The following is a 42,668-nucleotide window of genomic DNA, read 5'->3' on the forward strand; positions in this document are numbered from 1 at the left end:
GATTGACGTACAGAATATCGTGATTGTAAAAATCATTGACATAAATATCAATACCAGTATTATCCAGTATGCTTTTGAGGCTCTTTTGCGCCTGATCCAGCTTTCTCTGGTACATCCTGATCCTCGTATAACGAACAAGCATGGATAACAATACTGATAGTATCTTTTCATCTGACCTCGAGAGCGTTGCTTTGCGTTTTGCATTGAGCAATGCGACCATTCCGTATATCGTTCCGTTTTCATCCGCCACCGGAGCCAGTATCAACGATTCGACTGCATACATTTCCAACATCTTTGTTTCAAGCACGGTATTGCGCGCACTTTTCTCCATATGCAACATTGGTTTTTGCGCCAGCCGAACCCATTCCTTTTTGGTCAGCTCATTTCCCTCAAACTTTTCGCGCAGCGCGATCTCACACGTTTCATAATGTTCCATAAGGCAGAATTGTTCCATAAAGTTTACATCATATACCATTCCGCAATCAAAGGAAAAGCCATTGCACATCAGCCCCAGCGCCTTTAAGATCGCTTCCCCTTCTACCTTGTTGCCCGTCAAAATATCTGCAAGAGATAAAATCAACGTATTTCCATCCGTCTTCAGCATATCATCAATCTCCCCCATATTGTCCTTTTATATGATCAAAAAATAACCTCATCAATCACGCCGCCGCCGAGGCAAATGTCTCCGTCGTAAAGCACGCAATATTGCCCGGGCGTTACAGCCCTCTGCTTTTCCGAAAAACTGACGCGGTATACCCCGTCACCAAGTTTCTCTGCGTGCGCCTGCTGATCGCTCTGACGGTACCGCACTTTTGCGCCGCAGTCAAATTCTTTTCTTTCTTCACCGCCTGAAATAAAGCTCATGCCGCTCATCACCAGCGCGCGCGAATAAAGCAGCTCCGACTCCGCTCCCTGTGATACCACGAGTATGTTGTTCTCCATATCCTTTTCTACCACAAACCACCGCTCGCCGCTGCCGTCCTTGCTCCCGCCAATGTCAAGACCCCGGCGCTGCCCGAGCGTATAATACATCAATCCGTCGTGCCTGCCCACGACCTTGCCGTCAAGCGTCCTCATGTCGCCTGGGTTTGCCGGAAGGTATGTCTGCAAAAATTCTTTGAATTTGCGTTCGCCAATAAAGCATATGCCTGTCGAATCCTTCTTCTTTGCTATAGAAAGACCGGCCTGCTCCGCCATAGCGCGTACATTCGCCTTTTGCATATCCCCAATGGGGAACATCGCGCGCTCGATCTGCGACTGGCGCAGCATACACAGAAAATAGCTCTGATCCTTGCCCGCATCCAGCCCTTTTTTCAAATATGTGATCCCGCCCACACGCGCAAGCCGTGCATAATGCCCTGTCGCGAGGTAGTCCGCGCCCGCCTTTTTTGCAAAATCCAAAAACGCCGCAAACTTGATCTCCTTGTTGCACAGCACGTCCGGGTTTGGCGTACGTCCCCGCTTGTATTCTTCCAGAAAATAGGAAAACACGCGCTCCCAATATTCGTTTTCGAAATTGACGGTATAATACGGTATCCCGATCGTCTCGCACACGCTGCGCACGTCGTCATAGTCCGCTTCTGCCGGGCATACCGCGTCCGCGTCGCTGTCGTCCCAGTTTTTCATGAATACGCCCGCGACGTCATATCCCTGTTCCTTTAACAAAAGCGCGGATACCGCTGAATCCACCCCGCCGGACATCCCGACGATCACGCGTTCTTTCTTCTGTGTCATAAAATCAACTTCTCCCGTATGGTCTTCTACCCTTTATTATAGTATAATCTTTCCTAGAATGATAGAAGGAGTACATATGGCCAGAAGAAGAAAGTCAACGGCACTCCAGCTCGTTATCGCCCTCGTTTGTCTGCTCATCCTTGCGCTTTTCCTTGTGTTTGGATCGCAGGGGACGTTTTTAGGCAACTTAGGCGACATCTGGAACAATACGATCAACTATGGCACGGCGCAGCAAAATGTTGACGCGCTTGTGACCCCTGAGCAAAAGCAAAGCGACCTGATTTTATATGTGATCGATACAGGCAATTCTGACAGCATGGTGCTGCATACGCCTGACGGGCATGCCGTTCTTATAGATGCTGCCGAAAACGACGACGCACAGCGCATCCTCGATACACTGCAGGCGCTGGGGATCGATAAGCTCGATGCCGCAGTAGCGACGCATCCCGACGCAGACCACATCGGCTCTATGGATGATGTATTGCTCGGTGTCCCTGTCGATACGTTCTACCGCACCACCAAAACTGCCAAAACCAAAACCTACGACAATATGGTGAAAGCTGCCGAACAAGAGCAAACGCCCGTTACCTTTGTAACGGCTGGCGATGCCTTTTCGATCGGCGGTATCGATTTTACCGTCTTAAATCCGCAGGACAAAAAATATGATGAGACCAATAATTCCAGTATCGTCCTGCTGGTGGAATACGGAGAAACTTCCTTCCTTTTGTCTGGTGACGCGGAGGAAGAAGCGATTGCCGATATGCTAGGGGCGTTTGCCACCGAAATGGATATCGATGTATTAAAGATCGGCCATCACGGCTCGCATAACGGCACCACGGAAGCGCTGCTCGACGCGACCACGCCCGCGCTTGCCGTCATCACCTGTGGCAAGGATAACGACTACGGCCACCCGCACAAAGAAACGACCGATCTGCTCAATGCGGACAACATCATAACCTTGCGTACCGACCAGAAAGGCGATATCGCGGTCTTCTCTGACGGAAATGACGTAACATACAAAACGGCGGCATGATTGCCGCCGTTTCCTTTTTATTGTATCCCCTATACTGTCATTACATCGACATATACATATTTCCAGTCGATCCCGTAAGCCTTTGATACCGCTTCGCGGATCGCGTCACTTACCTTCTCTATGCTTTGTCCGCTGCTGCCGTCAGCCCTCAGCGTATCCATGATGATCTCGTCCGTCTTGTCATTGTCAAACAAATTCAGGTCAATCCCTTCATTTTGCTGATAGTCGATAGATACCCGCGCCGCATAAGAGGACGTATCCATGTAACAGCACGAGCTAATCGACAGCATATCTTCTTTGCTGAAGCAGAACACATAATCCTTACATTCCACAAACACATTCTGGTTGCGGTACTTCACGCGCAGCTCGTTTTCCAGTTTTGTGAATGCTGCCCGATCAAGCCCTTTGACACCCGCGTCCTCGCGCACATAGTCATATCCCATCTCCCTCGCGCCTTTTTCGCCATTTTCAAATATGTCGATATGCGCAAGCTCTTTGAAGTTTTCTTTGTCCGTCTCATACGCGCCTGTGATCTTTCCCGTCCGGTCGCGTTCAATGACCACAAAGCTACCAATGGAGGCGTTCGAAGAATTTGTAACCGTATTATAGCCTGCGTCATATAACCCTGCCAGCGGTTTCCCATTATACCAGTTCTCGCCGTTCACCTCGTCATAAGTAATGCCAAAGGGTTCGTATTGCTTCATGGTGTCGTCCGCTTCCGCCCATCCCGTAGCGTCTGACCACTCCAAAGCATCGCCGATCTCCTCAAACGCACGCTCTGCCGCTGCCGTTCCCCTGTCTATTGCCAACTCTGTCACGTCGCCCACGCCTTCCATCGCACTCGCCGCTCTTTCCTCCGCACGATCACGCACCTCGGTAATGTTCCTCATCATCTCTCCCGCCCTGCTGTAAAAAGGCGCGCAGCTGCACAGCACCCCTATCATGATCGAGATCGCCGCGACACACGCCACGATTTTTCCAGTCACCTTTTTCATATCTATCATCCTCCCGTGCTTTGTTGTTTTCATTATAATACGGGAAAAAGGAAAGTGTTTTACAGCCTGATAAACACTTTCTTAAGACTATATGAAGAAATTCCGCACAAAAAAACAGCGGCTCCTCAGCCGCCGTTTTCTTGTTTATCGTCAGTTGGTCACGATCGTATCATGCTCCGCCAGATATAAGAACATCATGCCCTGGATGTCAGAAGTTGGCAATATTTCCTCCGCTACGTCGATCTTCAATACATCCTGCATAAATGCCCTGCGGTTTTGCATGCGCCCGTACGCCTGCGGCGCCATTTCTTTGATCTGCGCGCGCAATGCCTCATCCGCAATGATGATGCCGTCCTCAATATGCGCGCTCATAAACGGCTGCGCCGCTCCGGCAATGATGTCGCACTGGATGGCCATGCCAGAACGGATCACTTGCTGCGAGCCCTCAAAGAAAATACTGTTGATCCATTCGTTGGTATGGATCTGGTGCCCCATATTGAGCATAATCCCCATGTCGTCGCGCAGCGCCCCGACCGCATGGTAGATATCACCGCCCGTTTGGCCAATGCCGACCGCCTCATACCATTTTGTCACCAGCTTGAAGTACTGCTCATAAAAAGCGCTTCCCTTGCCCTGTGTGCATGCTGCAAGTTCCTGTTCGTTTTTAACAAAAAACGCGCTTCTGTGGATCATCGCCATACGGTAGCCGATGCCGACGGATACGATATCTCCTTCGTGTAGAAATGTATCGTATGTCGAGCTCGCAAGCCCCATGCCCGCGTTCTTCTCACCAAAGCTCATGGCGGGGTAAGTCATCATCGGCTGCGCGCCGATACCAAAAGCATGTGCTGCTTCCGCCTCCGATATGCCCGGCCTAAACCCCCTCACCGCCGCATAAACCTGCCGTGACGCGATCGTATTCATGATCTCCGCCTGCACGATCTCTTTCGCGCTCAATGTGTTGCGGACACCGTACTTGCTGTCCGTAAATAGGTTACACGTGTTAACTATATATTCTCCCGTTACCTGCGAGATCGCTTGTACGATGTAATGCGGCACATCCAAAATCGATTCGTCAGCATATGCCTTCCAGCCAGCAAGTCCTGTTTTCATGCCCTTGCGGATACCGCAGTCACGCAGCACGTTCCCGATACATTTCCCATCCGACGGCTGGCCTTCCAGTCCAAAATCCGTGTACACATGGCGCCGCACCTCATAGGGAATGATATGTGAATAATCTTTTCCTTCAAGCGCCACCACCAACTGCGGCGTACAACCGGGAATCAGTACAAGCAGCGCTTCTTCAAAACGCGGGTCGTATTTCGTCAGGTATTCGAGGTTTGAAAAATGCTCCCTGTCTCCATAGACGATCAAAGCGTCAAGTCCTCGCTGCGTGGCCATTCCAAGCACATTTTCGATCCTGTCCAGAAGCTCCCCATCCACACTGGGATATTCCGAAAAATCAATTTCGCCCGAATTGATCGGCCCTTTGATCTTTGTTGTCATCATCGTTCTTTTCTCCTTTACTTTATTACCAGCCCTACCGGGCAATGATCACTTCCCATCACATCTGCATATATCTCCGCCTCCTCGATCCTGTCCTTCATATCCTCCGATACGACAAAATAGTCGATGCGCCAGCCAGCGTTGTTCGCCCGCGCGTTGAAGCGGTAAGACCACCAGCTGTAGCGTCCCGTCTCGTCAGGATGCAAATAGCGGAACGAATCCACAAACCCCGCCGCCAAAAGCTCCGTCATTTTCTCGCGCTCCTGCGGCGTAAAGCCTGCGTTCTTCACATTGGTTTTCGGATTCTTCAGGTCGATCTCCGTATGTGCTACGTTTAGATCCCCACACACCACAACACCCTTCTTCGCCTTCAAAGACAAAAGGTAGGCGCGGAAATCGTCGTCCCACACAAGACGGTAATCAAGGCGCTTCAAGCCTTCGCCCGAATTGGGCGTATAAACATTCACCAGATAAAAATCTTCAAATTCCAGCGTAATCACGCGCCCCTCGTGGCTGTGCTCCTCCACGTCAAAATCATAGCTTACGGAAAGCGGCTTTATTTTGCTGAACACAGCCGTCCCGGAATAGCCTTTTTTGTCCGCGCTGTTCCAGTATTCGTCATAGTCCTTGAAATCAAACTCCGCCTGTCCTTTTTGCATTTTCGTTTCCTGCACGCACAGCACATCCGCGCCGCTTGCGTGCAGATATTCCAAAAATCCTTTGCCCGCGGCAGCCCGCAGACCGTTTACATTCCATGAAATGAGCTTCATTTTTCTTCCGCCTTATGATGTTTTGCGATCTTAGCCACTTCATCCGCTGTGATGCGGGCACGACGCGCTTCCGCCTCCAACTTCAGGTATTCCTTCTTTGCCTGCATCACACGTTTTTCAAGCTTGTCCGCCGCTTCCTTTGTTTCCAGTACGTCCTTTTCCTTCAGCGACTGCACCGGATCAAATGCATCTTCTTTGAAAAGCCATGTGAGCACGCAGAACAGGAAAACACCCGCTACAATGATGCCCGACATCTCCGTGATGCTCTTTGTGCCGAAAATCGCCATCAGGGCAATGAGCATCGCCCAGATGATGAGCACGAACACCAGTGCTTTCTTGAATAATACCGAATAATGATTGCGCAGCGTGAGCGTGAACAGCATCAGCGTAACAGCAAGGGAAACGGACGATATCTGCGCGAACAGGTTGTGCATTTCCGCAAACCCCGGCAGCGTCTCCGGCAGGAAGGGGAAAATATTGCCCACGATCAGCACCACCGTCGCAAACGTAACGAAGCCGCGGATCTTGGAATGCGTGTTTTTGGTGAGCATCAGCAAATACCCCATAAAGCTGGCGAAATAGCCGCAGAAGATCAGCGTCCAAACGACAAATAGTATATGCATCGATGTACTCGTATTTCCCATCGCAGACATAGAGACGTTCAGGATATTATCCTGCGTGCCCATATAAAGCGTAAAAATGGGGATCACCCCCAGCGACAAGATGCCGTATAGGATCATTCCCCCAATCAGTCTTTTCTTGTAATTAGACATTCCCTTGATATTCATATTCAACCACCCTTTTCACGTGTTTATTTGTCATCTCTAAGATACCATAGCGCGAGCCTCTTGACAATCAAAAAAGACCGGAGATTTTCTCCGGTCTTTAAACAATTTCTTTTGACGCTGCCGCTAAAATCCACCATCAGCACCAGCCGTATCCGCCTTTGCTTTTCGCGCTACCACAACGATCCTGCCGTTCTCCTCAGAATATTCGCAGGTAGAAAGCGTCAGCAGCTCGTCACCATATGCGGGCACGACCCCCGTGTCATAAAGCTCCAGTTCCTTACAGTTACTGATAAAATCATCAAACTGTTTCCGATTCGCCGCATCATAAAACTGGTAGAATTTGAATACATCCGTCTCGCTTTTTTTGTATATCTTCGATAGGAATACGGATACGATCTCATATTCCCCTTCCTCGTAAAGCGTATCAAACCGTATGGTCTTATGTTCCTTATAATATGCCTCGTCCTGATACTCGAGCAGCGTGTGGAACATCGACCCGTTTTTCATATTGTGCCCGTGTACGAGCAGGTTCGTGCTTCGCGGCTCAAGCGTGCAATTTTTATCGATAAACAGACAGCCTTCCTTGCTCGGGTCTTCCTCTTTTTGGAAATTTCGATACAAATAATATTCCCCGTCTTCCGGCGTGAACATCACCGGATAATCGACCACCGTTCCCCCGATCTTGAGCCATCCTGCCAGATCCGGGTTCTGCACATACAGCTTTGCCATATCCGGCAGCATCTGTTTTTCGCTTGGGGAAGGAGACGGGCTGGGGGATGCGCTCACAACAGGCGTAGGGGTGCTTGTTCCCTCCGCAATAGGCGACGGGGGCAGCGGCTTTGGCTGTGTCAAGAGCGGTATGACGATCGCCAGGCACACCGCGGCGGCACATACCGCCACCAGCCACTTCCATCGCTTCAAAAAAGCAATAACGCCGCCTGCAGCCTTACCGTGCGAATCCTCCGCCCCCACTTCGTTTCTTCCCTGTTCTTCGCCGATTTTCCGTTTGTATTGTTCGTTTTCTTTTTTGTCCATCTCTTTCTCCGCAAAAGCAAGCAAGGCGGGGAATCCCCGCCCTGCGCTTATATGTTTTCTGAATGTCTTACTTGGAATGCGCCTTCTTGCCTACTGCAAAAGCAAGCACGCCTGCCGCTGCGATACCCATCGCCACGAACGGCCATACAGGCATGGATGTGTCACCCGTCTTCGGAACGTCGTCCAGGTCGTCCGCCTTTGCCGATGCGGAAGCGGAAGGCTGCGCGGTCGGGTCGCTCGTCGGCTGGTCAGTAGGCTGATCGGTCGGCGGTGCCGGTTCGTCTGTCGGCGGTGCCGGTTCGTCTGTCGGCGGAACCGGGTCTGTTGCTACCGTTCCTGAAACGGACGGGGAACCGCCTGTATACGTCGCCGGTGTGGCCACGCCCGCTACCCTGCCGCCGCCGTGCACGCCGGAGATACCAAAGCTCACCGCCCCGCCCGGCTGTGCCGTTACTTTAGCCGTATAGGTTATCGTCACACTGCCGCCCGCGTTTACAACGTTCGTGTCATTTGCCAAAACGATGTTGCTTGCGTCGCACGAGGCTGTAAAAAAGCTCTGCCCCGATGTAACGCTGGCTGACTGTACAGATAATCCGCTTGTAGATACAGCCGCGTCAAACGCGCCCATACCCTCGCCGGAATTCACCGTGAACGTGACCTTATACTGCACTGTGTCGCCCTGCTTTACGGATGTCGGCCCGCTTACGCCTGCTGTAAAAGACGCTGCGTCCGCTGCAAACGCTATGGAAGATATCCCCATGATCATTACGATCGACAGTACCGCCGCAATGATCATCAATGCTTTTTTTGATTTTTTCATTCTTTCGTGTCCTCCAAATATCTTATTCACATGAATGTCTTAGTGATTTCCTTTAACCAGTACGACAACGTCCATCAGGTCTGCCGACGTGATCGCGTCGTTTGCGCTGCCTGTGGTGTTAGCCGCTTTTAAGAACGCACCGCTAAGCGTGCTCGTTCCTCTGATGTGGCCTACGATATCCATCAGGTCTGTAGAATCTACCACACCGCGCCCTGTTACGTCGCCCTTGACAACAACGAGCACTTCCTGGAATACGCCTTCGCCGTTTTTCAGTTGGATAACACAGCCTGTCCCCACGTTGTCTGTTGCAGCAAGCTCGTTCCCCGCCGAGTCTGTCACTGTGATCGCGCCGCCCGGATTATCGAACAGCGTTGCAATATCCTGTGCCTTCACTGCGCCGCCCGCCGTACCGTCGCCAATGCCGCCGCCTGAGATATACTGCTCGCCTGTGCTCGCGTCAGGTGCGGAAATTTCCACTTCCTTGCCCGGGTCTGCCGGTTTGGGTTTCAGCTCGCTGCCGCCATAGGTCGCGCTCATCGCATCCAGCGCCAGCGATTCGCCGCTGCCGTCCTGTGCCGTGACGGTTACCTTATAGTCGCCCTGCTGGTTCGCTTTGTCGATGCCGAGGAAATCGTCATGTCCGTCAAACACCTGCGCGCCCATTGCCGCGTTGAAGGTGAACTTGATCGTCTCACGCGTTTCGTCCGTCCATGCCCTGCTTTGTGTCAGGTCAAACGTTCTTTCAAACGTAGCGCTTCCCGCTGCGTATGTGTTGCCCGCAGGCAGGTTTCCGTCCTTGTCCTTCGTATCCGCAGCGATCTTGTCATTTTCAACCTTTACCGTATATTTAAAATTCGTCGGGTCTTTGATCTCGCTCTTGTAGATCACGAACGAAGTCTCTACCCACGGCAGATCATGGTTGTCCGGATCGAATTCTTCCGCGTAATTGCTCTCGTCCACAAAGTGCAGCTTCTGGTTCGCAATCAGCGGATTCTTGACCGGCTGCGGAGCCAACACAAGCCCGTCCGTGTTGAGCGTATACGTCTTATCGTTTATTTTCACAGAAACCGCTTTATGCACGTCTTTGTCCTTGCCCATATATACGATACCCGTCATGTCGTTCTTATCGAGCGCGACAGGGCTCCCTGTTCCCCAGAACGTGATGTCGTCTTCCGCTTTCGCACCGCTTAAGGTGAACGCGAGATAATATCCGCTCTGCTCGGCTTCGTTGGAGCTGAAACCTGTATAATCGCTGACATAGTTAAGCGTGCCCGTTACATTGAACTGGTCTGCTTCTGCCACTTTTGTAAATGTAACGCCGTCCATCAGGTCTGTCGCATCTTTTCCGAGCATGTCACCCGTTGCTGCCGCAATCGATACAGGCACCGGCTTAGGCGCTTCATATGTCGCGCTCACAGCGTCAAGCGCCAGCGTTTCACCATCCACACCGTCCGTCGCCGTAACAGTCACCTTATATGCGCTTTCCTGCTTCTCCTTCGCGATGCCCAGGAAATCGTCATGGCCGTCGAACACCTGTCCGCCGATCGCAAAATTACGCTTGAACGCAAAAGTATCTGTCGCTTCCGCCCAGCCTGTCCGCTGCGTCAGATCAACAAGATCAACAGTACGCGTAAACGTCGCCGATCCATCGGCATAAACATTCCCTGCCGGTACGGCATTTTCTTTGTCCTGCGTATCCTTTGAAATATTTGCATTTTCGATCTTTACTTCGATTTTGAATGCTGTCGGGTTCTTGACCTCGGCCTTATTAATGTCAAACGTCGTTTCCAGCCACGGTAAGTCGTTGTGGTCGGGGTCAAACACGCCGTCATCCTCACCCAGCTCCGCATAGTTGCTTTCATCAACAAAATATACTTTTTGGTTTGCGATCAACGGTTCCGGAGTGACCTGCGTCTCCAAAGTCACAGCTGATGTATCAAGCGTATAAACATCCTGATTGATCTGTACAGAAATCGATTTATGTACGCTTGTATCGTTTCCCATAAAAACGATGCCCGTCATATCGTTTTTATCGAGCGCGACATGGGCGCCCGTTCCCCAGAACGTAATGTCGTCTTCCTGCTTCGCCCCGCTCAGCACAAATGCGAGGTAGTAGCCGCTCTGCTCCGCCTCATTGGAACTGAACCCCGTATAATCACTGGTATAATGCAGCGTTCCCGTTACATCAAACTGCTTCGGGTTTTCACTGTTAACGCCAAACCCCATGCCCGTCATCAATGCGGATGCATCCACACCGAGCATGTCTCCCGTCGCTGCCGCAAAGGAAACCGTTGACGGTTCACCACCCCCGCCTTCCGTCGCCATCGCCACTGCGGGCAGCATCGTAACGATCATAAGTGCCGCTACCAGTAACGCAATTATTTTCTTTTTCATTTTTTCCTCCTCATAAGCTTTAATATCGTGACTTTATTGATAAAATGAACTCTTTTGGGAAGCCGCCTTGTTTTTTTCCTCCTCCTTGCAATGAAGTGCAAGTTTTGCATACGAAAGCAGCTTTAATTTGTTTGTGATATTGAGCCGGTGATAGATTTTCATCATTTCTTTTCGCAGATATCTCCTGCCATCCATACACGTTCCCCTTTATCAAACCATACATTACACTGCTATTTTATCACAATTTAATTAAAAGTCAAACTATTTTAATTCATTTGTAATTAATCGTAAGATTGCGTTTTTATTCGTTATACGTATCTTCGTTTGCTTTTTGATTTGTGCGCGGTTAAGTTTTGTGATAATATTTAATTACACAGGCTGGAAAGGGTTATCAGTGTGTATAGAAGAATCAAAGAAATCCGTCGGGCTGTTGGCCTGAACCAAATTGAATTTGCAAAGCGGCTTGGCTTGAGCCAGTCCACCCTCGCAATGATCGAGGTCGGACGGCGCAGCTTTGGTGACAAACATGTCAAGCTAATTTGTTCTGAATTCCATGTAAATGAAAAATGGCTGCGCACCGGCGCGGGTGAAATGTTTGTTACGACGTGTTATGACCGCGAATTCATAGATGTCTTCGAGCAGCTTCGGCCCGAGACGCAAAAACTGCTCGTCACCATCGCAAAAGAGCTGTTGGAAACACAGGCAAAGCTCTTGCAGAAGAAATAGAAAAAAGCTGTCCTGTTTTAAAACAGGACAGCCTTTTTTGTATGATATATGGCTTCCGTTATACGTGCCGAATGTTCGTGTGGGAGGATATTTCCGAGCTCATCGTCTCGATATCGTCTACCGACAGCGAATGAACGTCGCAATAACCCATGCACCGTGTAAAAGCACGCAGCTCCTCTGCCGAAACGTTCAAATAATTCGCCACCCGCTGCGCCCCTTTATCAACAGCCAGCCGCTTGCGCAGCTCAGGGTCTTGTGTCGCAATGCCCATCGGGCAGTTTCCCTTGTGGCATACGCGGTACCGCTGGCACCCAAGCGCGATGAGCGCGCCCGACGCAACCGCAACAGCGTCCGCCCCCATGGCGATCGCCTTTACAAAGTCCCGGCTTGTCCGAAGCCCCCCTGTGATCACAAGATCGATGTCAAGACCGCTTTCTTTGATAAACTTCTTTGCGCGGTAAAGGGCATAGACCGTCGGTATGCTGCTTGCGTCCTTTAAGAACTTAGGAGAGCTTCCCGTCGCTCCGCCGCGTCCGTCCACCGTCACAAAATCAGGCTTTGCGGGCAAAAGGAACGCCAAATCTTTTTCGATATGCCCCGCCGCGATCTTCACGCCGACCGGCCGGCCTTCGCTCCGCTCGCGTAGCTCCTCTACCAGCTTCTTCAAGTCGTCCGGCGTGTTGATACACGCAAAGCGCGACGGGCTCAAAATATCCTCGCCCACTGGTTTGTGGCGTATCTCCGCGATCTCCGGGCCTACCTTGTCGCCCGGCAGGTGTCCGCCCATCCCGGGCTTCGTACCCTGTCCGATCTTGATCTCTATCGCGTCCGCCTGCTTTAGGTTTTCGTCCGTTACACTGTAGAGATTTGGCACATATTCAAAGATATACTTGTATGCTTCTTGCTTTTCCTCCGGCAGTATGCCGCCCTCACCGCTGCATATTGCCGTATTCGCCATAGCGCTTCCCTTTGCAAGCGCAATTTTTGTTTCCTTGGAAAGCGCTCCAAAGCTCATGTGCGAAACATAGATGGGACTTTGCAACTCCATTGGTTTTTTTGCGCGTTTGCCAATGACCGTTTTTAAGCTGACTGGTTCGTCCTCCAAAAGCGGTGGACGGGAAAGCTGCGCTCCGAGCACAACGATTTCGTCAAAGCCCGGTACTCCCATCTGCGTATTCATAGGTTCTGTGACAGACTCCCCTGTTTCCGCCAGGGTGTGTATCTCGTCTAACAGTCCGCCGTCATGGTGCACCAGCTCCTCCGGCCACGCAAGTGGATTCGCTTCCTTTTTGGGGGCGGGAACGTCGCGCACAACAGCAGGCGCCTGCGATGCTTCCTCTGTCTTGTACATAGCCTTCGGCCCCATACACACCGGGCACTCCCAATCATCTGCCAAGTCTGCAAACAAAACGCCTTCGGCTTCCTCGTCATAGGTATTGCCGCACAACGCGCAAACATACTGCGCCATTCCCCTCACCCCTCTTTCCTGATACGATTAATAATTTTCTGCTTTGATCTGGAAATACGCCTGCGGATGCGCACATACAGGGCAGATCTGCGGCGCTTTTTTGCCGATCACAACATGACCGCAATTTGCGCACTGCCATACCATGTCGCCGTCGCGCGAGAAGATGTATCCGCTCTCGAGATTCTCCGCCAGCTTGCGGTATCTCTCCTCATGCTTCTTTTCGATCTTGCCGACCAGCTCAAACAAAAACGCGATCTTGTCAAAGCCTTCTTCCTTTGCTTCCTTTGCAAACGTGTCGTACATATCCGTCCATTCATAGTTTTCGCCGTCAGCCGCATCCTTTAAATTGGTAGCCGTATCCGGGATATCGTCTTCATGCAAAAGCTTGAACCAGATTTTCGCATGTTCTTTTTCATTGAACGCCGTTTCTTCAAAAATATCAGCGATCTGATTGTACCCTTCTTTTCTGGCCTTCGCCGCATAATAGGTGTACTTGTTTCTCGCCTGCGATTCCCCCGCAAAAGCCGACTGTAAGTTCTGTTCTGTTTTCGTTCCTTTTAAATTTGCCATTTTCACATACCTCTTTTCTTTATTTTGCAATCGGGACAAACCCCGACAAATACAATCTCATGACTGTCGATCTCAAAACCATGGGTATCCGTAACCTCGTTTTCCAGCCCCTCGAAGTACGGCATATCCACGTCGTATACCCCGCCGCATTCTTTACAGCGAATGTGGTAATGCTTGCTAAGCGTCTTATCAAACCTGTCAGCCCCGTCCGGTATCTTCACGCGGGAAATAAGCCCGCTCTCACTCATGGCACCCAGATTCCTGTATACCGTCGCCTTGCTGATCGCCGGATGGATCTTTGCGACCGCGTCGTATACTTCCTCCGCCGTTGGGTGAGGCAGCCTGCGCACCTGCTCCATGATCATATTTTTTTGGAATGTATTCCTTGTTTCCATTTCAAATTTCCTTATTGATATCAATTCTTAATTAGTATTATATATCAATATTTTTTGTCTGTCAATCAAAAACCGCAATATTTTTTTTGTGTCCGGTTAATGTTCCGGCGTTTTGTTTATATACTACCTAATAACAAACCTATCAAAACACATGAACGAAAGCGAGGGTATATGACATGGGTAAAATTGTATTGGTCGGGGCAAACCACGCGGGCACCGCGGCGGCGAACACCATCCTCGACAATTATCCGGACGAAGAACTGGTCATCATTGACCGCAACTCAAACATCAGCTATCTCGGCTGTGGTACGGCGCTTTGGGTCGGACGGCAGATCAACGGCACGGAAGGCCTTTTTTACTGTTCGCAGGACGTATTCAAGCAAAAGCATGCCAAAGTCTATATGGAGACAGAGGTCTCGAGCATAGACTTTGCAGGTAAAAAGGTACACGCACAGACCAAATGCGGCGAACAGATCGTGGAAGGGTACGACAAGCTGATCCTGGCGACGGGTTCCCTGCCTATCATCCCCAAAATTTCCGGGCTGGAGCTTGAAAACGTTGACGTGGTCAAGCTGTTTCAGGACGGCGAAAAGATCAATCAGGCGTTAGACGACGAAAGCATCCGCAACGTTGCCGTCGTAGGCGCGGGCTACATCGGCGTAGAGATCGCCGAGGCGGTACGCCGCCGCGGCAAAAACGCCATGCTGTTCGAAGCGCAGGATACCTCCCTGTCCGGTTACTACGATCCGTGGTTCACGCAGGACATGGACAAGGTACTTGCGGATAACGGTATCGACCTTCATTTTGGCGAGATCGTCAAAGAGCTCAAGGGCGAAGGCAAGGTGTCTTCACTTGTAACGGACAAAGGCGAATACGCGGCAGAACTTGTTATATTGGCGATTGGTTTTGTACCAAATAACAACCTTGCCAAAGGCAGTCTCGAGCTATTCTCAAACGGCGCGATCCTTGTCGACAAGCACCAGCAGACAAGCATGAAGGACGTTTATGCGGTGGGCGACTGTGCAACAGTTTACAGCAACGCGCTGCGCGCGCCATCCTATATCGCACTTGCGACAAACGCTGTGCGAAGCGGTATCGTCGCTGCGCATAACGTATGCGGTACGGCGCTCGAATCCATCGGCGTACAAGGCTCCAACGGCATCAGCATCTACGGATACCATATGGTTTCAACAGGCCTTAACCTGAAGGCTGCTGAAAAAGCGGGCATGGAGGTGCTGTATACCGACTACGAGGACTTACAGAAACCGGCCTTTATCGACGATAACCACCGCGTCAAGATCCGTATCATCTACGAAAAGAGCACGCGCCGCATCGTGGGCACGCAGATCGCGTCTTATGAGGACATTGCAATGGGTATCCATATGTTCTCGCTGGCCATCGAAGAAGGTGTGACCATCGACAAGCTAAAGCTGCTCGATATCTTCTTCCTGCCGCACTTCAACCAGCCGTACAACTATATCACTATGGCGGCGCTGGGTGCGGAATAAATCAATCATAAAAAAAGACTGACGCTATCGTCAGTCTTTCGTCAGTCTTTTTTTATTCTTCCTAATCTACAAAATAGGTCGCGTACATATCCGCGATTGCAAGCGCGGGCGCAAGCTTGTATGTCCCATATGCGTTTGACTGTGTGCGTCCGCCGATATAGCTGCGTGCCGCGTCGTCATAACCGCCCATATGCCAGCGGATGGCGATTGCTTCCTCATCCGTCAGCCTGATATGGCGCATCAGCAGGTACACCGACTTTTCCCCATGCCCAATGGGCAGCGAATCCTCGATCACATATATTTCCTTTTCCGTCCATTCCTTTTTCCCCGGCGTTTTCACGTTGCGCACGCCCTTCTGGTACATGTTCACCTTACATACGTCGTGCAGCAGACCCGCGATCACGAGCGAATCCTCTCGCTCACACTTGATCATTTTGTTGAAATTGTTGAGTATCTTATAAACGTTCATGCTGTGCACCAGCAGACCGCCCTCAAAGTCTCCGTGGTTGCTCGCACTCGCGGGCGCGGTATAAAAATCCGTTTCCGTCTCCAGCCAGCTAAGCAGCTCCTGCATGTTTTCGCGCTTTGTACCGAGCAGCAGTTCTTTAAATTCTTCCTTTAACGCATCGAGCTGTCCTTGTTTGATCATTTCGCACCACCCTGTTTCATTTGCTCTTTTTACTATACCATATCTGTGGGCATAAAAAAACACGGATGGTCGCCCAACCGTGTTTTTATAATGTTTTTTATTTGACCACTCTGTCAAGAAGACCCTGGAACGCGCAGCCGTGGCGTGCCTCGTCCTTTGCCATCTCATGAACCGTATCATGGATCGCGTCGTAGCCAAGCTCTTTCGCGCGTTTCGCAAGCGCAAGCTTACCTGCTGTAGCGCCGCATTCCGCGTCAGCGCGCAGCTGCAGGTTCTTTTTCGTATCCGCATAGACGACCTCGCCAAGAAGCTCCGCAAACTTCGCAGCATGCTCCGCTTCTTCAAAAGCGGCTCTCTTGTACGTTTCCGCTACTTCCGGATACCCTTCGCGGTCAGCCTGGCGCGCCATCGCAAGGTACATGCCCACTTCCGTGCATTCGCCCATGAAGTTTTCTCTTAAACCCTGTACCACTTCTTCGTCAAGGCCTTGCGCCACGCCGATCTTATGTTCGTCCGCCCAAACGCGTTCGCCGGAAAACTCATCGAATTTCGCACCGTCCGCGCCGCACTGCGGGCATTTTGCCGGGCGCTCGCCCTCTGCTGTGTAACCACATACCTGACATACATACTTAACCATTTTTTATGACCTCCCAATCATTCACTGGGCCAAAAGCCCGTTAATCAATTATACACCCTTCCTCTTATCATGAAACCGTTTTTTTTAAATGCGGGACTTTTTCTTTCCGTTTACTTTTATGTAAATCCGTTATATATAATGTATCAGATTAAAAAATCCGAGGTGAAAAAAATGAAAAATGCCGCCGAGATCATTTTAGCACAGCGGGAATATTTCGAATCGAATACCACGCGTTCGTACAATTTCCGTTTGCAGGCCTTACATCGCTTGCGCGATGCCGTGGTCAGCAACGAAGCAAAAATATGCGAGGCGCTCAATGCCGATCTTCATAAGAGCTATTTTGAGGCCTTCGAAACAGAGATCGGTCTGGTCGTAGACGAGATCACCTACCAAATCAAGCACTTAAAGCGCCTGATGAAGCCGCGGCGCGTACGCACGCCTCTTGCACAGTTCCCCTCCAAAAGCTTTGTACGCAAGGAACCCTACGGCGTGGTGCTCATCATGTCGCCGTGGAACTATCCGTTCCAACTGACGATAGAGCCGCTCGCAGGCGCGATCGCCGCAGGCAACACCGTCATTTTGAAACCGTCGGATTATTCGCGCAACACGTCTCAGGTGATGGCGGACATCTTAGGCTCCGTTTTTCCGCCCGAGTATATCACCGTCATGCTGGGCGGACGCGAGGCAAATCAAGATCTTTTAAAGCAAAAGTTCGATTATATCTTTTTTACGGGTGGCGTAACGGTCGGCAAGCTGGTGATGCAGAGCGCGTCGCAGTTTGTAACGCCCGTGACGCTGGAGCTGGGCGGACAAAGCCCGTGCATCGTCGATAATACAGCCAATCTCGCCATTGCGGCAAAGCGCATCGCCTGGGGCAAGTTCCTAAACGCCGGGCAGACATGCGTCGCGCCCAATCATTTGTTTGTACACGAATCCGTAAAGGACGAGCTTCTGTCCCATTTAAAGGAAAGTATCCGGCAGTACTATACGGACGATCCCCTCTCGTGCGGTTACCTTCCAAAGATCATCAACCAAAAGCACTTTAATCGGTTGTCTGTCCTGATGGACGGTACGGAAGTCTATTGCGGCGGGCGCACCGATGCGCAAACAAACAGTATAGAGCCGACGATCATCGACCATGCAACATACGATCTGCCCGTCATGAACGAAGAGATTTTCGGCCCCTTGTTGCCCGTCCTCACATACAGCAATTTTGATGACATGCTTTCGCTGATCCGTTCGCACCCCCGTCCGCTCGCGCTCTATCTGTTTTCCACAAACCGCGCGGCAGTGGATAAGGTGCTCACCACGGTTCCCTACGGCGGCGGCTGTGTTAACGATGTGGTCGTACAGCTCGCCACCTCGCGTATGCCGTTTGGCGGCGTGGGCAATTCCGGCATGGGCAAATACCACGGGGCGGACAGCTTCGATACCTTTTCGCATGCAAAAAGCATCCTGCACAAGTCAAGCACCATAGACCTCCCCATACGCTATATGCCGCCGTCAGATAAAAAGCTAAAACAACTGCGCAAATTTATCGGCAAAAAATGACTAACAAAAAAGCGCTGCCTGCAAAGACAGCGCTTTTCTTATCGTATTTATTCTGCTTCCGGTGCTTCCCCGTCGTCGCTCTGTACCTCGCGGTATTCCGGGAACGAGATGATCACTTTAAAGAGATCGCCGTCGATCTCGATAGAAAACAGCCCGTTCATCAGCTGCATAAAGTTCCTCGCGATCGAAAGCCCCAGACCGGAGCCCTCCGTATGCCGCGATTCATCGCCGCGCTTAAAGCGCTCCATCAGCTCTTCTTCCGTCATATTGAGCTCGTCGCGCGATACGTTCTTAACGACGATACAAACGTTGTGCAATACGCGCTTGATGGTGATATACACGCGCGAGCTGTCCGCCGCATACTTGAGTGCATTTTCCAACACATTACCAATCACGCGCCACAGTAGCCTTCCGTCTGCGCTCACATACATCTTCTCGTCGGGCATCTCACTTACAAACATCAGCCCCGAAGCGTCGATCTTGTCAGATAGTTCCCCCAGCGCCTGCTCCATGAACTGTATGAGCTCGATGCGCGTCATTTCAACATTCATGTCACCGCTCGTTGCCTTAGCCGCTTCAAAAAGGTCGTCCGTCAAAGATTTCAACCTCTTGGATTTCATATCCAGCACATCCAGATATTTTGGGCCGTTCGGGCTGCTTAACCCCTCTTTTTTCAACAGGTCGATATACGTCAGAATAGACGTAAGTGGTGTCTTGATATCGTGCGACACATTGGTAATAAGCTCCGTTTTCATGCGTTCGGATTTCACCTCGTGCTGCACCGCCGCGTCGAGCCCCTCCGCAATGTGCTCAATGCCCGTCGCGATCTTGTCAAGGTCAACGCCGCCGCCCTTGCGGATGGGGTATGTCAGATCACCGTCTTTTATTTTTTCCACGCCAATGGATATTTCTCTTATCGCCGCAGCTTTTTTCAGTATAAACTTCACAGAAGCGATCACGTAGATCAGCAGCAGTATCAGGCCGATGATCACACCAAATACGTTGATCACAAAGCCCAGAAAGACCATAAACAATATCAGCAGCAGCCCGCCGATCAAATACCATATGATCGCGCCCACGCCTTTGGAGCCCATACCGCTCCGGTCGTACGCATTTTTGATGCCGCCGCTCACCGCTGCAACCAGCGTATAGCTTTCATGGCGCTTGACCCGCCGCGAAATCGACATGCTCCACATCAGGCACAGCGCCACCGCTACCGATACAAGCGAACATATCTGCATCACCTGCAGCGGGCCGTAAGCGTTTCCTACCCAGCTTGCGATCTGGTCTACCCCGGCTGCGATCAACGCCACAATGATCACCAGCGCAATGCCGCCGATATCGAGGTAGATCGAATCCATAAAGGAGACCTTCACTTCGCCTCCCTTCGGAGACCTTCCCGCAGTATACATCAGCCATAAGAACCCTACCGAGAATACAGCGACACACACAAGTACAAGGATAAACATTCTCAGATAGGTAAGATACAGCGCGTTATAATCAGCCTGGTTACGTGCAAACGCCTCATTCGACATTCCGAGGTATATCTGCACACCATCCATATTCTGCTGTGTATACGCGGGAGTCGACCACCAGACATCTGAAAGATAGATTCCCGGCGTTTTCCCTTCCCAGTTATACTTCTGGTTCGCGTCCAGCTTCTGTATGAAATCGACGGCAACATCCGCTTCATCTGCCACGGTATTCGTGTAAAGCAGCTCTCCGTTCTTCAAGACCGCAAAATAAAATTCCTTTTGGTTCATCAGCTCGGCGCTCGCCTGCTCGCCCTTTTGCCGCACGCTTTGCGTGATATATTGCTCCGCATTCGCAAGCAGCTCTGCGTACTTGCCGCTCACCGTCTCCAGCTGCTTTTTTACATATTGGTCATATTCCGGCAAACCGGATATCCCGCTGCGCTCTGCTGCGGCGTCCGATTTTTCCGAGCCGCTGCCCGCGATCTCCGACGCTGCGTCTTCTATTCTCGTTATGAAATCAGGCAGGCTTTGATCCGCGCTTCCCATCTCCGCCGACGTCGAAGTGTCCGTTTCCTCTGTGACATTTTCCGCATTAACTTCATATTCCTGAATATATTCTTCATAATAACCTCCTAAACCGGCCGTTTCCAGAATTTCCCTTATCTCCTGTTCATGTCCCTGTTTCAGCTGTCCGAGATAATCGCGCAGTTCATTTTTGAGTACTTCGTCCCCATATCCGAAATATGCGTTTTGCACCTGTCCCAAATCTGCTTCTACCTGGTTCAGGTATTCGCGCGAGTCGACATATTGCCCGCTCGTCACAACGGTGGATGTATCCGTTTTCAACATGCTCGACAAAATAATCGTCGCGCCGCATGCCGAGGCGATACAAAGAATCCAGGCAATCAATTTATACCAAATTTTATACCTTGATTTTGTCGATCTTGTATCCAATACCCCATACCACCTTCAAATATTTCGGTTCCTTCGGATTGATTTCGATCTTTTCGCGAATCCTCCTGATATGCACTGCGATCGTGTTTTCGGCTCCTACCGCCTTTTCGTCCCACACGCTCTCATAGATCTGCGTGGTAGACAAGACCATTTCCATGTTCTGCATCAGGTAACGCAGTATTTTGTATTCCATAGGTGTCAGCTTCACGCCTTCCCCGTCTACCGTCACGGTCTTTTTCATGTCGTCGAGCAACAGCCCGCCCGTCTGATAGATTCCCTGCGTTTCCGTCATGCTGCCAAGGGAGGTGTATCTCCTCAATTGGGATTTCACCCTTGCTACAAGCTCCAGCGGATTAAAAGGCTTTGTCAGATAATCGTCCGCGCCCGCGTTAAGTCCCAGTATCTTGTCGTTGTCTTCCGATTTTGCACTCAGCATGATAACAGGAACGTTCGCGTATTCGCGCAGCTTCATGGTCGCGCGGATGCCGTCCATGCCCGGCATCATGATATCCATAATGATCAGGTGGACTTCGTTTTCCTCCGCAAGACGGATCGCCTGCGCGCCGTCATAGGCTTTGAGTATCTCATATCCTTCATTTACAAGGTAGATTTCTATTGCCTCCACGATTTCCTTGTCATCGTCGCAGACCAATATTTTCATGGTGTATTACCTCCGCTTTTTATCAGGTATAGTATACCATACCCACCTTGCTTTTGCCTTATTCTTATCATAGACAGAAATTATTAAGATAAAAGGTCTCAAAAAATTAAGACTTTATGAAGGTTATGTGAATACGGAACTTTTTTCATGAAAATATGGTCTAATAGGTAACAATGATATAAATTGGAGGTATCTGTTATGAAAAAGAATGTAACCATTTTCTTATGTATCCTGATCTGCTTCTGCCTGCTGCTTGGCGCATGTGCCGCCGCGCCGCAAAGCGCCCCTGCCGATATGGCGCCGCAGGCAACCAGAGAAGCGGCAGCGCAGGAGGAGATCGCGGTCGATACAGAGGACATTACGGCAGAAGAAGCGGGAACAGGTGACCTTGGAACCCTTTCAAACGCCGCGCTACCCGACACAAACCGCAAGCTGACCTATTCCGCAACATTCGATATTTCCACCAAGCAATACGACAGCGACTACAACAAAATAAATACCGAGATCGGCGCGGTCGGCGGATACATCGAACATGAGTCTTCCGGCACCAACGCCCCCTATAATACACAAACGCCCGCGCGCTATACGACGATGACCATGCGCATCCCGGTCGATAACTACAATGCGTTTTTGGACAAGCTTTCGGGCATCGGTGAAGTCACCAACAAGCAAAAAAATACAGAGGATTTTTCCGACCAGTATTACGATACCACGTCGCGCATCGACCTGCTGGAGGGCCAGAAAGCCCGCCTGATGGAGCACCTTGCAACCGCGACAAACACGGAAGACATCATCGCGCTTGAGCAGGAGATCACAGACGTGATCTACGAGCTCGACCAACTGCAGGGAAATGTGCGCCGGATGGACAATCTCGTAGAATATGCGACCGTTTCGATGAACCTGACGGAGCTCATCACGCCCGAGACGATCGGCTCCGACGGCCAGCCTCTCGGCGACCGCGCAAGCGAAGCCTTCTCCCTCTCCATGACAGGCGTGGGACGGTTCCTCGAAAACTTTGCCATCGGCTTTATGGCAGCGCTGCCCGTCATCATCCTGATCGTCATTATCATCGTGATCGTGCTGATCGTGATCCGGCTGGTGCGCGTCCTGATGAAAAAGTACCGCGTAAAGCATCCCAAAAAGATCACACCGCCGCCGTATTACGGTCAGCCCTACCAGCAACAGCAGCCGTACGCGCCGCAATACCGGCAGCCTGAAGAAACGAATGCGCAGGAACAAACAGACGACCAAAATACAGATCAATAAGCAACAAAAAAAGTGCTGTCCCGGAATAAAACCGGGGCAGCTTTTTTTGTCCTTCTACGTATGCTTCCCTATCCGGTCGAGCGGGAAGGGCGGCAGTGCCAGCGGCTTTACCGCAATGGACATGAGCAAGGCCGGATTATCGTCCGCCGCCACCCTGTTGGAGCTCAGCGCGCCGCACGTGCGGCAGCGGTGGATAAGCGCCCATTCACCGTTTTTACGTACCCATACGCCGATCGGCTCCATCACTCCCTTACAAAGGGATGCCCTGTCTCCCGGCTCGTTATCCACATGGATGCTTGCCAGACAGTTTGGGCAATGGTTGCGGTGTCCGCTTCCCGCCCCTTCGGGGACGACCGGCGTTCCACACACCTTACAGGTGAACGTTTCAAGGCAGGGCGCATGGCGGTAATCCGGCTTTTTCATCTGCCGTATAAGCTGCGATATTCCTTTGTTTTTCCGCTCTTTGTTCCGCAGATACGCCGCTTTGTCGTCAGAATACTCCGCCTCGCTTTTCAGTGCAACATAACTCTCCCACCTTTTTTGGGAAAGCGCGCCATTTTCGATCGCCGCCTTGATCGCACATCCCGGCTCGCTCTCATGGCTGCAGTCGGCAAATCTGCACCTGCCAAGGTATTGCTCCACATCTGCAAACGCCTTGTCAAGCCCGCTCGAAACGTCCCACATACCAAGCTCGCGCATCCCAGGCGTGTCGATCACCATCGCGCCGTTTTTCAGCATCACAAGCTGGCGGACAGTGGTGGCGTGACGTCCCTTGCTGTCGCTTTCGCGGATATTCTTTACCTCCATGCGCTTCTCTTCCAAAAGCGCGTTCAAAAGGCTCGACTTGCCTACGCCCGACGAACCCAGAAGCACGATCGTTTTGCGCGGCTTCAAATAGTCAGCCAGAAGGTCGAACCCCAAACCCGTCTTGGTACTGATCGCAAAAGCGTCCACACCTGCGGCGGTCTTCCCGACGGCGCGCAGATGACTGTCGCAGTCTTCCATCAAATCAGCCTTGGTCAGCACGATGACGGGAATGGCGTTTGATTGCCGCGCCAGCGTCAGGTACCGCTCAAGACGCTTGGGGTTAAAGTCATGGTTTAGTGACTGCATGATAAACACGTAGTCAAAGTTGGCGGCGACCGCCTGCTCCCCGCGTCCGGGCGTAGGATCGCGGCGGGAAAAATATGTTTTACGTGGCAGCGTGGCAACGATGCGGCTGTCCCCGTCCGGAACATAGTCAATGTGCACAAAATCGCCCACTGTGGGGAAGCTTTCCCCACCCTTTGCGTAATAGACGCTTGCTTTTAATCGCCCATACAGCTCGCCATGCGCGCATACGAGGGCATACCGCTCCTTATGGACGGCAGTTATTCTTGCAGCTGTCCCTTCAAAATGTTCAGGCAGCATATCTGGTGTCAGACCATAGTCTGCTAAATTCATCATTGGAAATCTCCTTGTTGCTATCGGTGGAAATTGAAAACGGGCACAAAAATACCGCAGAAAGCATCCTTATCCTGTGATGCAAACTGCGGTTTTTCCATAAAAATAACACACCCCGCGGTGTGCTACAACAAACAGTCATAGTATTCACAAAAGGTTACTTGATACGGCATTGCAAAAACAAGGGAGGATAGCTCCCGCGCTTGCGCCGCCCCTATTCAATTTTAGAAAACAGTCCTCTTATAGATGACCGACATCAACATACAACTCCTCTGGTTCCGCTATATTGCGGAATAATTTCCTATATCGTAACATATGGATTTTTAAAATGCAATGAAAAAATAAAGAGGCTGTCCCACAACCCCTTTATACTATCTTCCCGTTTGCTTTTCCTTGGTCTGTCTGTTTGCGCGTATCCACCGCTCAACCGTAGACTCGATCGCGCCATGCGGGCACGCTTTCTTGCATGCGCCGCAGCGGATGCACTCCGCGCTGTTCGGGTTCTCAAAAACCTTGATGTCCAGCTTGCACGCCTTCTCGCACGCACCGCATTTGACGCACTTATCATCGTCTACATTCAGGCGGTAAAGCGATACCTTGTTGAACATACCGTACACAGCCCCGAGCGGACAGACATACCGGCAAAACGGGCGGTACACCGCAACGGACAAAAAGAGCAGTCCCGCAAGCAGGCTCACCTTCCATACAAACAATCCGCCCACCGCCTGCTGCAATCCCTCGTTGCTTCCCACAAGCGGCAGCCCCGCAAACAGCGTACCCGACGGACAGATATATTCACAAAACCACGGCTGGCCCTGTCCGACGATGTCTGTGACAAGCGATGGCAGCAAGATCACAAATCCCACCAATATACCATATTTCAAATATTTCAGCCACCTATCGCCCGGCAGCTTACGCAGCTTTTTGACAAATGGTATCTTAAAGATCAGGTCCTGCACCAGCCCAAACGGGCACAGCCAGCCGCACACCAGCCGCCCGAGCAGCGCGCCCGTCGCCAACAAAAAGCCCGCGATATAAAACGAGAACCTGTAATCCCTGCTTCCCAGTACCGATTGCAGCGCGCCGATGGGGCAGGACGCAAGCGCGCCCGGGCACGAATAACAATTGAGGCCGGGAACGCACGCAAACTTTGTCGCGCCGGTAAAGATCGTCCCGTTTGTAAATCCAGCCATATATCCGTTTGTCAGCAGCGTAAAGACGATTTGTACCGTCGTCCTGATATGTACGCCCATCCACACAAAAAATCTAACCAATGCCGATACACTCCAGACAAATATTGACCGCCTTCATAAAGACGGTGTTCGCTTCCCCCCGCATAACGCCCACAACAATAAACACGGCCCCCGCGGCGGCAAGTACGATCCACCATTTGTTCCGCATCCTTGTTTTCATATCACGCTTCTCCGCTCTCACCAAGCAGGCCGTCGATCAGCTTTATCCATTCTTGCTTGCTGCGCGACCCGATCACGCTCTCGCCCACCTGATTCCCGTTTTCATCCACAAACACCGTTTCCGGAACCATCGTCACATCCTTCAGCTTTTTCAACACGATCACTTCCGAAGGGATGATCTGTGTATAGTCGGCGCCCGTCTTCGAAACGATCTCCTTTGCAAGGTCGATCTGCCCGCTCACGACCGCGCCGCTCTGATCTGTCACGTCGGTCACGAGCCCCACGACCTGAAACCCCTTATCCGCATATTCCTTGTTGATCTGCGCCAAGTCCGGCATCTCCGCTAAGCAGGGCTTGCAATACGTCGCCCACATATTCACCATCGTCAATTTTTTTCCGGCAAAAACATCCTGCGTCACTTCGTTGCCCGCTAAGTCCTGTGTCTTAAAATCCCCAAACACCGGTCCATCCGTTTTCGCTTTGGTATCTACCGCAACCTCATGCGGCGCACAGGCAGCCAGCAGCAAAACAGCCGCCAATACGATCGACAGTATCATCGTTATTTTCCGTTTCATTTTCCACTCCTTCCGGCGCTCCTTAAAAGCGCGGTCACTTCGTTCCTATACCACATAGTCTATAAGGTCGCGGCGCGCGGGTCAAGTTTTTTGCCAAACAAAAACGGCACACCCACAAACGGTATGCCGTTTTCTTTGATTTACTAGGCAGTCAACGAATATCCCTGTCTCCTAAAGGTCTTGATCAGCTTCTTCGTATGTCCGTCGTCTATCTTCGCTCTTAAGAATCTGATATATACGTCCACAACGTTGGAAAAGAAATCGTAGTCACAATCCCATACGTGCTCTAATAGCTCTGCACGTGAAACGATCTTGTCCTTATGCAGCGCCAGATATTTTAACACCTCGTACTCTTTCGCCGTCAGGGTAATTTCTTCCTCACCGCGCGATACGGAACGGTTGTCGATATCCACTGCCAGGTTATCAACCATAATACGCATATGTGTCTCATCCTTTCTTTTCTTATTGGCTCATATCGTATGTACGTCCATGTTATTAATAATCCGTTTTCATGAATACTAATCAAAAAAAGAGCCTTCAAATTGTAAACTTTACATGAATGCTCTTTCTCAATATTCCGCTGTGTTACAAGGCTTTTCGCGCTTTATGTCATACACAGTCGAGCTGCTCTGACAATTGCTTTACATACTGCGTCGCCGGATGTGCGACAACATCGTCCGGTTCCCCGTCCTGCACGAGCTCTCCCTCATTTACAATAACAAGCCGCGTTCCCAGCCGCACCGCTTCGCGCAGGTCATGGGTAACAAACACGATCGTTGTACCCGTTTTTTTGAATATCCCGCTGATCGCATCCTGCAATTGTTTGCGCGTGATGCCGTCCACCGCGCCAAACGGCTCGTCCATCAAAATCAGGCTGGGGGCTGCCGCCAACGCGCGCGCAATGCCCACGCGCTGTTGCTGTCCGCCCGAAAGCTCGTTCACGTTACGTTCGCAAAGCTCCTCATCAAGCGCCACCATATCGAGTAGCGCAAGCAGTTTTTCATGTTCAAGTTTCTTTTTTTGCAGCTTGGGGACATATTCGATATTCTCACGTACATTTAAGTGCGGAAACAGCGCGCCTCCCTGTATCACATAGCCGATCTTGCGCCGCAGCGCGATCAGGTCTGTGTGCGCAGTGTCCTCGCCGTACACGCGCACGCTGCCCTCGTCCGGCAAAATAAGCCCATTGATCAGCTTGAGCATCGTCGTTTTTCCACCGCCGCTGCCACCCACCACGGTCACAAATTCCCCTTCGCGTATACTAAGGTCACGTCCATTCAGGGCATATTTTTCGTCGTAGTGCTTCTTCACACCACGAAAAACGATCATTTTACTGTCGCTCATAAAAGCCCTTTCTTTGTCAGAAAATCACGCGCGACGTCCTTTTCATCTTCCTTATTGTTTTCCACGCGATAATTGAGCGCCGCCATATCCCCGTCCGTCAGGATGCCGTCCATCTTCATAAGCACCGCTTCAATCTCCGGATGCTTTGTAAGCGTATCGCTCCGTACGATCGTCCCGCAATAATACGACGGGAAGAAGCTCTTGTCGTCCTTTAGTGTTTGCAGATCATACACATTCAGCATACCGTCCGTCGTGAACGCATTGATCACCTGCACGTCACCATTACCGATCGCCTGATATTTCATGCCGATATCGATGTCCTTTGTATCCTTAAAAGCAAGACCATATGCTTGCGTCAACGGCGTATAGCCGTCTGCCCGCTCATAAAAATCATACTCCGCCCCAAACGTCAGCTCGGGCGCGATTGCCGCCAGATCAGAAAAGCTTTCCACATTGTTTTGCTCCGCGAACTCTCTTGCCACAGCGAGCGTATATGTGTTGTTGAAGCCGTAAAGCCCCACCCACGTCATTTTAAAGTTTTCCTGATACTGCTCCTTCAGCTTCTCATACATCACATCCGCGTCGCTTTCCGGCTCGTTTTTCAACACGTCCGACCAAGCCGTTCCCGTATACTCCGGGTACATATCAAAATCACCCTTCACGATTGCCGGGTGGATGTTTCCCGTACCGCCCGCGATCCCCTTGGTGATCTCCACCTTAAGGTCCGTATCCTTTTCAATGAGCGCCGCAAGCATCTCGCTCAGGATAAACTGCTCGGTCATCGGCTTTGTCGCTATTTTGATTGTATTGTCGTTACCTCCGGCACACCCCGTAAGCCCCAAAACTCCCAGCATACAAATAACCAGTACGAGCGCCATCCATTTTTTCATTTTGCTTTTCCCCCATTGATTTTTCGATAGACACGTTTTTCAAATATCCCCGCAACCAGATCGGCAAGAAGCGCCAACGCGGCAATCAGCAAGCTTCCGGCTACCGTCATTGCCAGATTGTTCGTCGTAATACCGCGATAAATAGCTACGCCAAGGCCGCCCGCACCAATAAAGGATGCGATACCGCAAAGGGCTATGGTCATAACGATCATATTGCGCGCCCCCGCAAGGATCACTGGCAGCGCCAGCGGCAGCTTCACACGAAAAAGCAGCTGCGTGTTCGTGCTCCCCATGCCGCGTCCCGCCTCGATGATGGCCGGCGAGATGTTCATGATGCCCGTGTGCGTATTGCGTACCATAGGCAAAAGGCCGTAGATCGTCAGAGCGATCACGGCCGTCATGTCACCGATGCCCGTCGCCGGAATCAAAAAACCAAATAGCGCGATCGACGGAATCGTATATACCAAATTGGTAATACCCAGCACTGGAAACGAAAGGCGCGTGTGCTCGCTGATCAGGATACCAAAAAAGATACCGATCACAGCCGCCATAAGGATAGAGATCAAAGAAATCTGTAAATGCTGCCAGATCAGTTCCGCAAAGAAATCCCATCTGGTCGCATAGAGCTGAAATACTTCCGCAAACATCATGTGCCTTTCCTGGTGCGCAAAAATTCACTTCGTATTTGATAAACCATTTTAATATTACTATACCGCATTTTTTTCCGCCCGAAGCATTTCACGCCCGCAATCCCCTTGATAAAGCCGTATTTTCGCCCTTGACAAAAAAGCGCTGAAACCATATAATCATTTAGTAGATTACTAAATTAGTAAGTTAATAGATTTTTTTGAAAGGAGATCAAAACAATGGAAGAAACTATGAAAATCCCAACAACGCTCAAACACAAGCCTGTGATCGTTGCGGAGGATTATTCCAACATAGACGGACGGCTCGCCTATCATACAGATGCAAAGGGCTTATCGCTCGGCCTTGCCCAATGGTCAGACCGCGGCAGCCTCGATATCTCCGCCAAAATATGGCGGTATACCGGAGAGAAGTGGTCGCGCCAGTCAGAGGAGATGCCTCTGCACCGCGTACTCGACCTCGCGATCTTTCTCACGAGCGCCATGAAGTATTTCCGCGAAGCCTACCGCTTCCCCAAGCTTTATGACCCTGCCGATCCACAGATCGAACGCATAGGCATTCAGGGCGACGCCATGACGGTGGAAGTATGTACAGACAACGAGAGGATCGACGGCGATATCGAGCTTTTTTCGCAGGTGCTGTCAGAAGACAGCGAGCTACTGGGGGAACGTCTGGGCATCCTTGCCCGCATGCTCCGCGACATGGGCTACTGATTGGTTAAATTTTCTCAAAAACAACCGTATTACCAACGGTAGTACACATTCAAAAACAGCGTTATCATGCGATATTCGCTGTTTTTTGTTTTACCGCTTTTTGCCTGCGCTCCTGTGCTCTCATTGACAGTCTTTTTATAAAACAGTATGATAGATAGGTAAACTGAAGAAGGAGAAAACGATACTTTTATGAACAATGGAATGTTTGATACAAGCGTTCAGGAACTAAAATATACGATTTTAAAAGAAGTCGCCAATCTGGCGTATGACGATAAGCTGGAGGAAGGATTGCTTCACATTGCCAAAAAGATCATCCCCGGCCCCCAGCCCACGATGCGCTGCTGTATCTATAAGGAACGCGCGATCGTCGGCGAACGTTTGAAGCTTGCCCTCGGCGGCGATCCGGAAAACGAAAACGTCGTCGAGGTATTGGATATCGCCTGCGACGAATGTCCGGTGGACGGCATCCGTGTGACAGAGGCGTGCCGCGGCTGCATCGCGCACCGCTGCCAGAATGTATGCCCGCGGGACGCGATCCGCATCGAGAACCTCAAAGCCTATATCGACATCAAAAAATGTGTGGAGTGCGGCAAATGTATGGATGCGTGTCCATACAACGCGATCTCCCAGTCCGTACGCCCGTGTGAGAACGCCTGTAAGGTGGGCGCCATCAGCATGGACAGCGACAAAAAAGCCGTGATCGACAACGAAAAATGTATCGCCTGCGGCGCGTGCGTGTACCAGTGCCCGTTTGGCGCGATCTCGGCAAAGTCTTATATGCTGCATGCGATCCGCTTGCTAAAGGAATCGCAGAACAACGAAAAATACAAGGTGTATGCTGTCGTCGCTCCCTCCATTTCAAGCCAGTTCGGTCATGTCAAGGTAGAGCAGGTCGTGTCGGGCATCAAACAGCTTGGCTTTTTCAGCGTAGTAGAAGCGGCGCTCGGCGCGGACATGGCTGCCGATAAGGAAGCGGACGAGCTGTACGAAAAAGGCTTTTTGACGACCTCCTGTTGTCCTGCTTTTGTAAAGTATGTGAAGAACAACTATCCTGATCTTGCGGTACATATCTCGCACAATGTCTCTCCGATGGAGCAAATTTCGATTTACCTGAAAAAGGTCGATCCTACGGCAAAAATTGTGTTCATCGGGCCATGTATCGCCAAAAAGATGGAGTTTAAGCTTCCGGAGGTCGAAGGCATCGTGGATTGCGTGATCACCTTTGAGGAACTGCTTGCGCTGCTCGACAGCCGCGAAATAGATTTGTCAACGATGCCCGAAGCGCCGCTTGACAACGCCTCTTACTACGGCAGGATATTTGCCCGCAGCGGCGGCGTAGCGACTGCTGTCGGTCAGGCCCTAAAAGAGCACGGCAAGGAAGACTTTGCCTATGACCCCATTTCCTGCAACGGGATCGAGGAGTGCCGCATCGCGCTCCTGAAAGCTTCAAAGGGCGTGCTGCCCAACAACTTCATCGAAGGGATGGCGTGCATCGACGGATGTATCGGCGGCGCGGCGTGCCTGACGCACGGCCCCAAAGACAAAAATCAGGTCGACCGTTACGGCAGCGAGGCCAAGGAAAAGACCATCTCTCAGTCAGTCGGGATACTGCAAAAATTCCGCGATTAACTGTATATTTTGTAAGCCGGTGGCACAACAATGCCGCTGGCTTTTTTATTTACGCGTGTTATAATGAATAAAAAGCGGTTATTTTTGCCGCGATTGCTTTATTAATATAAAATCGACGCACTTATCAAACCATTAGGAGGAAGAAATATGTCAATGTTATCATACTACTTTGCCGGCGGACTGATCGCTTTTTACATCATTCTGGTCGCCGTTTTTTATGTATTCTCTGCCCTGGGGCTTTATACCATGGCAAAACGGCGCGGGCTCGAAAACCCGTGGCTCGCATGGATCCCGATCGTGTATATTTATGTGATCGGTAAGCTTGCCGATACCTATGCCGCAAAGCACATGAACAAAAAGACCAACTACGCCGTCCTGCTGCTCGGCCTCATCGTCGGGGTAGTCGTACTCGTGGTTGTGATGTTGTGCACTGCGTTTATGGGCGGTTTCTACATGTCTTACATGTCTACAATCTGGCCTGTTTTCATCATCCTATACGTACTCGTCATCGCAGCAGCAATCGTATACGCGGTCTTTTATTATATCTCGCTGTACCGTATCTACAACTGGCATTCAGAAAGCGCGACCGTGCTCCTTATTCTGTCCATCCTGTTCAGTGTGATCGTGCCGTTCGTGCTGTTTGCGCTGCGCAACGGCGACAACCGCTATCTCTATCCTCCACAGCAGCCGGGCGGCGGACAGCCCTATGCGCCGCAACAGCCGGGGCAAGGCTACCAGCAGCCTCCGCAGCAATACTATGCGCCACAACAGCCACAGGGGCAGCCTCCGGTGCAGCCACAGCCGCCGCAGGATACTCCGCCAAACAGCGGGAATGCACAATAATATATCGGAATACAAAAGGAACGGGCGACCGTTCCTTTTTGGTTTCTGCTTTTTGTTATGATATACTGGTATCATCCAAATAATATGGGAGCTATACATGAAACGAATTTTTTTAATGGCTATCACAGTTTTACTGACCATCTCATTGCTTGTAGGATGCGCAGGACAGCCTGCAAGCACACCGTCCCCAGCCCCGTCTGCGACGGTCACCGCAACGCCCAGCCCACCTCCAACGGAAACACCAGCGCCTTCACCTACGCCGTCGGAGGCGCCAAGCCCCACACCTTCGCCCACGCCGGAGCCAACACCGACAAAAACGCCTATCGAGGCACTGCACGTCGATTATGAAGCGCTTCGTGCGCTCGACGGTACCAAGGATGGCTGGGGGCAGGGTCTCGAAAAGGACGCGCTCAACCGGCCGACAGGCTCGCTCAGCGCGCAGGAAACGTTTGGCAAGTATGATGCGCAGTTCATCATGCCTGAGGAACAGAAATTTTATCTGACGTTCGACGAAGGGTACGAAAACGGCCGCACATCGGACATCCTCGATACCCTAAAAGCAAAAGACCAGAAAGCCACTTTTTTTGTGACTTATTCCTATGTCCGCGACAATCCGGCGCTTGTGGAGCGCATGATCGCCGAAGGCCATGTGATCGGCAACCACAGCATGACGCACCGTTCCATGCCGGATATTTCCTTAGAAGAAGCACGCGACGAGATCGTTGGCCTGCACCAGTATATGCGGGATACCTACGGCATCGAAATGACGGTGTTCCGCCCGCCTATGGGCGAGTATTCGCAGCAGACCCTTGCCCTCGCGCAGATGCTCGGGTACAAAAGCGCCTTTTGGAGCTTCGCATATTACGACTACGAGCCGGACGACCAGATGCCTCCCGCAGAAGCGCTCGCCAAGATCACCAAAAACATCCACCCCGGCGCGCTTTATCTGCTGCACGCCGTTTCGGGTACCAACGCGCAGATACTCGGCGATTTCATAGACGAAATTCGCGCACAGGGCTACGAGATTTTGCCCTTACAATAAACCAAAAAGGAGCGGCTTTTCACAGTCGCTCCTTTTTATCTCTGTTTATTCTTCACACTTCCTCTGCCTGCGTCGCACTGTCAATGAGCCGGATCAGCTCGAGCGCGCTTCGAAAATGCTTGACTTCGTTTTTCTCCGACCAGACGACTTGCCCCTGCCAGGTGGCATTTTGCCGACACTGCACCTGTACGACGAAAGTTGCCTTCTTCCCCGGGCTGTGTTCTTTTGCTATCTTTCCCATCTCGTGATCCCTTTTCTCCTGCTGTACTTTTAAAGATTTTCCAAACACCCTGTGCTCCATTGATGCCGCCGGGTATTTGACCCTATCGAACACCGATTCAATTTTCAAAAGCAACTGGTTCATATCAAGGAACTTCTGCGCTTCACATAGGCTGCGGTGACAAATCCTGCCCGCAATATCCATGTTTTTCTTTTCATCGACGCACACTGTAACCACATTCTGCATCTGGTATGTCCCGCCTGCCCTTCCTGATATCTTCCTTCTGTTCCATTGTAACGCACAAAAGTCACGGTTCCGGTCACAGTTCGTTTATCTCAGTCCTTTTTCTCTTTATTCCACAAAGCCTTTTGCGCTTCTTCTCCCACCATGATGCTATCCATGTCCGCGGCGGAAATACTTTTGCACACAAAACGCATTTCGTTGTTCCGCTTGGAAGTCTTATAGAAATGATACCGCAAACGGTCTGCGACAATATTGCAATTCTCCTGCTTGATCTCCATCAGCATGACCAAATACTGCGTAGGACTGTAGCGTGTATACGCATCTCCCCTGCGCAGCGAAGCCTTGATCGCCTGCTGCATATCATCTATGATCTTTTTCGTCTTTTCATTGTTGCCCGGCTTTGCACCATTTAAGTCTGTGATCGTACACAGCATCAAAAACACCGACTGTCCGCTGCGTTCCATATGCCTGACCACAAAGCGGTACAAGCTTTCGAACACCTCCAGATTACAATAAAACGCGCCGTTCTCATATTCCGTTTCCCTGATCTCGCTGCGCACATCGTCAATAGACAGATTGACTTCCTTCTTGCTGCCGGAAATGTGCCCGAACATCTCCTTCATATTTTCCGAAGGCCCGATCCCCAGGTCGTCAAACAGCCGCGTCGTGGTCGCTTCATACACCTCCATCGCCTCTTTGACACGATTCATCTCATACAGGCATTTGATATACATCAGCGTCAGGTCTTCCTCGTAAGGATAGACGCTCACCGCCTCGCACAGCTTGTCGACCAGCTTGTCGTATTGCTTCGTGCGCGCCGCGATGCGGTACGCCGTCCGAAAGCAGTCGCAATATTTTTCCTGCATCTTCACAGCAAACCCCATTGCCCACGGCTCCCCCATCGTCTTGGGCAAAAACCCCGTTTTATAAAGTTCGATCGCCTGCAGGCATTTTTCAAACACAGCATCGTCCGCAAGCTTTCCTTCCGCGATCTGTGCCGTAATAGACGCAAATACTTCCTGATCGATCACAAGCGGCATTTCGCCTGTAAACCCATACGCACCCCGCCGATAGCCGATACATTCCCGCTCCACCCCGCACGCCTCCAACTGCTTGCGCAGGCGATATACAAGGTTTTTCAGCGTCCCGACAGGGTTTTCACATTCCTCGTCGTTTAACAGCACATGGATCAGCTCATCCTGCGCTACCATCCTGTTTCTGTTGCACAGCAAATACTGGAACAGCATCAATACTTTACTATTCCTGTTTTCTTTTGTAACGACAGGTTCTTCCCCATACATGACCTCAAACCCACCGAACATTTCAACTTTCAGGGCCTTTTCTACCATATCTCTCCCATTCCTTGATCAAGCAAAACAAAACGCGCTTTTTTAAGTATTATTTGTTTCCGCACCATTACCCTTACAGCCCCAGCTTCTTCTTCACCACATCCGGCTGCATGCTGTGCATGACCGCTTCCTCAGGCGGGATCGTTCCATTTTCGCACAGCTTAACTAAGCTCGCGTCCATGGTGACCATACCTTCCGCAGCCGAAGAAAAGATCGCCGTTTCGATCTGGTGCGTCTTTGCCTCGCGTATCATATTACGGATCGCCGTATTACACATCATAATTTCGAACGCAGGCACAACGCCGCCGTCCGTTTTTTTCAAAAGCTGCTGCGATACAACGGCCTGCAGCACCATAGAAAGCTGCACGCGGATTTGTCCCTGCTGGCTGGGCGGGAATACGTCAATGATCCTGTCGATCGTATTGACCGCTCCCAAGGTATGCAGTGTAGAGATCACCAGATGTCCTGTCTCCGCCGCCGTCATCGCCACGCTGATCGTCTCATGGTCGCGCATCTCTCCCAGCAATATTACATCCGGCGCCTGCCGCAGTGCCGCACGCAGCGCCACCGCATAACTGTCCGTATCCGTCGATATCTCGCGCTGGCTGATGATGCTTTTCTCATGCCGATGCAGATATTCAATCGGGTCTTCAAGCGTCACCACATGACTGTTGCGCGTCTTGTTGATGCGGTCGATCATGCACGCAAGCGTGGTAGATTTCCCGCTTCCCGCAGGTCCTGTCACCAGCACCAGTCCCTTTGGCCTGCTGCCAAGGTTCAAGATCACCTCCGGAATGCCTAACTCTTCCGGATGGGGTAGCTCAAAAGCGATCACCCGCACCACCGCCGCAAGCGACCCCCGTTGCCGGTATACGCTCACGCGGTAGCGCGATACGCCCGCAAGCGAAAAGGAAAAGTCGTCGTCTCCCGTCTCAAGCACTCCATCAGCACTGCGCTGCCCAAGCGCGTATATCTCGCGCACGATACGCTCCGTGTCCTCCGTCGTCAGCCGTTCTTCCCCGCGGCACCCGATCAGGTTATTGATTTTATACGAAACAGGCCTGCCAACCACAATAAAGATGTCCGACGCTCCAGCCCCTGTTGCCTCTCTTAAAATTTGTTCCGCTTCCATACGGCTCCCCTTTCCTATTTCAGCACGTGCAGCGTATCGTCTTCGCCGCTTGTGTCATACTTCATACGTGTCTGCCAGCTTTCCCGTGTCCATTCGCCTGTCGGCATGCCGTTTGCGTCAAGCGCAATGCCGATGCGCACACACAATTCCTTGCTCTGTCCGGCATCCACCGTATACTCTACGGCTGCTCCGTCGGTCCTGCGCGTGAGCGTATATCCCTTTTTCACTAATTCGTCCTCATAACCGCTGTTTCCTTTTATATCTGTCAGAATCTCCGCCAGCATGCGCTCCGCCTGCGTGTCCGCAGCATAGTATTGCTGCTGTGCCTGCGCCGTTTTTTCCGCCAGTCGCAGATCAGCCTGCGCCGTTGTAAACGAAAGTGTGGCCAGCGTGGTCAGGCACAGCACGACAAAAACCGCGAGGATGGAAATACCGCCTATTCCGATGCCAAAGCCGTTTTGTTTTCCGTTCATATTTCCTGCATCCCCATATATTGCGCCGCCTCTAAGGCATAGACTGTGTCGTCGCCCTTTTTCAGCACGATGTCCGCTTCCTTCACACCGTTTCCTTCCGCAAACGCGATCTCCATACGATAAACCGCATCCTGCGCTGTGGGCGCAAATGCCCCGTCATATTCCACGACCAGCCGCCCGTTCTCCTGCGACGCACCCAAAAGCACCGCCAACGCGGCCTCGTCCCCGTTCGTCCCCTTGAATGTTTCCGCCGCCTGCTGGCACAGTAGTGTTGCCATCGTTGTTTGCGTGCTCTGGTTGCTGTACACCTTTCCCCGCGCAAAAATATTCATGCATACCGCGCTCGCAATGGAAAAAAACAATATGATGATGATCAGTTCGATCAAAAATAGCTTGCTTTTCGATTGCTGCATCTATCTGCTCCCGCTCTCTGCGCTGCGGTAATTGACCGCACTGTCAAAGACGGTGCCGTCCGTGTCTATTGCTTCTATACCGATCAGGCTCCCGTTGTCCCGATGAAAGGCAAGCCGTTCAAGCTCCATGATCTCTTGTCCGTCGCCCGTCTGTACCTGCGTTCCCGCCGCAACGGTGACCTCACGAAGCACCCCGTCCGCAACATAGATCCACGTCTCATATGTGGCGCCTTCTACATCCTGCACAAGCACCAGCGCGTTATTTTCACCAAGCGTACGCACGCCAACGCCGCCCGCCACATCGTTTTGGCGCACCTTCTCACTTAAGTACGCGACCGAAGTGCGCGCATTATAATTGGCGGTCATATCGGCGGATATTCCTTTATATACGTTCGCGCCCAGCACCACAACAAACAGCGCCATTACCGCAAACGCGCAAAACAGCGACAATATAAATATGATATCCGTAACATGCTGTTTTTTCTTCATCAAATCCCCTCAGTCCTCACCCCACGGGAAACACAAAAATATCCGGCATCAGGTTGTCCCCCAACCGTTCATAGTGGTAAACGTACTGATCCTCATTGAGCATCAGCCCATAATTTTCAGCCAGATATGCAAGGTTTTTCGGATACCGCCCCTCGATTGCGTAACACTGCACGACGCTGCGCCGTACCGCCTGCTCCATGCCCTTACGCCGTTCTAAACTTCCCGCTGCCGATACATTGCCCACACCCACGATGACAAACACCGCGATAAGCACGAACACCAGTATTGGAACCAACACGCGCAGTATCGAAAAATCCCTTTTTTTTCCGCCTGTAAAAACTTTTCCCCTCAAGCCGCACTCCTTATCATCCGATCGCAGACATCACGCCCATCAGCGGCACCATAACGCAAAGCAATATCAGCCCGACGATGAGCGCCAGCACAGCGACCAGCGTAGGCTCAAGCGCGGCAAGGATGCTGCCCATCCGCCTGTCCGCTTCCTCCTCATAATGCTGCGCGATACGCTGCATCACAGTCGGCATGGTTCCCGTCTTGAATCCAACAGCGATCATGCGCCCATACAGGCCGGAAAACAGCCCCACGTCAACGATCGCTTCGCTAAACGCGATGCCCTGCGCGCTGCGTTCCTTCACCTCAAGTATTTTCTTGCGTGTGCCACCATTGTCGATCAGCTCAAGCGCCATATCAAGCGACTGATCCACGTCCATCCCGCTCCCCAGCATCAGCGCCATTGCCGACGCGAAGCGTCCGGAAGCGACCGCCAACGACGTTTTGCGAAATAACCGCTCATAAACCCCCGACAAAAACCGCTTTCCGCCTTGTGTGCGGCGCAAAACAAAGTAAAGCACGATCACTGCCGCAACGACGATGACGATCACCACCACATAGCGGCTCACCGCTTCGCCAAACTGCATGATCCCCAGTACAAAGCCCGACATTTCGCTACCAAGCTGTTCAAACACGCCCGCAAAAACGGGGAGCACCTGCACGATCACGACCAAAATGACCGCGACCATCATTGCGATCATCACAAGCGGGTATGTCACCGCCCCGCGAATATTTTTAGCGATCGCCTCCTGCCGCTCATAATAAGCGCACAACGAATCCAGCACAGCTTCCAACTTGCCCGACTCCTCACCGATGCCGACCATCTTGATCATATATTGCGGAAATGCCTTTGTCTGCTTAAGGGCGTACGAAAGAGTCCCGCCCAATTCCACCGTATCAAGCAACGCCGCAACGATACGTTTCCCCTCGGCGCTCTGGTTGTCCTCTGCCAGCAGCATCAGTCCCTCCTGCAGTGAAATACCGGCCTTGACCATATAAGCAAGCTGCTCGCAAAACGCAGCTACCTCCGCGTCAGGTAGCCTGCCATTATTCCTAGTACGTGTACATTTCATGATATTCGTTGCCATCCCCCGTATATTCTTTGGCCTGCCCGCTTGTCGAGGCAAGCGTCGGATCCATTCTCGTCCACTGTGTTCCGTCAAAATAAATGATATTATCGATCCAGCCTTGTCCTTCGATATACACACTGATCCATGCGTGATAAAGATCGCCCACATAGCCGATCACCAGCCGCGTCGGAATACGCTGCGAACGCAGCATTGTCGTCATCAGTGCCGCGTAATCAAAACATATGCCCTTTTTTGTTTGCAGCGTCTCGTCCACATCCGGCAGATACCCGTTTTCCACATTATCCGCTTTTTCATAGTCGTAGCTCACATTTTCCACGACATAATTGTATACCTTCTCCACCAGCTCAAGATCGTCCGTTGCTTCCTTTGCAAGCTTCTCGCCCTGCGCGACCGCAGCGCTCCCGGGCGTAAAATCAACATACTGGTTGGGATACAAAAACGGCAGGAACTCATTTTCCAGCGTGACCGCCTTCTCACCGCTATAGAGCTTGTGGTAAGAATCGCCCTGCGTATTCTCAAACACCCCAAACCAATACGTTCCGTTCCCCTGCGTGAGCGGAAAAACGTCCACCGTTCCCTTTTGCAGATTATATGTATACTTTTCTCCGCCGTCACACGAGACCTGCAGCTTCACACGGTCATTGTCCCCCGCATAATGAACGCTCACATACCCCTGTGCCACATTCGAGATATCGATGACTACTTTTTCATTGCCCAGCGTCTCGGTTCCCGGCGCTTCGGGCACCAAAACGGATGCTTCCGTATCCCTTGGATCGGCTGCCGTACCCACGCTTTTTTCGGGCGCAGGCGCCTTTACGTTGCCACCCCCGGCGGAAAGAAGCACAAAGGCACAACAAATTGTCACTATAATGAAGTTTTTAAGGACTTTCGAAAACACTTTTGCCTTGTTCATTTTCCTGCCGGAATCCCTCGCTGTTTATTTTCTTTAGTATAATCAACTTAATCATCATTGTAAAGCGCCGGAACGCAAAAGACCCATACTTACGTACAGGCTTTTTACGCTGCCATATTACATTTTAAAACAGGCTCACAGTTTCTGATCGTTTTTCCCTACAGCTCGGTATATCCGCCATAGTTTGCAATGCCGTCAAGCTTCCTGCCTTCCTCGCACAGTGCGCAGTCTCCCGCGCGGTAAAACCTGTAGTTAGGAATGTCTTCGTCTGTAAAAACACTATGGATCTCATGTTCTCCGATGTTCGGGACCGCCGCAAAAAGCGCCGAAATCCCAATCAGGTTGCCACCGTAATAAGAAAGGAAGTCAAGCGCGCGGTATACTGTTTTGCCGCTTGATACGGAGGACACCAGCAAGATGACGTTCTTGTTTTTGATCACCGCGCGTTCGCTGTTCTGGAAAACAAACTGTCCATTCAAATTGCTCATCGGCCGCACGACATAGATATCCTCATCGCTGTTGATAACGAGCGGCCCCTCCTGCATCAGCTCTTCCGCGAGGTATGCGCCTATGATCTCCGTCCCTTCCATACACACGATGGTATCGATCTCCTCGCACGAAATATATGGAGCGGCAAGCTCGCGCGCCACATCTGCGGCTGCAACCGCGCTGTATTTCAGTGTTCGCAAGTCAAGATAATGGCTGACATGCGAGCTGTTCGTCGTAAAATGCCCAGGCGTCACCGCCATCACAATGTTGGCGTTTTGGGGCGAGGTCACGATAAATGTTTCTTCCATTTTAACATTCTCCGTTCGAATTATTTTTATTGTTATCCAAACATCGCGATCAGAATACCCGCCAATATCGCAGAACCGATCGTACTGGAAACGATGGGACCCATCGCGTGCATCAGCAGGTGGTTGTTGGGATTATATTTCTGTGCCATCTTCTGGGAAACGCGCGCCGCCATAGGCATTGCGGATACGCCTGAATTGCCGATCAGCGGATTCACCTTGCCTTTGGTGATCTTATTGAGAAGCTTGGCGATCAGCACGCCGCCTACCGTCCCAAAGGAAAAGGCGACAAGCCCCAGTAAAATGATCAATATCGTTTCAAAATTAAGCATCCGCGAAGCGGTCGCCGTCGCCCCGATGCACAGGCCGATCAGCATCGTCAGAATGCTGAGTACGTCGTTTTGCAGCGCGCGTGCCAGCCTGTCGGTCACGCCGCTCTCCCTGATCAGGTTGCCAAGCATCAGCATAGCGACCAGCGGCCCCGCCGCCGGCACAAGCAACAGTGTGATCAGCGTGATAATGATGGGGAACAATATCTTTTTGCGCTTCGATACCTTGTGCGGCATGGGCATCTCGATCACGCGTTCTTTTTGCGTGGTCAGCGCACGCATGATGGGCGGCTGGATCAGCGGCACAAGCGCCATATAGGAATACGCCGCGATCGCAATGGTTGGCAAAAGCTCGGGCGCCAGCCGCTCCGCGACGTATATAGATGTCGGCCCGTCCGAGCTCCCGATGATGCCGATAGAGGCCGCCTGCTGTATGGTGAATCCTTCAAATCCGGGGACAATATTGGCAAGTCCACCTCCGAGTAGCAGTGCCAGCCCCAGCGCCACCAAAATCCCAAGCTGCCCTCCAAGGCCAATGAGCGCGCTTTTGGGCGACGATATCAGCGGGCTGAAATCTGTCATGGCTCCAATACAAAGGAAGATAAGCGGCGGGTATATGCCAAGGCTGATGCCCTTATATAAATAGTACATCAATCCGCCCTCGTCATATACGGACAGTCCGGATATCGGGATATTCGCAATAAACATGCCAAAAGCCAGCGGAAGGAGAAGCAACGGCTCATATTTCCGCACAATGGCAAGGTACATCAGTACAAACGAAATAACAATCATAATGACCTGCTCCACCGTCATTTCAAGCAAGCCAATTTCAGTCAAAAAATGGTTCAAGGCTTCCAAAAAAACACCTCTTTCTGTTCTACGCAAAGAAAACTGCATCAAGCAGTCAAAGACGATCTTTGTCAGAATAGAGGCGGTGCGTTGGAGCCTAAGGAATGCGAAAGGATAGATGTTTCAAGTTTTGCCGCAATCACAGGGGGCCGTTTGTCCGTTTGCCTGAGTTGCTCCCCATAGCGTTCATTGAGCAACGCAAACAAAAAGGATAACAGGATCAGGAAAAACTGCATAGCACGGGATAGGTCGGTATATTGGCTGTCATGCTCATTGTGCATATACGCAGTCTCCAACCGTCCGTACATATCAACATCCAAAATGTATGTAGGCAGGATTTCCGTATCGATTTGCCGGCGCACATCCGTCTGCGGCACATCCACACTAACGCCCCACAGCGAGAGCAGAACCATCATAAAAAGGAACACGAATACCATGCACAACAAAAGCCTGTTCTTCATTTTTGCATGGTATAAAAACATAATTTTCTTCCATTCAAGTTCTTTTTCTTACTATATTATATACGAATTTTGCTCGGGATTCAAACCGTCCTG

The 42,668-nt window shown here is 51.3% G+C and carries 45 protein-coding genes and 1 pseudogene; 9 read left to right on the plus strand and 37 right to left on the minus strand.

Features of this window, described 5'->3' with window-relative positions:
* Both VB081_RS03970 and mnmA read right to left on the minus strand, forming a co-directional pair.
* Nucleotides 1–604: pseudogene (locus VB081_RS03970) on the minus strand (hypothetical protein); the annotation flags it as partial.
* 35 nt (nucleotides 605–639) lie between these two features.
* Nucleotides 640–1,734, minus strand: a complete 1,095-nt coding sequence (gene mnmA / locus VB081_RS03975) for a tRNA 2-thiouridine(34) synthase MnmA (protein WP_323399554.1) — start codon at nucleotides 1,732–1,734, stop codon at nucleotides 640–642.
* A 76-nt stretch (nucleotides 1,735–1,810) separates the two neighbouring features.
* Here mnmA and VB081_RS03980 point away from each other — a divergent pair, with 76 nt between their 5' ends.
* The gene (locus VB081_RS03980) at nucleotides 1,811–2,767 is read left to right on the plus strand and encodes a ComEC/Rec2 family competence protein (RefSeq protein ID WP_323399555.1); all 957 of its coding nucleotides are present in this window, start codon (nucleotides 1,811–1,813) and stop codon (nucleotides 2,765–2,767) included.
* 29 nt (nucleotides 2,768–2,796) lie between these two features.
* On the opposite strand, the gene VB081_RS03985 is transcribed toward VB081_RS03980, so the two are convergent.
* From VB081_RS03985 to VB081_RS04020, 8 genes are all read right to left on the minus strand, one after another.
* The gene (locus tag VB081_RS03985; RefSeq protein WP_323399556.1) at nucleotides 2,797–3,762 is read right to left on the minus strand and encodes a hypothetical protein; all 966 of its coding nucleotides are present in this window, start codon (nucleotides 3,760–3,762) and stop codon (nucleotides 2,797–2,799) included.
* Between the two features lie 150 nt (nucleotides 3,763–3,912).
* Nucleotides 3,913–5,271: a M24 family metallopeptidase gene (locus VB081_RS03990; RefSeq protein ID WP_323399557.1), complete on the minus strand. Its 1,359-nt coding sequence runs from the start codon at nucleotides 5,269–5,271 to the stop codon at nucleotides 3,913–3,915.
* Nucleotides 5,272–5,285: 14 nt separating this feature from the next.
* Nucleotides 5,286–6,038 (minus strand): exodeoxyribonuclease III, encoded by a 753-nt coding sequence (locus tag VB081_RS03995; RefSeq protein ID WP_323399558.1) that lies wholly within the window; start codon nucleotides 6,036–6,038, stop codon nucleotides 5,286–5,288.
* The gene (locus tag VB081_RS04000) at nucleotides 6,035–6,826 is read right to left on the minus strand and encodes a hypothetical protein (RefSeq protein WP_323399559.1); all 792 of its coding nucleotides are present in this window, start codon (nucleotides 6,824–6,826) and stop codon (nucleotides 6,035–6,037) included. Before VB081_RS04000 ends, VB081_RS03995 begins: the two co-directional genes overlap by 4 nt.
* Nucleotides 6,827–6,949: 123 nt before the next feature.
* A complete protein-coding gene (locus tag VB081_RS04005) occupies nucleotides 6,950–7,861 on the minus strand; it encodes a class B sortase (protein WP_323399560.1) in 912 nt (303 codons plus the stop codon).
* Nucleotides 7,862–7,928: 67 nt separating this feature from the next.
* Nucleotides 7,929–8,681 carry a PT domain-containing protein gene (locus tag VB081_RS04010; protein WP_323399561.1) on the minus strand — a complete coding sequence of 251 codons (753 nt, stop codon included), beginning with the start codon at nucleotides 8,679–8,681 and terminating at the stop codon, nucleotides 7,929–7,931.
* Nucleotides 8,682–8,720: 39 nt separating this feature from the next.
* Nucleotides 8,721–11,075: a hypothetical protein gene (locus VB081_RS04015; RefSeq protein WP_323399562.1), complete on the minus strand. Its 2,355-nt coding sequence runs from the start codon at nucleotides 11,073–11,075 to the stop codon at nucleotides 8,721–8,723.
* Nucleotides 11,076–11,108: 33 nt separating this feature from the next.
* The gene (locus VB081_RS04020; protein WP_323399563.1) at nucleotides 11,109–11,270 is read right to left on the minus strand and encodes a hypothetical protein; all 162 of its coding nucleotides are present in this window, start codon (nucleotides 11,268–11,270) and stop codon (nucleotides 11,109–11,111) included.
* 201 nt (nucleotides 11,271–11,471) lie between these two features.
* Here VB081_RS04020 and VB081_RS04025 point away from each other — a divergent pair, with 201 nt between their 5' ends.
* Nucleotides 11,472–11,801 carry a helix-turn-helix domain-containing protein gene (locus tag VB081_RS04025; protein ID WP_323399564.1) on the plus strand — a complete coding sequence of 110 codons (330 nt, stop codon included), beginning with the start codon at nucleotides 11,472–11,474 and terminating at the stop codon, nucleotides 11,799–11,801.
* A 58-nt stretch (nucleotides 11,802–11,859) separates the two neighbouring features.
* On the opposite strand, the gene VB081_RS04030 is transcribed toward VB081_RS04025, so the two are convergent.
* The 3 genes from VB081_RS04030 to VB081_RS04040 are packed head-to-tail and all read right to left on the minus strand — an operon-like array spanning nucleotide 11,860 to nucleotide 14,234.
* The gene (locus VB081_RS04030) at nucleotides 11,860–13,269 is read right to left on the minus strand and encodes a glutamate synthase-related protein (RefSeq protein ID WP_323399565.1); all 1,410 of its coding nucleotides are present in this window, start codon (nucleotides 13,267–13,269) and stop codon (nucleotides 11,860–11,862) included.
* Between the two features lie 27 nt (nucleotides 13,270–13,296).
* Entirely contained in the window at nucleotides 13,297–13,839 is a 543-nt protein-coding gene (gene rbr, locus VB081_RS04035) for a rubrerythrin (RefSeq protein ID WP_323399566.1), read from the minus strand.
* 2 nt (nucleotides 13,840–13,841) lie between these two features.
* Nucleotides 13,842–14,234 carry a Fur family transcriptional regulator gene (locus VB081_RS04040; RefSeq protein WP_323399567.1) on the minus strand — a complete coding sequence of 131 codons (393 nt, stop codon included), beginning with the start codon at nucleotides 14,232–14,234 and terminating at the stop codon, nucleotides 13,842–13,844.
* 176 nt (nucleotides 14,235–14,410) lie between these two features.
* Here VB081_RS04040 and nox point away from each other — a divergent pair, with 176 nt between their 5' ends.
* The gene (nox, locus tag VB081_RS04045) at nucleotides 14,411–15,742 is read left to right on the plus strand and encodes a H2O-forming NADH oxidase (RefSeq protein WP_323399568.1); all 1,332 of its coding nucleotides are present in this window, start codon (nucleotides 14,411–14,413) and stop codon (nucleotides 15,740–15,742) included.
* A gap of 61 nt (nucleotides 15,743–15,803) precedes the next feature.
* Here the strand turns inward: nox and VB081_RS04050 are convergent, their stop codons facing one another.
* Together VB081_RS04050 and VB081_RS04055 are read right to left on the minus strand one after the other, a co-directional pair.
* The gene (locus tag VB081_RS04050; RefSeq protein WP_323399569.1) at nucleotides 15,804–16,391 is read right to left on the minus strand and encodes an HD domain-containing protein; all 588 of its coding nucleotides are present in this window, start codon (nucleotides 16,389–16,391) and stop codon (nucleotides 15,804–15,806) included.
* Nucleotides 16,392–16,488: 97 nt separating this feature from the next.
* The gene (locus VB081_RS04055; protein ID WP_323399570.1) at nucleotides 16,489–17,028 is read right to left on the minus strand and encodes a ferritin family protein; all 540 of its coding nucleotides are present in this window, start codon (nucleotides 17,026–17,028) and stop codon (nucleotides 16,489–16,491) included.
* Between the two features lie 171 nt (nucleotides 17,029–17,199).
* On the opposite strand from VB081_RS04055, the gene VB081_RS04060 reads away from it, so the two are divergent.
* Nucleotides 17,200–18,579 (plus strand): aldehyde dehydrogenase, encoded by a 1,380-nt coding sequence (locus VB081_RS04060; RefSeq protein ID WP_323399571.1) that lies wholly within the window; start codon nucleotides 17,200–17,202, stop codon nucleotides 18,577–18,579.
* A 47-nt stretch (nucleotides 18,580–18,626) separates the two neighbouring features.
* On the opposite strand, the gene VB081_RS04065 is transcribed toward VB081_RS04060, so the two are convergent.
* Together VB081_RS04065 and VB081_RS04070 are read right to left on the minus strand one after the other, a co-directional pair.
* Nucleotides 18,627–21,008, minus strand: a complete 2,382-nt coding sequence (locus VB081_RS04065) for a sensor histidine kinase (RefSeq protein ID WP_323399572.1) — start codon at nucleotides 21,006–21,008, stop codon at nucleotides 18,627–18,629.
* Nucleotides 20,977–21,669, minus strand: coding sequence for a response regulator transcription factor (locus tag VB081_RS04070; RefSeq protein ID WP_323399573.1), 693 nt, complete (start codon nucleotides 21,667–21,669; stop codon nucleotides 20,977–20,979). The genes VB081_RS04065 and VB081_RS04070 overlap by 32 nt, the downstream gene beginning before the upstream one ends.
* 198 nt (nucleotides 21,670–21,867) lie before the next feature.
* Here VB081_RS04070 and VB081_RS04075 point away from each other — a divergent pair, with 198 nt between their 5' ends.
* Complete coding sequence (locus tag VB081_RS04075) at nucleotides 21,868–22,935, plus strand: DUF4349 domain-containing protein (protein ID WP_323399574.1); 1,068 nt, start codon at nucleotides 21,868–21,870, stop codon at nucleotides 22,933–22,935.
* 54 nt (nucleotides 22,936–22,989) lie between these two features.
* Here the strand turns inward: VB081_RS04075 and rsgA are convergent, their stop codons facing one another.
* The 8 genes from rsgA to VB081_RS04115 form a co-directional block, all read right to left on the minus strand.
* Nucleotides 22,990–24,381: a ribosome small subunit-dependent GTPase A gene (gene rsgA, locus VB081_RS04080; protein WP_323399575.1), complete on the minus strand. Its 1,392-nt coding sequence runs from the start codon at nucleotides 24,379–24,381 to the stop codon at nucleotides 22,990–22,992.
* A gap of 368 nt (nucleotides 24,382–24,749) precedes the next feature.
* The gene (locus tag VB081_RS04085; RefSeq protein WP_323399597.1) at nucleotides 24,750–25,631 is read right to left on the minus strand and encodes a 4Fe-4S binding protein; all 882 of its coding nucleotides are present in this window, start codon (nucleotides 25,629–25,631) and stop codon (nucleotides 24,750–24,752) included.
* Nucleotides 25,632–25,644: 13 nt separating this feature from the next.
* Nucleotides 25,645–25,791: a CD1871A family CXXC motif-containing protein gene (locus VB081_RS04090; protein WP_323399576.1), complete on the minus strand. Its 147-nt coding sequence runs from the start codon at nucleotides 25,789–25,791 to the stop codon at nucleotides 25,645–25,647.
* Nucleotide 25,792: 1 nt separating this feature from the next.
* On the minus strand, nucleotides 25,793–26,365 hold the full coding sequence (locus VB081_RS04095; RefSeq protein ID WP_323399577.1) for a TlpA family protein disulfide reductase: 573 nt from the start codon (nucleotides 26,363–26,365) through the stop codon (nucleotides 25,793–25,795).
* A 143-nt stretch (nucleotides 26,366–26,508) separates the two neighbouring features.
* A complete protein-coding gene (locus VB081_RS04100) occupies nucleotides 26,509–26,805 on the minus strand; it encodes a winged helix-turn-helix domain-containing protein (RefSeq protein WP_323399578.1) in 297 nt (98 codons plus the stop codon).
* A 169-nt stretch (nucleotides 26,806–26,974) separates the two neighbouring features.
* Nucleotides 26,975–27,709, minus strand: a complete 735-nt coding sequence (locus tag VB081_RS04105; RefSeq protein ID WP_323399579.1) for an ATP-binding cassette domain-containing protein — start codon at nucleotides 27,707–27,709, stop codon at nucleotides 26,975–26,977.
* Nucleotides 27,706–28,599: a glycine betaine ABC transporter substrate-binding protein gene (locus VB081_RS04110; protein WP_323399580.1), complete on the minus strand. Its 894-nt coding sequence runs from the start codon at nucleotides 28,597–28,599 to the stop codon at nucleotides 27,706–27,708. The genes VB081_RS04105 and VB081_RS04110 overlap by 4 nt, the downstream gene beginning before the upstream one ends.
* A complete protein-coding gene (locus VB081_RS04115; RefSeq protein ID WP_323399581.1) occupies nucleotides 28,596–29,249 on the minus strand; it encodes an ABC transporter permease in 654 nt (217 codons plus the stop codon). The genes VB081_RS04110 and VB081_RS04115 overlap by 4 nt, the downstream gene beginning before the upstream one ends.
* 228 nt (nucleotides 29,250–29,477) lie before the next feature.
* Here VB081_RS04115 and VB081_RS04120 point away from each other — a divergent pair, with 228 nt between their 5' ends.
* The 4 genes from VB081_RS04120 (at nucleotide 29,478) to VB081_RS04135 (ending at nucleotide 33,471) form a co-directional block, all read left to right on the plus strand.
* Entirely contained in the window at nucleotides 29,478–29,957 is a 480-nt protein-coding gene (locus VB081_RS04120; RefSeq protein WP_323399598.1) for a DUF6530 family protein, read from the plus strand.
* Between the two features lie 189 nt (nucleotides 29,958–30,146).
* On the plus strand, nucleotides 30,147–31,586 hold the full coding sequence (locus tag VB081_RS04125) for a 4Fe-4S dicluster domain-containing protein (protein WP_323399582.1): 1,440 nt from the start codon (nucleotides 30,147–30,149) through the stop codon (nucleotides 31,584–31,586).
* Between the two features lie 147 nt (nucleotides 31,587–31,733).
* Nucleotides 31,734–32,429, plus strand: coding sequence for a hypothetical protein (locus tag VB081_RS04130; protein WP_323399583.1), 696 nt, complete (start codon nucleotides 31,734–31,736; stop codon nucleotides 32,427–32,429).
* 97 nt (nucleotides 32,430–32,526) lie between these two features.
* The gene (locus VB081_RS04135) at nucleotides 32,527–33,471 is read left to right on the plus strand and encodes a polysaccharide deacetylase family protein (RefSeq protein ID WP_323399584.1); all 945 of its coding nucleotides are present in this window, start codon (nucleotides 32,527–32,529) and stop codon (nucleotides 33,469–33,471) included.
* 52 nt (nucleotides 33,472–33,523) lie between these two features.
* On the opposite strand, the gene VB081_RS04140 is transcribed toward VB081_RS04135, so the two are convergent.
* The 12 genes from VB081_RS04140 to VB081_RS04195 all read right to left on the minus strand — a co-directional run bounded on the left by VB081_RS04140 (nucleotide 33,524) and on the right by VB081_RS04195 (nucleotide 42,596).
* Nucleotides 33,524–33,937 (minus strand): hypothetical protein, encoded by a 414-nt coding sequence (locus VB081_RS04140; RefSeq protein WP_323399585.1) that lies wholly within the window; start codon nucleotides 33,935–33,937, stop codon nucleotides 33,524–33,526.
* 89 nt (nucleotides 33,938–34,026) lie between these two features.
* Nucleotides 34,027–35,283 (minus strand): AfsR/SARP family transcriptional regulator, encoded by a 1,257-nt coding sequence (locus tag VB081_RS04145; protein ID WP_323399586.1) that lies wholly within the window; start codon nucleotides 35,281–35,283, stop codon nucleotides 34,027–34,029.
* Nucleotides 35,284–35,356: 73 nt separating this feature from the next.
* The gene (locus VB081_RS04150) at nucleotides 35,357–36,415 is read right to left on the minus strand and encodes a type IV pilus twitching motility protein PilT (protein WP_323399587.1); all 1,059 of its coding nucleotides are present in this window, start codon (nucleotides 36,413–36,415) and stop codon (nucleotides 35,357–35,359) included.
* A gap of 14 nt (nucleotides 36,416–36,429) precedes the next feature.
* Nucleotides 36,430–36,888, minus strand: coding sequence for a hypothetical protein (locus VB081_RS04155; RefSeq protein ID WP_323399588.1), 459 nt, complete (start codon nucleotides 36,886–36,888; stop codon nucleotides 36,430–36,432).
* The gene (locus VB081_RS04160) at nucleotides 36,885–37,301 is read right to left on the minus strand and encodes a hypothetical protein (RefSeq protein WP_323399589.1); all 417 of its coding nucleotides are present in this window, start codon (nucleotides 37,299–37,301) and stop codon (nucleotides 36,885–36,887) included. The genes VB081_RS04155 and VB081_RS04160 overlap by 4 nt, the downstream gene beginning before the upstream one ends.
* Nucleotides 37,302–37,790, minus strand: a complete 489-nt coding sequence (locus VB081_RS04165) for a DUF4860 domain-containing protein (RefSeq protein ID WP_323399590.1) — start codon at nucleotides 37,788–37,790, stop codon at nucleotides 37,302–37,304.
* A 16-nt stretch (nucleotides 37,791–37,806) separates the two neighbouring features.
* Nucleotides 37,807–38,142 carry a hypothetical protein gene (locus VB081_RS04170; RefSeq protein WP_323399591.1) on the minus strand — a complete coding sequence of 112 codons (336 nt, stop codon included), beginning with the start codon at nucleotides 38,140–38,142 and terminating at the stop codon, nucleotides 37,807–37,809.
* 13 nt (nucleotides 38,143–38,155) lie between these two features.
* Complete coding sequence (locus VB081_RS04175; RefSeq protein ID WP_323399592.1) at nucleotides 38,156–39,211, minus strand: type II secretion system F family protein; 1,056 nt, start codon at nucleotides 39,209–39,211, stop codon at nucleotides 38,156–38,158.
* The gene (locus VB081_RS04180; RefSeq protein WP_323399593.1) at nucleotides 39,192–40,142 is read right to left on the minus strand and encodes a transglutaminase-like domain-containing protein; all 951 of its coding nucleotides are present in this window, start codon (nucleotides 40,140–40,142) and stop codon (nucleotides 39,192–39,194) included. The genes VB081_RS04175 and VB081_RS04180 overlap by 20 nt, the downstream gene beginning before the upstream one ends.
* Before the next feature lie 158 nt (nucleotides 40,143–40,300).
* On the minus strand, nucleotides 40,301–40,939 hold the full coding sequence (locus tag VB081_RS04185; RefSeq protein WP_323399594.1) for a phosphoribosyltransferase: 639 nt from the start codon (nucleotides 40,937–40,939) through the stop codon (nucleotides 40,301–40,303).
* Between the two features lie 32 nt (nucleotides 40,940–40,971).
* Complete coding sequence (locus VB081_RS04190; protein ID WP_442872705.1) at nucleotides 40,972–42,162, minus strand: sodium ion-translocating decarboxylase subunit beta; 1,191 nt, start codon at nucleotides 42,160–42,162, stop codon at nucleotides 40,972–40,974.
* A gap of 23 nt (nucleotides 42,163–42,185) precedes the next feature.
* On the minus strand, nucleotides 42,186–42,596 hold the full coding sequence (locus tag VB081_RS04195; RefSeq protein ID WP_323399596.1) for a hypothetical protein: 411 nt from the start codon (nucleotides 42,594–42,596) through the stop codon (nucleotides 42,186–42,188).
* Nucleotides 42,597–42,668 lie beyond the last annotated feature (72 nt).

The sequence above is a fragment of the Christensenella sp. genome, from assembly GCF_034927525.1.
Taxonomy (GTDB): domain Bacteria; phylum Bacillota; class Clostridia; order Christensenellales; family Christensenellaceae; genus Christensenella.

Bases quoted from the DNA above. Each gene is read 5' to 3' on its own strand.
- VB081_RS04120 (WP_323399598.1), top strand. From the start codon at position 29,478: ATGAAAATCCCAACAACGCTCAAACACAAGCCTGTGATCGTTGCGGAG.
- VB081_RS04110 (WP_323399580.1), bottom strand. From the start codon at position 28,599: ATGAAAAAATGGATGGCGCTCGTACTGGTTATTTGTATGCTGGGAGTT.
- nox (WP_323399568.1), top strand. From the start codon at position 14,411: ATGGGTAAAATTGTATTGGTCGGGGCAAACCACGCGGGCACCGCGGCG.
- VB081_RS04115 (WP_323399581.1), bottom strand. From the start codon at position 29,249: ATGATGTTTGCGGAAGTATTTCAGCTCTATGCGACCAGATGGGATTTC.
- VB081_RS04125 (WP_323399582.1), top strand. From the start codon at position 30,147: ATGAACAATGGAATGTTTGATACAAGCGTTCAGGAACTAAAATATACG.
- VB081_RS03980 (WP_323399555.1), top strand. From the start codon at position 1,811: ATGGCCAGAAGAAGAAAGTCAACGGCACTCCAGCTCGTTATCGCCCTC.
- VB081_RS04185 (WP_323399594.1), bottom strand. From the start codon at position 40,939: ATGGAAGAAACATTTATCGTGACCTCGCCCCAAAACGCCAACATTGTG.
- VB081_RS04165 (WP_323399590.1), bottom strand. From the start codon at position 37,790: ATGAAGAAAAAACAGCATGTTACGGATATCATATTTATATTGTCGCTG.
- VB081_RS04130 (WP_323399583.1), top strand. From the start codon at position 31,734: ATGTCAATGTTATCATACTACTTTGCCGGCGGACTGATCGCTTTTTAC.
- VB081_RS04060 (WP_323399571.1), top strand. From the start codon at position 17,200: ATGAAAAATGCCGCCGAGATCATTTTAGCACAGCGGGAATATTTCGAA.
- VB081_RS04030 (WP_323399565.1), bottom strand. From the start codon at position 13,269: ATGGCGCAGTATGTTTGCGCGTTGTGCGGCAATACCTATGACGAGGAA.
- VB081_RS04090 (WP_323399576.1), bottom strand. From the start codon at position 25,791: ATGAAAACAAGGATGCGGAACAAATGGTGGATCGTACTTGCCGCCGCG.
- VB081_RS04195 (WP_323399596.1), bottom strand. From the start codon at position 42,596: ATGTTTTTATACCATGCAAAAATGAAGAACAGGCTTTTGTTGTGCATG.
- VB081_RS04180 (WP_323399593.1), bottom strand. From the start codon at position 40,142: ATGAACAAGGCAAAAGTGTTTTCGAAAGTCCTTAAAAACTTCATTATA.
- VB081_RS04160 (WP_323399589.1), bottom strand. From the start codon at position 37,301: ATGCAGCAATCGAAAAGCAAGCTATTTTTGATCGAACTGATCATCATC.
- rsgA (WP_323399575.1), bottom strand. From the start codon at position 24,381: ATGATGAATTTAGCAGACTATGGTCTGACACCAGATATGCTGCCTGAA.
- VB081_RS04000 (WP_323399559.1), bottom strand. From the start codon at position 6,826: ATGAATATCAAGGGAATGTCTAATTACAAGAAAAGACTGATTGGGGGA.
- VB081_RS04040 (WP_323399567.1), bottom strand. From the start codon at position 14,234: ATGGAAACAAGGAATACATTCCAAAAAAATATGATCATGGAGCAGGTG.
- VB081_RS04075 (WP_323399574.1), top strand. From the start codon at position 21,868: ATGAAAAAGAATGTAACCATTTTCTTATGTATCCTGATCTGCTTCTGC.
- VB081_RS03995 (WP_323399558.1), bottom strand. From the start codon at position 6,038: ATGAAGCTCATTTCATGGAATGTAAACGGTCTGCGGGCTGCCGCGGGC.
- VB081_RS04085 (WP_323399597.1), bottom strand. From the start codon at position 25,631: ATGGGCGTACATATCAGGACGACGGTACAAATCGTCTTTACGCTGCTG.
- VB081_RS04135 (WP_323399584.1), top strand. From the start codon at position 32,527: ATGAAACGAATTTTTTTAATGGCTATCACAGTTTTACTGACCATCTCA.
- VB081_RS04010 (WP_323399561.1), bottom strand. From the start codon at position 8,681: ATGAAAAAATCAAAAAAAGCATTGATGATCATTGCGGCGGTACTGTCG.
- VB081_RS04005 (WP_323399560.1), bottom strand. From the start codon at position 7,861: ATGGACAAAAAAGAAAACGAACAATACAAACGGAAAATCGGCGAAGAA.
- VB081_RS04100 (WP_323399578.1), bottom strand. From the start codon at position 26,805: ATGCGTATTATGGTTGATAACCTGGCAGTGGATATCGACAACCGTTCC.
- VB081_RS03985 (WP_323399556.1), bottom strand. From the start codon at position 3,762: ATGAAAAAGGTGACTGGAAAAATCGTGGCGTGTGTCGCGGCGATCTCG.
- VB081_RS04145 (WP_323399586.1), bottom strand. From the start codon at position 35,283: ATGGTAGAAAAGGCCCTGAAAGTTGAAATGTTCGGTGGGTTTGAGGTC.
- mnmA (WP_323399554.1), bottom strand. From the start codon at position 1,734: ATGACACAGAAGAAAGAACGCGTGATCGTCGGGATGTCCGGCGGGGTG.
- VB081_RS04105 (WP_323399579.1), bottom strand. From the start codon at position 27,709: ATGAGCGACAGTAAAATGATCGTTTTTCGTGGTGTGAAGAAGCACTAC.
- VB081_RS04150 (WP_323399587.1), bottom strand. From the start codon at position 36,415: ATGGAAGCGGAACAAATTTTAAGAGAGGCAACAGGGGCTGGAGCGTCG.
- VB081_RS04070 (WP_323399573.1), bottom strand. From the start codon at position 21,669: ATGAAAATATTGGTCTGCGACGATGACAAGGAAATCGTGGAGGCAATA.
- VB081_RS03990 (WP_323399557.1), bottom strand. From the start codon at position 5,271: ATGATGACAACAAAGATCAAAGGGCCGATCAATTCGGGCGAAATTGAT.
- VB081_RS04020 (WP_323399563.1), bottom strand. From the start codon at position 11,270: ATGGATGGCAGGAGATATCTGCGAAAAGAAATGATGAAAATCTATCAC.
- VB081_RS04175 (WP_323399592.1), bottom strand. From the start codon at position 39,211: ATGAAATGTACACGTACTAGGAATAATGGCAGGCTACCTGACGCGGAG.
- VB081_RS04140 (WP_323399585.1), bottom strand. From the start codon at position 33,937: ATGCAGAATGTGGTTACAGTGTGCGTCGATGAAAAGAAAAACATGGAT.
- VB081_RS04155 (WP_323399588.1), bottom strand. From the start codon at position 36,888: ATGAACGGAAAACAAAACGGCTTTGGCATCGGAATAGGCGGTATTTCC.
- VB081_RS04015 (WP_323399562.1), bottom strand. From the start codon at position 11,075: ATGAAAAAGAAAATAATTGCGTTACTGGTAGCGGCACTTATGATCGTT.
- rbr (WP_323399566.1), bottom strand. From the start codon at position 13,839: ATGGCAAATTTAAAAGGAACGAAAACAGAACAGAACTTACAGTCGGCT.
- VB081_RS04050 (WP_323399569.1), bottom strand. From the start codon at position 16,391: ATGATCAAACAAGGACAGCTCGATGCGTTAAAGGAAGAATTTAAAGAA.
- VB081_RS04055 (WP_323399570.1), bottom strand. From the start codon at position 17,028: ATGGTTAAGTATGTATGTCAGGTATGTGGTTACACAGCAGAGGGCGAG.
- VB081_RS04190 (WP_442872705.1), bottom strand. From the start codon at position 42,162: ATGCAGTTTTCTTTGCGTAGAACAGAAAGAGGTGTTTTTTTGGAAGCC.
- VB081_RS04095 (WP_323399577.1), bottom strand. From the start codon at position 26,365: ATGAAACGGAAAATAACGATGATACTGTCGATCGTATTGGCGGCTGTT.